The 57,671-nt window shown below is 49.0% G+C and carries 58 protein-coding genes, 1 tRNA gene and 1 other RNA gene (2 of these 60 only partly in view); 51 read left to right on the top strand and 9 right to left on the bottom strand.

Features of this window, described 5'->3' with window-relative positions; translation table 11 throughout:
* From H6760_03725 to H6760_03645, 17 genes are all read left to right on the top strand, one after another.
* Positions 1 to 218: the 3' portion of an NUDIX domain-containing protein gene (locus tag H6760_03725; GenBank protein USN53256.1), read on the top strand. The gene continues 214 nt to the left of window position 1, outside the view; 218 of the gene's 432 nt are visible here — the last part of the coding sequence; the start codon falls outside the window, past its left edge; it ends in the stop codon at positions 216 to 218.
* A gap of 10 nt (positions 219 to 228) precedes the next feature.
* Positions 229 to 789 carry a hypothetical protein gene (locus H6760_03720; GenBank protein USN53255.1) on the top strand — a complete coding sequence of 187 codons (561 nt, stop codon included), beginning with the start codon at positions 229 to 231 and terminating at the stop codon, positions 787 to 789.
* 13 nt (positions 790 to 802) lie between these two features.
* Complete coding sequence (locus H6760_03715; protein USN53254.1) at positions 803 to 1,690, top strand: polysaccharide deacetylase family protein; 888 nt, start codon at positions 803 to 805, stop codon at positions 1,688 to 1,690.
* Positions 1,691 to 1,710: 20 nt separating this feature from the next.
* Positions 1,711 to 1,881 carry a hypothetical protein gene (locus tag H6760_03710; protein ID USN53253.1) on the top strand — a complete coding sequence of 57 codons (171 nt, stop codon included), beginning with the start codon at positions 1,711 to 1,713 and terminating at the stop codon, positions 1,879 to 1,881.
* A gap of 783 nt (positions 1,882 to 2,664) precedes the next feature.
* A complete protein-coding gene (locus H6760_03705; protein USN53252.1) occupies positions 2,665 to 3,933 on the top strand; it encodes a trypsin-like peptidase domain-containing protein in 1,269 nt (422 codons plus the stop codon).
* 257 nt (positions 3,934 to 4,190) lie between these two features.
* Positions 4,191 to 5,267 (top strand): peptide chain release factor 2, encoded by a 1,077-nt coding sequence (gene prfB / locus H6760_03700; GenBank protein USN54063.1) that lies wholly within the window; start codon positions 4,191 to 4,193, stop codon positions 5,265 to 5,267.
* Between the two features lie 473 nt (positions 5,268 to 5,740).
* Positions 5,741 to 6,046 (top strand): hypothetical protein, encoded by a 306-nt coding sequence (locus H6760_03695; GenBank protein ID USN53251.1) that lies wholly within the window; start codon positions 5,741 to 5,743, stop codon positions 6,044 to 6,046.
* Between the two features lie 64 nt (positions 6,047 to 6,110).
* A complete protein-coding gene (locus H6760_03690; GenBank protein ID USN53250.1) occupies positions 6,111 to 7,616 on the top strand; it encodes a ComEC/Rec2 family competence protein in 1,506 nt (501 codons plus the stop codon).
* Positions 7,613 to 8,452, top strand: coding sequence for an MBL fold metallo-hydrolase (locus tag H6760_03685; protein USN53249.1), 840 nt, complete (start codon positions 7,613 to 7,615; stop codon positions 8,450 to 8,452). The genes H6760_03690 and H6760_03685 overlap by 4 nt, the downstream gene beginning before the upstream one ends.
* Positions 8,453 to 9,984: 1,532 nt before the next feature.
* A complete protein-coding gene (locus tag H6760_03680) occupies positions 9,985 to 10,392 on the top strand; it encodes a hypothetical protein (protein ID USN53248.1) in 408 nt (135 codons plus the stop codon).
* A gap of 143 nt (positions 10,393 to 10,535) precedes the next feature.
* Positions 10,536 to 10,955 carry a hypothetical protein gene (locus tag H6760_03675; protein ID USN53247.1) on the top strand — a complete coding sequence of 140 codons (420 nt, stop codon included), beginning with the start codon at positions 10,536 to 10,538 and terminating at the stop codon, positions 10,953 to 10,955.
* A 398-nt stretch (positions 10,956 to 11,353) separates the two neighbouring features.
* Complete coding sequence (locus H6760_03670) at positions 11,354 to 11,968, top strand: hypothetical protein (protein USN53246.1); 615 nt, start codon at positions 11,354 to 11,356, stop codon at positions 11,966 to 11,968.
* Between the two features lie 484 nt (positions 11,969 to 12,452).
* Positions 12,453 to 12,863, top strand: a complete 411-nt coding sequence (locus tag H6760_03665; GenBank protein ID USN54062.1) for a type II secretion system protein — start codon at positions 12,453 to 12,455, stop codon at positions 12,861 to 12,863.
* A gap of 109 nt (positions 12,864 to 12,972) precedes the next feature.
* Positions 12,973 to 13,743 carry a prepilin peptidase gene (locus H6760_03660; GenBank protein USN53245.1) on the top strand — a complete coding sequence of 257 codons (771 nt, stop codon included), beginning with the start codon at positions 12,973 to 12,975 and terminating at the stop codon, positions 13,741 to 13,743.
* Between the two features lie 1,080 nt (positions 13,744 to 14,823).
* Positions 14,824 to 14,901: transfer RNA gene (locus H6760_03655), tRNA-Asp, on the top strand.
* A gap of 78 nt (positions 14,902 to 14,979) precedes the next feature.
* Complete coding sequence (locus H6760_03650; protein ID USN53244.1) at positions 14,980 to 15,720, top strand: sulfite exporter TauE/SafE family protein; 741 nt, start codon at positions 14,980 to 14,982, stop codon at positions 15,718 to 15,720.
* Between the two features lies 1 nt (position 15,721).
* A complete protein-coding gene (locus H6760_03645) occupies positions 15,722 to 16,126 on the top strand; it encodes a VanZ family protein (protein USN53243.1) in 405 nt (134 codons plus the stop codon).
* 33 nt (positions 16,127 to 16,159) lie between these two features.
* On the opposite strand, the gene rplT is transcribed toward H6760_03645, so the two are convergent.
* The 5 genes from rplT to smpB all read right to left on the bottom strand — a co-directional run bounded on the left by rplT (position 16,160) and on the right by smpB (position 18,266).
* Positions 16,160 to 16,498, bottom strand: coding sequence for a 50S ribosomal protein L20 (gene rplT, locus H6760_03640; GenBank protein USN53242.1), 339 nt, complete (start codon positions 16,496 to 16,498; stop codon positions 16,160 to 16,162).
* Between the two features lie 12 nt (positions 16,499 to 16,510).
* On the bottom strand, positions 16,511 to 16,708 hold the full coding sequence (gene rpmI / locus H6760_03635) for a 50S ribosomal protein L35 (protein USN53241.1): 198 nt from the start codon (positions 16,706 to 16,708) through the stop codon (positions 16,511 to 16,513).
* 2 nt (positions 16,709 to 16,710) lie between these two features.
* Positions 16,711 to 17,253: a translation initiation factor IF-3 gene (locus H6760_03630; protein USN54061.1), complete on the bottom strand. Its 543-nt coding sequence runs from the start codon at positions 17,251 to 17,253 to the stop codon at positions 16,711 to 16,713.
* Between the two features lie 116 nt (positions 17,254 to 17,369).
* Positions 17,370 to 17,771: a transfer-messenger RNA gene (gene ssrA / locus H6760_03625) on the bottom strand.
* A 48-nt stretch (positions 17,772 to 17,819) separates the two neighbouring features.
* Positions 17,820 to 18,266, bottom strand: a complete 447-nt coding sequence (smpB, locus tag H6760_03620) for an SsrA-binding protein SmpB (GenBank protein USN53240.1) — start codon at positions 18,264 to 18,266, stop codon at positions 17,820 to 17,822.
* A 121-nt stretch (positions 18,267 to 18,387) separates the two neighbouring features.
* Here smpB and H6760_03615 point away from each other — a divergent pair, with 121 nt between their 5' ends.
* The 5 genes from H6760_03615 (at position 18,388) to H6760_03595 (ending at position 23,789) form a co-directional block, all read left to right on the top strand.
* The gene (locus H6760_03615) at positions 18,388 to 18,831 is read left to right on the top strand and encodes a hypothetical protein (GenBank protein USN53239.1); all 444 of its coding nucleotides are present in this window, start codon (positions 18,388 to 18,390) and stop codon (positions 18,829 to 18,831) included.
* A 202-nt stretch (positions 18,832 to 19,033) separates the two neighbouring features.
* On the top strand, positions 19,034 to 19,468 hold the full coding sequence (locus H6760_03610; protein ID USN53238.1) for an HAD family hydrolase: 435 nt from the start codon (positions 19,034 to 19,036) through the stop codon (positions 19,466 to 19,468).
* A 40-nt stretch (positions 19,469 to 19,508) separates the two neighbouring features.
* Positions 19,509 to 20,789: a hypothetical protein gene (locus H6760_03605; GenBank protein ID USN53237.1), complete on the top strand. Its 1,281-nt coding sequence runs from the start codon at positions 19,509 to 19,511 to the stop codon at positions 20,787 to 20,789.
* 176 nt (positions 20,790 to 20,965) lie between these two features.
* Positions 20,966 to 22,630, top strand: coding sequence for an arginine--tRNA ligase (locus tag H6760_03600; protein USN53236.1), 1,665 nt, complete (start codon positions 20,966 to 20,968; stop codon positions 22,628 to 22,630).
* 19 nt (positions 22,631 to 22,649) lie between these two features.
* Complete coding sequence (locus H6760_03595; GenBank protein USN53235.1) at positions 22,650 to 23,789, top strand: glycosyltransferase family 4 protein; 1,140 nt, start codon at positions 22,650 to 22,652, stop codon at positions 23,787 to 23,789.
* Positions 23,790 to 23,830: 41 nt separating this feature from the next.
* On the opposite strand, the gene H6760_03590 is transcribed toward H6760_03595, so the two are convergent.
* Both H6760_03590 and H6760_03585 read right to left on the bottom strand, forming a co-directional pair.
* Complete coding sequence (locus tag H6760_03590; protein ID USN53234.1) at positions 23,831 to 24,337, bottom strand: hypothetical protein; 507 nt, start codon at positions 24,335 to 24,337, stop codon at positions 23,831 to 23,833.
* Between the two features lie 165 nt (positions 24,338 to 24,502).
* The gene (locus H6760_03585) at positions 24,503 to 24,724 is read right to left on the bottom strand and encodes a hypothetical protein (protein ID USN53233.1); all 222 of its coding nucleotides are present in this window, start codon (positions 24,722 to 24,724) and stop codon (positions 24,503 to 24,505) included.
* A 443-nt stretch (positions 24,725 to 25,167) separates the two neighbouring features.
* Between H6760_03585 and H6760_03580 the strand changes: the two genes are divergently transcribed.
* Positions 25,168 to 28,041 carry an isoleucine--tRNA ligase gene (locus H6760_03580; protein ID USN53232.1) on the top strand — a complete coding sequence of 958 codons (2,874 nt, stop codon included), beginning with the start codon at positions 25,168 to 25,170 and terminating at the stop codon, positions 28,039 to 28,041.
* Positions 28,042 to 28,191: 150 nt separating this feature from the next.
* On the opposite strand, the gene H6760_03575 is transcribed toward H6760_03580, so the two are convergent.
* Positions 28,192 to 28,344 carry a hypothetical protein gene (locus H6760_03575; GenBank protein USN53231.1) on the bottom strand — a complete coding sequence of 51 codons (153 nt, stop codon included), beginning with the start codon at positions 28,342 to 28,344 and terminating at the stop codon, positions 28,192 to 28,194.
* A gap of 149 nt (positions 28,345 to 28,493) precedes the next feature.
* Here H6760_03575 and H6760_03570 point away from each other — a divergent pair, with 149 nt between their 5' ends.
* The 21 genes from H6760_03570 (at position 28,494) to H6760_03470 (ending at position 49,649) form a co-directional block, all read left to right on the top strand.
* Entirely contained in the window at positions 28,494 to 29,054 is a 561-nt protein-coding gene (locus H6760_03570; GenBank protein USN53230.1) for an ATP-binding protein, read from the top strand.
* Positions 29,055 to 29,065: 11 nt separating this feature from the next.
* A complete protein-coding gene (recO, locus tag H6760_03565; protein USN53229.1) occupies positions 29,066 to 29,803 on the top strand; it encodes a DNA repair protein RecO in 738 nt (245 codons plus the stop codon).
* A 370-nt stretch (positions 29,804 to 30,173) separates the two neighbouring features.
* Positions 30,174 to 32,150: a hypothetical protein gene (locus tag H6760_03560; protein ID USN53228.1), complete on the top strand. Its 1,977-nt coding sequence runs from the start codon at positions 30,174 to 30,176 to the stop codon at positions 32,148 to 32,150.
* Entirely contained in the window at positions 32,137 to 33,240 is a 1,104-nt protein-coding gene (gene tgt / locus H6760_03555) for a tRNA guanosine(34) transglycosylase Tgt (GenBank protein ID USN53227.1), read from the top strand. The genes H6760_03560 and tgt overlap by 14 nt, the downstream gene beginning before the upstream one ends.
* A 120-nt stretch (positions 33,241 to 33,360) precedes the next feature.
* Complete coding sequence (locus H6760_03550; protein USN53226.1) at positions 33,361 to 33,768, top strand: hypothetical protein; 408 nt, start codon at positions 33,361 to 33,363, stop codon at positions 33,766 to 33,768.
* Complete coding sequence (locus H6760_03545; protein ID USN53225.1) at positions 33,743 to 36,457, top strand: ATP-dependent Clp protease ATP-binding subunit; 2,715 nt, start codon at positions 33,743 to 33,745, stop codon at positions 36,455 to 36,457. The genes H6760_03550 and H6760_03545 overlap by 26 nt, the downstream gene beginning before the upstream one ends.
* Before the next feature lie 133 nt (positions 36,458 to 36,590).
* Positions 36,591 to 37,142 carry a hypothetical protein gene (locus tag H6760_03540; protein ID USN53224.1) on the top strand — a complete coding sequence of 184 codons (552 nt, stop codon included), beginning with the start codon at positions 36,591 to 36,593 and terminating at the stop codon, positions 37,140 to 37,142.
* Positions 37,143 to 37,274: 132 nt separating this feature from the next.
* The gene (locus H6760_03535) at positions 37,275 to 37,796 is read left to right on the top strand and encodes a hypothetical protein (protein USN53223.1); all 522 of its coding nucleotides are present in this window, start codon (positions 37,275 to 37,277) and stop codon (positions 37,794 to 37,796) included.
* A 3-nt stretch (positions 37,797 to 37,799) separates the two neighbouring features.
* Positions 37,800 to 38,051 (top strand): hypothetical protein, encoded by a 252-nt coding sequence (locus tag H6760_03530; protein USN53222.1) that lies wholly within the window; start codon positions 37,800 to 37,802, stop codon positions 38,049 to 38,051.
* Positions 38,052 to 38,055: 4 nt separating this feature from the next.
* The gene (locus tag H6760_03525; protein ID USN53221.1) at positions 38,056 to 38,610 is read left to right on the top strand and encodes a hypothetical protein; all 555 of its coding nucleotides are present in this window, start codon (positions 38,056 to 38,058) and stop codon (positions 38,608 to 38,610) included.
* 141 nt (positions 38,611 to 38,751) lie between these two features.
* Entirely contained in the window at positions 38,752 to 38,925 is a 174-nt protein-coding gene (locus tag H6760_03520) for a hypothetical protein (GenBank protein ID USN53220.1), read from the top strand.
* Positions 38,926 to 39,063: 138 nt separating this feature from the next.
* Positions 39,064 to 40,374 carry a glycine--tRNA ligase gene (locus tag H6760_03515; GenBank protein ID USN53219.1) on the top strand — a complete coding sequence of 437 codons (1,311 nt, stop codon included), beginning with the start codon at positions 39,064 to 39,066 and terminating at the stop codon, positions 40,372 to 40,374.
* Complete coding sequence (locus H6760_03510; GenBank protein USN53218.1) at positions 40,367 to 41,662, top strand: insulinase family protein; 1,296 nt, start codon at positions 40,367 to 40,369, stop codon at positions 41,660 to 41,662. Before H6760_03515 ends, H6760_03510 begins: the two co-directional genes overlap by 8 nt.
* A gap of 91 nt (positions 41,663 to 41,753) precedes the next feature.
* The gene (locus H6760_03505) at positions 41,754 to 42,812 is read left to right on the top strand and encodes an AI-2E family transporter (GenBank protein ID USN53217.1); all 1,059 of its coding nucleotides are present in this window, start codon (positions 41,754 to 41,756) and stop codon (positions 42,810 to 42,812) included.
* On the top strand, positions 42,809 to 43,483 hold the full coding sequence (gene rsmI, locus H6760_03500) for a 16S rRNA (cytidine(1402)-2'-O)-methyltransferase (protein ID USN53216.1): 675 nt from the start codon (positions 42,809 to 42,811) through the stop codon (positions 43,481 to 43,483). Before H6760_03505 ends, rsmI begins: the two co-directional genes overlap by 4 nt.
* Before the next feature lie 9 nt (positions 43,484 to 43,492).
* Complete coding sequence (locus tag H6760_03495) at positions 43,493 to 44,938, top strand: methionine--tRNA ligase (protein USN53215.1); 1,446 nt, start codon at positions 43,493 to 43,495, stop codon at positions 44,936 to 44,938.
* Positions 44,939 to 44,980: 42 nt separating this feature from the next.
* Positions 44,981 to 45,496 (top strand): CvpA family protein, encoded by a 516-nt coding sequence (locus tag H6760_03490; GenBank protein USN53214.1) that lies wholly within the window; start codon positions 44,981 to 44,983, stop codon positions 45,494 to 45,496.
* A 2-nt stretch (positions 45,497 to 45,498) separates the two neighbouring features.
* Positions 45,499 to 46,293 carry a TatD family hydrolase gene (locus tag H6760_03485; protein USN53213.1) on the top strand — a complete coding sequence of 265 codons (795 nt, stop codon included), beginning with the start codon at positions 45,499 to 45,501 and terminating at the stop codon, positions 46,291 to 46,293.
* Between the two features lie 44 nt (positions 46,294 to 46,337).
* On the top strand, positions 46,338 to 47,036 hold the full coding sequence (locus H6760_03480; GenBank protein USN53212.1) for a hypothetical protein: 699 nt from the start codon (positions 46,338 to 46,340) through the stop codon (positions 47,034 to 47,036).
* A 106-nt stretch (positions 47,037 to 47,142) separates the two neighbouring features.
* On the top strand, positions 47,143 to 47,904 hold the full coding sequence (gene amrB, locus H6760_03475; protein ID USN53211.1) for an AmmeMemoRadiSam system protein B: 762 nt from the start codon (positions 47,143 to 47,145) through the stop codon (positions 47,902 to 47,904).
* A gap of 47 nt (positions 47,905 to 47,951) precedes the next feature.
* Positions 47,952 to 49,649, top strand: coding sequence for a hypothetical protein (locus H6760_03470; GenBank protein USN53210.1), 1,698 nt, complete (start codon positions 47,952 to 47,954; stop codon positions 49,647 to 49,649).
* Between the two features lie 399 nt (positions 49,650 to 50,048).
* On the opposite strand, the gene H6760_03465 is transcribed toward H6760_03470, so the two are convergent.
* On the bottom strand, positions 50,049 to 51,047 hold the full coding sequence (locus H6760_03465) for a DNA recombination protein RmuC (GenBank protein USN53209.1): 999 nt from the start codon (positions 51,045 to 51,047) through the stop codon (positions 50,049 to 50,051).
* A gap of 301 nt (positions 51,048 to 51,348) precedes the next feature.
* Between H6760_03465 and H6760_03460 the strand changes: the two genes are divergently transcribed.
* The 7 genes from H6760_03460 to H6760_03430 form a co-directional block, all read left to right on the top strand.
* Positions 51,349 to 51,678, top strand: coding sequence for a hypothetical protein (locus H6760_03460; protein USN53208.1), 330 nt, complete (start codon positions 51,349 to 51,351; stop codon positions 51,676 to 51,678).
* Complete coding sequence (locus H6760_03455) at positions 51,679 to 53,718, top strand: V-type ATP synthase subunit I (GenBank protein ID USN53207.1); 2,040 nt, start codon at positions 51,679 to 51,681, stop codon at positions 53,716 to 53,718.
* 16 nt (positions 53,719 to 53,734) lie between these two features.
* Positions 53,735 to 54,202: a V-type ATP synthase subunit K gene (locus H6760_03450; protein ID USN53206.1), complete on the top strand. Its 468-nt coding sequence runs from the start codon at positions 53,735 to 53,737 to the stop codon at positions 54,200 to 54,202.
* A 6-nt stretch (positions 54,203 to 54,208) separates the two neighbouring features.
* Complete coding sequence (locus tag H6760_03445) at positions 54,209 to 54,772, top strand: hypothetical protein (protein ID USN53205.1); 564 nt, start codon at positions 54,209 to 54,211, stop codon at positions 54,770 to 54,772.
* A 3-nt stretch (positions 54,773 to 54,775) separates the two neighbouring features.
* Complete coding sequence (locus H6760_03440; GenBank protein ID USN53204.1) at positions 54,776 to 55,771, top strand: V-type ATPase subunit; 996 nt, start codon at positions 54,776 to 54,778, stop codon at positions 55,769 to 55,771.
* A gap of 1 nt (position 55,772) precedes the next feature.
* Complete coding sequence (locus tag H6760_03435; GenBank protein ID USN53203.1) at positions 55,773 to 56,099, top strand: V-type ATP synthase subunit F; 327 nt, start codon at positions 55,773 to 55,775, stop codon at positions 56,097 to 56,099.
* A 65-nt stretch (positions 56,100 to 56,164) separates the two neighbouring features.
* A protein-coding gene (locus tag H6760_03430) for a V-type ATP synthase subunit A (GenBank protein ID USN53202.1) crosses the window boundary here: on the top strand, positions 56,165 to 57,671 show its 5' portion. 239 nt of this gene lie beyond the right edge of the window; the window shows 1,507 of its 1,746 coding nt (coding positions 1–1,507); the start codon lies at positions 56,165 to 56,167; its stop codon lies off the right edge, out of view.

Here is a 57,671-nt window from a genome sequence, read left to right as displayed (position 1 = left end):
CCATTGATGCTTGGGAGCCAACAATCCAGGGCCTCAAACGACATATTGTTGGAATGTATATCTGGTGCACCACTGAAGAGCAGCAAGTCCATTTAAGCGACGAGCATGACGAGTATCGATGGGTGACTATTGCGGAGGCGGGGAATTTACCACTTATGAGTACAGTACAGCGAGCTCTTACCGCATTTGACGCATTGCAGAAGCGCCTGCTAAAGTAAGTCCCTGACTATGCAAATTCTTCCCTACATTCTCCTTTTCGTCGGCGTATTCCTACGCCTCATCCCACACCCATTAAACGTGGCTCCAGTTGCGGCCATTGCTCTATTTGCTGGTGTATATTTACGTAAGTCCTGGGCAGTCATTTTGCCCTTGAGTATTATGATGATGAGCGACATATTGATGTCTGTGCCAGCTTTTCGTGAAGCCTTGCCCTGGGGTCTTCATGGGGCAGGCTGGTATTCCCTCGCACCTATCACGTGGCTGAGCTTTGCCTTTGTTGGACTTATTGGACTCTGGGTGCGACAGAAGAAGAACGTGCTTAGCATTGCAGGTGGCACGCTGCTCGGCTCAATAGTTTTTTATCTCGTGACCAACTGGGCAGTTTGGTTCTTTGGTACCATGTACGCTCACACCTTTAGCGGCTTGATCCAGTCTTACACCATGGCGTTGCCATTTTTCCGCAATACCTTGATAGGTGACCTTTTCTATACCACTGTGCTTTTTGGCGGCTTTGAAAGTGTGCGCTGGTTTGTTAGAATGAAAGCACGGAGGGAAGTTCCTCAATCCTAACTAGGAGCGCTTTATGCCGGCGTATCAACGCTACGCCCGCTATCAAGAACGTAAGCCTGTCACGAATGCGAAGCTTTTTCGCTGGATTTTGTATGTCGTCGCGCTTATTATCGTAGTCGTTCTTATCCAAAGGGTCTTTGGCAAAGGTGATACCAACTCGGCCGACACTGCAGTAGAGAATAGTACTACCCAGCTGGCTGAGGTGACAAACACGAATACTGAGACAAATGAAAATGCTGATGCGAATACAAATACAAGCGTGGCGCCGGCCGTAGCAGAGGATTTTGATGTAGCTACGCAATGCGACGGGGTAATCTCGGTACTGGGCGGCGCGAAAAAAATGACGCTTACCTTCAGCGGACGCGGCAATGGAGCAAATGTTGATGAGATTTTACAAGTCTTGCAGGAGGCAAATGCGCCAGCCTCATTCTTTTTCACCGGCACCTTTGCTCGTAACAATCCCGATGTCGTACAAAAAATCAGCGATGCTGGATATCGCATTTACAATCAGAGCGACACACATCCCGACTTTGAAGATTTAACAGAGGATGAAGCCTTGTTAGAATTGGAAGCAGCGGATGAAGAAATTAGCGGGATTACTAACCTAACAACAAAGCCCTTTTTCCGGCCACCATTTGGATCGGTTGACCAAACTGTGACGGATATAGTAATGTCGGCTGGTTACTGTCCGGTTACTTGGACAGTCGACGGTTTAGATTGGCAGGCCGGCGCCACTGCAGCGGATATTGAAGCGCGGGTGATGAGTCGGGCGGCTAATGGGGGAATTGTCCTTTTACAGGTTGGGGGCATCTCAACTGAGGACGCACTACCAACTATCATCACTGAGCTTCGAGATCAGGGATATGAGTTAGTGAGTCTGGCTGACTTAGTTGCTGCGTAGCAGCGACGGAGGAGGTTAAAGTGCAGGTATTGTGGATTACCTTGGCAATCTTTGTGTTTTCCATTGCTGTGGTGATTGGTCTTGTTGTGTGGAGCCTCAAGTGTTTCGAGCGTATCCACGATATGCCCATAATTCCAGATCCAACCGAGGAAGACTTCGAGGAGCTGCGGGCCGGAGATATCATCCCCTAGGAGGAGGCATGCATCTTCCCTTGATCATTGGCTCGATCTTTGGGCTGGCTGCCATATTGCTCGGGTCATTCTACATAGTCCACTTCCGGGGGCTGTCACGTCGCGATCGGGAAACGCTTGAAGATGAAGATGACTTTCAAAGGACTTGATGCACAGCTCAGGTCCTTTTGTTTTGGATTGACAAAATAGTGTTCATGGTCTATTATGCTTTGTTCGTTCCTTGTCACTACCACCCAAGACCTCGAAAGGAGGATGAGAGATGCAACGCTTTCTGGCTCAATGTCCAGTGTGCGGAATGAGTCAGCCGATCGTGGCTGACGACAGGAAGCAGGCAGAGAGACTCGGACAGCTACATCACGAAAATCGTCGGATTTTGCTGAGACGGAAGTGGTATGTCTGCGAGGAGAGGTTTCGGCAAGAGCTGATTGACCGTCATGGGTACCAAGCCTTGTTCTTCCCAGTGAACTGGCCACCATTTGTTAAGGAATTCCCTTGCCAAGAGGTGGTACTGACTTCACTGGGCTCTCGACGTTCGCGTCGCCGGAGAAATAGAAAAAACCGGCAAGTTCGCTAGAGCGTCGTGTCTCAATGTGCTTGTTATTTTATGAGCACAGTTTGAGAAGAATGAGCCCAATGCTTATATATTTAAAAGTATTGGGTTTTTCATTTATGAAAGAAAAGGGAGAGGCTTGCTGTACTATACGTAGCAGGTATTTTTTCCTGCCATACTGATGCTTTTTGACTTGACACTGCACGGTATGAACAGTACCCTGGGTATACGCTATGGGGGATATCACACCACAAGAAAATCACAATGTAAGACCCTCTCAGCCGACCATGCACGAGAGCGAGAAAAAAGCTTTCCGTTCCATACTTATCATGGCGGTCGTGTTTAGTTTAGTGCTCGGCGCTATTTCCGGAGCAGTATTTGGCGTGTTGGCGGTGAATAATCAACTTGGCAGTGGGATTGAAAAACTTTTTGGCTTAAATGCCTCAGGCTCAGCAATTACTGAAAATCGTACGGTGCAAGTAGCCGAGGATTCAGCTACGGTTGATGTAGTGAATCAGGTGCAAGATAGTGTGGTGAGCGTCATTGGGACGCAGGATTTTAGTCAGATTTCTCAAGATTCAAATTTTTTCTCTCCATTTGGCATTGGGGTGCCGAGTCAGCCCCAACAAGGTAAGCGCGATGTGCGCGGTGGTACAGGTTTTATTGTTTCCAGCGATGGTTTAATTCTTACCAATAAGCATGTAGTAGATTTAGAGACCATTGATTACTCAGTCGTGCTGAATGATGGCACGCGGGTTGATGCACAAGTTTTAGCCCGAGACCCAAGTCTTGATTTGGCGATTTTGAAGATTGATAAAACTGGTTTACCAGCAGTGAAGCTGGGCGATTCAGAAAGCGTGCAAATCGGTGAAACAGTGATTGCAATTGGAAACGCCTTAGGTCGATTCCAAAACACAGTGACGAAAGGTATTGTGTCAGGTCTCTCTCGTACTATTGAAGCAGGTGATGGCAGCGGCCAAACCGAAGTGATTGAAGACACCATTCAGACCGATGCGGCAATTAATTCAGGAAACTCAGGCGGTCCATTACTGAACATTTCCGGTGAAGTAATTGGCGTGAACACCGCAGTTTCTACTGAGGGTCAATCACTTGGCTTTGCTATTCCAATTAATGCAGCTAAACAGGATGTGCAAAGCGTGCAGGAAAAAGGGAAAATTGTTCGTCCTTACCTAGGCATTCGCTACACGGTAGTCACTGCCAATATGCAGGAGCAAAACAATCTCTCAGTTGATTATGGCGCTCTACTCGTTCGAGGAAGTGATGCTTCCGAGTTGGCGGTTATCCCAGGCAGTCCGGCAGATAAGGCTGGCCTAGAGGAAAACGATATTATCCTGGAATTCGATGGCAAGAAAATTACTTCGGATACCACGCTGACAAATATCTTAATTGACTATAAGGTAGGCGATACTGTTAGTCTGAAGGTATTGCATGATGGTGAGGAAAAAACTATTCAACTCACTTTAGGCGAGCGCGAAGTATAGTGCATCGTACTTAGTGAACGGAGAGGTGTCCATACACTTCTTTTCTGCTTTCCCTCAACATCGTCATCACAACAGGCTCGATGACTTCGTTCGGGACAGGGATCAGAAAAGAAGCAAAAGAATCAAGCGCTGCTGAACATCAATGCTGACTACTCGGTTTATTCATGCAGAGACAGCAGCAGCGCGCAACAGGAGTCATATCAGTGTATCGAGAATTGCTTTCAGCAAATTTGTATGTTACTTTTGTTTTATGACTGATCTTCAAGGACGCATCCACGAACTCGCACAAAAGATTGCCTCCTCACGGGGGTTTCTTTGACCTGCCGCAAAAGCAGCAGTTATTGAAGGAATTAGAAGATAAGATGAGTCAGCCAGATTTCTGGTCTGACAATATGGCAGCGGCAAAGACAAGTCGTGAATTTGACGAACTTAAGAAAGAGGTTGAGCTTTGGCAACGAATGCAAGAAGAATCGCAAGCCCTAGATGAGCTAGCTCAAGAGACTGGCGACTCTGAAGAGCTGCAGTCGCAAATCGAAAAGCTGGAGAAAGATTTTACTCAGCTTGAATTTACTATGATGCTTAGTGGCGAGTACGATGCCAATGATGCCGTCTTTGCTATTCATGCCGGAGCGGGTGGTACTGATGCGCAGGATTGGGCTGAGATGTTGAAGCGCATGTACCTGCGTTATTTTGAACGCAAGGGCTGGACAGCGAAAGTGATTGATGAGTCTCGAGGTAGTGAGGCGGGCATAAAGAGTGTTACTATGGAAGTGCTTGGTCGCTATGCTTATGGTTATCTCAAAGCCGAAGCAGGTGTGCATCGCCTCGTGCGCATTTCTCCTTTTGATGCCGAGAAGATGCGTCATACTTCATTTGCGCTTGTTGAGGTGATCCCGGACTTTGGCGACTTGCCTGATATTGTTATTGATGAAAAGGATTTGAAGATTGAGGCATCAACGGCCTCAGGTCATGGTGGACAGAGCGTGAACACTACCTATTCAGCTATACGGATTGTCCATTTACCCACCAAGATTACTGTGCAGTGTCAGAATGAGCGTTCGCAAAAGCAGAACCTAGAGACAGCCATGAAGATTCTCAAGCAGAAATTGCACATGAGGCGGCTGGAAGAACAAGAGGAAAAGCGCAAAGAACTTCGGGGTGAATTTCACTCAGCTGAATGGGGAAATCAAATTCGCTCTTATGTGTTGCATCCCTATAAGATGGTGAAAGATCATCGCACTAAGCACGAGGGAGATAATCCGCAAGCCGTACTCGATGGTGATTTGGATGGCTTTATCGAAGCGTATTTAAAAGGCGAGGGTGCGGTAATATAATTAACACGGCGCTAGGCGTTGACAAAGCCGTATTTTTGGCGTATGGTATTTCTTACTTGCGGTTTTTTGACATCCAATTTTTTTCTGCTGGGAGGAAAAAACCATGCAGATTGTGCGTGTTGATGGAATGAGGACACATCCGGTCCCCCGTGATCCCCAGGTCGGCGATTACGATATTGGGGTGAGTCTCCGCTCCCGTGGGTATGAGCAGGTGGTGTTGCACAACACTAGCGCTGTGGGTGGCGTCCGGGTTGGTCGTGAGACCGTCTGGCCGACGCGCCACGTGGTGGTACCGTACGGTACGGACTTCACTGTCGACGAGACTCTCTTCCGCGTCGTCCGCTAGCCTCGTTCACTCACCGCAAGTACAGCCCCTTTGCAGGATGTAGAGGGGCTTTCTTTATTTGACGGAGTCTTTTGCGCATGGTACATACTGAGTAGCTGCTCTTTTCTATCAACCTGTGGAGGGCTACATGGGCGCTACTGAAATCGAGGGTCTCGAGATCGTTTCCTTCAGGAGTAAGGATGATGAGGAGGGCAAAATCCTCCGAGGGAAGCTTCCGAGGGAGGTGAGCTTCTCGGTAGAGGGTGATCAGATTCGAGTGAGGAATCTGACTCTGGCCGGTCCGATCGTCCTCGTGGCCGATGGGTCACGTATCAATCGAGGAGATTCGATTCTTGTTCCTTCGGGAACTCGGCTGCGCTTTACCTACGGCGCGGTGGTGCGTCACTTGCGCTTGAACGTGCTTGCTTCTCAGGCCGTGGAGACCTCTCATTGAGAGGTCTTTCTTTTTTTCATCACATAGCGTAGAGTCATAGTGGACAAGTTGGTGGCGCAGCGATATGACGCGTTCCCAGCTTTTTCTCTCTACACTTATTTCTTTCCTCATCGGTATAGGTCTCTACCGATGGATTTCTCTGCCTTTGCTTTACCCGCTTCTTTTTTGTTGCGGGGTATTTATTATCTTCGTTATAGGGCGGCGCGCACCACTGTTGCTCCTTTGTCTTTTTGGATTGTCGCTTGGTGTAGTGCGAGCAACCGTAGTGTCAGAGCTCGCTCAATTGCCTGAAGGGAACACTAGTCTGCAAGGTCAGATTGTAGCAGCGCCTGATATTCGCCGCGATCATATTAAGTACACCATAGAAATCCCAAATAGCAAATCCCAAATTCCAAATACCAATAAACAAAAAACAAATTCTAATAATCAAATTACAAGTGCAGAACAGAATAATGATGCAAAGATTTTAGTGCGAGCGCTATTGTATCCGCGTTTTCGATTAAATGATGAGGTGAGCTTCAGCTGCTTTGTGCGTCATCCCGAGCCGATTGAGGATTTTGCCTATGATCGTTATCTAGCCTTATCCGGAATTGCGACAACCTGCAGTGCTCGCCACTTCGATCTTGTACAATCCTCTCATTGGAGTTTTAGTGGTGCGCTCATTGATGGGAGGGAGTGGGTGACTGCGCAGCTCTCCCGTATCCTACCCGAGCCTGAAGCATCATTTGAGGCTGGTCTCTTGGTTGGTGCGCGCCGCGGATTGCCTGAGTGGTTAACAGAGGCCTTTGGTCGGACAGGTACGACACATCTCATTGCGCTGTCAGGATTTAATATCACCATTGTTGTAAACCTCATCATGTCGATGGCGATAAAAACGATTGGTCGCCGGCATGCCTTTTGGTTTGTCCTCTTAGCAATTTCGCTGTTTGTAATTTTTGTGGGCGGCCAAGCGTCGATTGTGCGGGCAGGTATTATGGGGTGCATTGCCGCTTTTGCCGGACATGTAGGTCGACCGAGTCGCGGGATAAATGCCCTCGTGCTGAGTGGGGTAAGTATGGTTTTAGTAAACCCGCGCATCTTATTAGATGATGCGGGCTTTCAGCTCTCTTTTGGGTCTACCCTGGGACTTATGTTGCTTTCTGGTCATGTTGATCGTTGGGTGCATTTCTTGCCAGAGCGCTTTGAAATACGGGGCACCATCTCTGCCACTATTGCCGCTTCCTTATTTACCTTGCCACTTATTCTCTGCGTGTTTGGTCGAGTGTCTCTCGTTAGTTTATTTGTGAACGTGCTCATCCTTCCCTTGATTCCTTTTGCCATGGCAGCCGGGACGGCGGCGCTTTTACTTAGCGTGCTCTCTTTATCACTTGGCATACTATTTGGAGCGGCAACCTGGCTCATACTGCGTGGTGTAATCATGGTAGTGGAATTTTTTGCTTTGCCGGATTGGTCATTGTTGCATTTTGCCACAGGACAATATTGGTGGCTGCTTCTCTATTTCGGACTTTTTGCCTGGGTATGGTATTTGGATAGGAGGCAAAGAGCAGCATTAAAAATTTCTCAGGCATGAAGCGAATACGACTCATTTTATTTGTGCTGTGTATTTTCGTGGCAGGATATGTTGTCTGGTCATATCGTCAGGTGCATTTCGTGCGAGTGACTACTCTAGATATTGGACAGGGAGACGCGATACTTATTCAAGCGCTACAACATTTTGACGTGTTGACTGATGCAGGAGCTGACATGACCGTTGTTGAGCGGCTAGGTGAGCGTTTACCATATTTTGACCGCACTATTGAACTGCTTGTGCTGACACATCCTGACGCTGATCATGTGACAGGCTTTGTTGAGGTGCTACATCGTTATCATGTGCAAAGCGTTTTACTCACCGGAGTGGAACATTACTTGCCCGCCTATCAGGAGTTTCTCCAGCTCTTAGTTGATCAGGGGGTAACGATACTCTATGCGCAGCCTGGTCAACGCTATAGTTTGCCTGGTGCGGAGCTGACCGTCCTCGCACCTAAAGGTGATTGGCGAGGAAAGGAGCCAGACGATCAAAATCGCTATTCAGTAGTTACTCGCTTAGATGTTGGCGCGAAATCATTCATATTGACTGGCGACGCCGACTTTGATGAGGAAAAGGAAATGCTGGAGTCTGGTTTACCACTCCATGCTGATGTATTGAAGTTGGGTCATCATGGCTCAAAAACCTCCTCCAGTGATGCTTGGTTGGATGCGGTAGAGCCCAGCATCGTTATAGTTTCCGCGGGCCTAGATAATCAATTTGGGCATCCTAGCCCTGAAACGCTTGAGCGAGTGGAGCAGCGCGGTGCCCAGATACTCTCAACTATTGAAGAAGGGGATGTGTGCATTGAGGTGCGAGGTGAGGAGCTATGGCGGTGCTGACGCCACCCCCAGCCCTTCCTTCTACCACCTGGGAATAATGTAAGGATGGGCTAATTTTAGCTAAATTGGCTAATATTAGCACCTTTAACTCTTGACAAGAATAGCTAGGTATGGTATTATCCGCTGTTACGCTGATTTAGGGGGTTCATTCCAAATAAATATCCGAGGAGAGAGACACCGGTTTTGCCTACGTAAAAACGGTGAGTAAAAAGGCAGTATACTGCGTGTTTCGTCGTCTCCTCGAAATCCCCAGTCTACTGCCTATTTTTATTAGCAGTACTTTCCCGAAACATCGGAGGGAGCATTTGGCCGGTCACGCAAATTTTGAGCGAAGGGCCGCGACCACCTCGCTCCGATCTTCCGGGAAAGGAAGGAGTTGGACTTGAGGTATCCTACGGTGTTGGGCTTTTGCTCAGCATTGTGGAAAACCGATACCTCAAGTCTGCCTCTTTCATCTCCAGCAGCAATATGGAGGGGGAGTGACATCCAGTGGACATGATCGCGGTTGGTGCAAACTGACTACTTTCATGAGAAACTGTAGGGTGTATCGGGCCTCGGTCCAAAGATACATTTCGTTACTCGCCTCCAGATTGTTGCTGAGGATTCGTGAACGTTGACAATCTATTTCTCCTTAAGTCGTTCTCATGAAGTTAATTTTGTAGCTCGCTTGATTCTTGTCGAATAAGTTTGAGTCGGAGGACGATTTGAGGAGGGTCATCATCAAGCGATGGTGGCGACTCCATAGTGCCTTGCGCGCTGTGCCCCGCTGGAAGGGGATTCTACATACTGCACGTACGCGTGCACGATTCCTTTCACCAAGAAGTTGAAATACGCTTGCTCCGCGGGGCAGGTAAAAGCGCTCTAGGCGCTGGAGGATGAAATGAAGACCATCCATTGTCATACGTGTAACCAGGTCGCGACTCACTACACATCTGGCCTGCTTTATGACGTTGCATATTGTAACGATCATATCCCCACCATAAGGAAAGGGGAAATGGCAGGGATGGATCAACGCGGACTAGCCGAACTGGAAGTTCGGCGTGGGACGGTATATGACAAACAGTGCAAATTCTGTGGTGTGGATCTGACGGGGATATCATTCCAGGTACCCATCCAATCCCCTGAAGATCACAAGGGAATTGTCGAGTGGGTAGCCGCGTGCTACTCATGCGGCAAGGAAAGAGGGGGGTCCTGTGACTGGACACCCCGAGAAAAGGAACCATGTGCTACCCATGGTTGTGTCATGTGTGGAGGGGAGATTTGTGGAGATTACGTCTCTACAATAGGAGTGGAAGGGCGTTATGTCGGTGCACACCCTGAGTGCATCTGACTAGTTCTTTCCCGCAGGCAGTAGAGCGGGTGACAAGTACACTGGAGAAGAAGACTGCCCTTCTCCTCCTCTCTCCAGAGTTCTTAACCCCACCTAGCCTCCCCTTTGAAAGGGGAGGAAGGGAATGAGGACTGCGGAGAGGAAATGGTTTCTCTAGCAAAGGGAGGGCGATATGTTTTCGGCTGATATGATGAGGGGATTTATGGAGCTCTTGAACGATTGGCCCTATGGGTCACTCCTAGCTGCAGTCATACTTCTCATCGTGCTCATCGTGCTCGTTGCGCTGGGTTGGGGCATCTTCACGGCGATTGACTCGTGGTTCCGACCGCTTCAAGAGGGCCGAGGGCGCGTTGTTAACAAGACGTTCACGGCCGCACACGTCACCGTTATGTATGTCTATAATGCGGCAACAAAAACGACTCTGCCTCAAAGCGTACACCACTCCGACAAGTGGGAGCTGACAGTCGATGTTGCTGAAGGACGAGATACTGTTTCTGTAGAACGTCAGCTCTTCGATGCTGTTGCTGAAGGAAGTGAGGTCACCGTATCTTACGTTCGAGGCCGATTGAAGGGTTGGGTGTACGTGAAATCGGTTGAGAGACTAACCTAGTCTCAAGTCCAATCGATTTTCGCCCTGAGCTTCCACAGTTCGGGGCCTCTCCAGAGCCTCGTACCATGTGAGGTACGAGACTGCGGAGAGGAAATGGTTTCTCTAAGCGGCTGCTGACGCCGGAAGTCAGTGAGGAGGCTACGATGTCATTCTCAATCTCGATGATGGTTCTCAGCGAGTCCGGGTCCTACATGGTCCCGAGGTCTTTCACTGAAGCCGAGGTCGAAAAGATCTTGGCGAACCCGGAAGAGGCTAGTCTGGTCTGTCGTCAGTGCGGCCAAGCCTGCAGTCCGAAGCAGGCGTATTGCCCGCATCGAGGTCAGACGCACGGAGTGGTCGAGCCACATTGCGCATCGCATCGTCCGGAGGATGCGTACGACGTCCTCCACACGCTCCGTCACGCGCTGGAAGCGTGGCGGAAGACTGAAGCGGACAAGCGACAGAAGCGCGAGACCGAGAGGTGTCGTGCAGAAGAAGAGAGACGACGCTCTCAGCATCGGAACGATCTTCTCACTGTGCCGCAGCTCGGACGACTTCGATCGAGGCTCGGTCGCGTCATGTGACCTTTCTCTCCGGAGTAAGTACACGTTACTTGCTCCGGATCTCTCCAGAGCCTCGTACCATGTGAGGTACGGGACTGCGGAGAGTGTATACTTTATTGGCAGGTGCTGGTGACCAGGGAGTGGTCCCGTCGGTTAACAACCGATTCACCAGATGACTCTTTCGCGAGTCGTTGGGTTCGAATCCTGCATCTGCCACAGCTTTGTCACAAAGCGTTGCATCACCAAACATACGCAGCGCAGTGATGGCGGCCGCCTTTTTTGAAAGGTTCAAGGCCGTACCGCTCCGTCCATGTCACACCTACATGGACGGAGCCTCCCTTGAGTTACTAAATTGAGTTTAGTTATTCAAGGGAGGAAGAAAACACGTTTAGCTGGAGGTATTCATGGGAGCGGTATGTATGGTTCTTGCTTCCTTGGCTTTGGCTGGAGCATACTTCGCGTATCTCCGAGCCATCTTCAAGGGCGAAGTGCCGCATCCCGTTACCATCGGGATGTGGTTTGTGTGGGTGATGTTGAATTTTCTTACCTATCGGGAATTCACGTCACTTTACGCGCGCATCTTTACCTATGTGCAGGTCGCCTGCATTAGCCTGATCATGCTCTTCACCCTTGCGTACATTGTGAAGCTCGGGTGGAAGCAAGTCAGCCAGATTGCGAGGATCGACGCGTGGGACATGTCTATGGGAATTGGCGTTGTGATAGCTCTGGGTTACGCAACCCTTGCTCATAATCCAAAGGCAGAGAACATCATCGCTCAGGTGGTGGTGATCCCTTCCTTTGTACCTATAGCGAAGATGAGTTTCTCTCGTACTCAGCGCATGAGCCAGTGGCCGTGGAGTTTGGGCGTGCTGGCGTATGCGTTGCAAGGTGTTGTTGCCTGGCCGGATGGTTTCGCGGCTCTGGTATATCCAGGCGTCAGCCTGGTCTGTCACGTTGTAGTCTGGTTCGGTGCATATCGGACCAGAAACCTAGGAGGCAAGGATGCGATATCTTTTTCAGGCAGTGGCTGCTGAACTGCTATCGCTTGGCATGCTCGGAGCGCTGACCACTCCGATCGGGCCACTCACCGCCTTCTTTTGTCTCTTGCTCTTCTTGAGCGGGGTAACATGGATGGCGCGGAGCGCGTATTGCTTCTGTAATCAGGAGTTCAAGTGATGGAGGGTGTCATATCATTTTTCCATCATGTGGAACTCTTTTTGCACGAGTGGCAGCGTCGTCGGGCGCTGCGAGCTCGATGCGGATTGACGCATCACCGCCGTCTGCTCACCCGCCAACTTTGGCGCGAATGCGGGCGTCACTAGCACATGGAGGAGGGTCGATCTTCGCGGTTGTGACCTTGTGTCACTTCTGCCTTGGTTGTCCTCCTCCTCTCTCCAGAGTTCTTAACCCCACCTAGCCTCCCCTTTTGAAAGGGGAGGAAGGGAATAAGGATTGCGGAGAGAAAAATATTCTCTACAACGGCAACTGGCTGCCGGTGAAGCCAGAGAGGAGGAAGTGATGCTTCGGAAGAATCAGGAGGGATTCACCCTCATCGAGCTCATGATCGTGGTGGTCATCATCGGGATCCTGGCGCTCATCGCCGTCCCGAATTACCTGGCGCTGCAGGACAGGGCACGTCTGTCGACGGCCAAGTCCAATGCCTACGAAGTGCAGGACATGGTCGATGACTGGGCTACAGCGAACGGAGGAGTCTATCCGGATTCCATCGCTGGGGTGGCGAACGCCAGGCGTAGTATCCGGAATCCCTTCGGAGGTACGGCGGTCTACGACGTCGGGTCCTACGACAAGGCTGGGAAGGAGTCTGGTGCGGTCTACTACGATCCGGCCGAGTTCTTCTCCTCCTATCGCATCACGGTCAATGGAAAGGATGGCGAGTCCGTCCTTGTCCTGACCCCGCAGCGCGAGTAAGCGCTCAGCGATCACGTCCACCCTTGCATGAAGCTTCGGTGGACGTGATCTTCCCCGGGTACCTCTCAAGAGGGGTGTCCAGGGGAGAATACAAACTCAGGGAGGAGACATGTACGGAAGTGTGTATCTGATTGCGAGCTTCGTGTTCATGGTTGGCACTTTGCTCGGCAGTTTCGCTAATGTGTGCATTCATCGCCTCCCTCCTAGGGAGAGCGTATGCACGCCAAGGTCATACGCGCCATGCTGTGGTCGACGTCTTCGATCCTGGCATCTCGTTCCAGTCTTGAGCTGGATTGCTTTGCGTGGGCGTTGCGCCTACTGTCGGTCAGCAATCTCGCTTCACTACCCTGTGGTTGAACTGCTGGGTGGTGGCTTGGCCCTGCTGGTCTACGTTGCCATTCCTGACATGATACCGAGGTTTTCCGCCTGGCTGTTTTTCTTTGGTCTGCTCGTTGTCTTCTTCACGGATTGGCGCGAGCGGATCATTCCCGACGAAATCAGCTTGGGAGGAGTTGTACTTGGATTGATGCTCTCACCTTGGACTATTGGCCTGGTACCAGCTCTCACTGGCTCTGCGGCTGGAGGAGTAAGTTTCTACCTGATCGGCTGGTTCTATAAGAAGGCAAGTGGGCAGGTAGGAATGGGGCTTGGTGATGTGAAGCTAGCTTTCATGCTTGGAGCCTTTCTTGGTCCAGCTGCTTTCTTGGCTGCCGTACTGCTAGCGTCTACTGCTGGTAGTATCTTGGGCTTGAGCTTGATCCGCTTCGGCAGGGCGAGCAGCTCGGCAGCTCTTCCATTTGGTTCTTTACTGGCACCAGCAGCAGTTCTCGCTCTGTTCAAGGGCGCTGAGCTTTGGTCCTGGTACCACTCACTGTTTTAGCCACGTCCACCGGAGGCTTATGCATCGGTGTACGTGGCCTCCCCCGGGCAATCCTCATTGAGGAGGAGTGTCCAGGGGAGGTGGCTGATTCTTGCGAGAAGCAGGCGCTTCCGCTAAAGTACCCCTATCCCATTTCACAGGAATGTGAGAAGGGGTTGGGAGTAGAGATGGACCTTTACATGCACTGATGGATCAGTGCAAGCAGATGGGGGAAGGCATGTGTAGAATTCACGCGCGTCCAGGGTCAGTTCGGATAGAAGGGAATGGTTCGTGGCTGAAGGTCACGGATCACTTCACTCCGGAATCGAAATCCGATCCTCAAATCGGTCCTGTTGATCTCTCGAGCCTCTCGGTTCGGGAGAAGCTCGACCTCGGCGTCAACTACGCTCCATGGGTAGGTGGCGCACAGAGACAGACGACCTACACTTCTCGCGGATGTACGCCCAAGGACGGGTTGAATCCGCGCAGGACGAGGAGGTCGGACGCTGGTCTGCACCGCGGCCTTTTCGGAGGCCAGAGACCGAAGACCTACCACTGTTGATCTTTCTTTGGAGAGCAAGCAGTTTCGACTGACTTGCTCTCCTCCTCTCACTTCTTCTTTTGAGGAGGCGTGAGAGGAGGAATAGTTTGTACAAACCCTAGAGGCTGAGTACCCGAGGAGGTCTGCATGCCAAAGTCCACTGTCGATGTTTTTGACTTCGATCCTGATCAGGTCGCAGAGGAGCGGGGTTATAAGCTCTGCATCGCGACGACCTACACAGATCGAAGGAGTTTCACACGACGGGTTGTTAAGCCCGTAGGGAAAGGGCCTGACTTCGGCCGACGCCCTCTCTTCGTGCCTCACTACCTCTAGCAACACACAGGGTAACGCCTAGTCGTTACCCTCTCCCCAGGCCGCCAGGAGCCGACTGTATTCCTTGAAGCGCATTGAACTCTCTCCTCATGTGTTTCTGAGACGCAGTCAGTTGTTCCGGCGGTCCGGGGAGGGTGGGGTTTTCAAGGCTAATAAAACCCTAGACAGCTTAATAAGTTACTGATATACTCTCATCCGTATTTCCTAGATTTTGTTGTCTATTTGATGGGCTCGTGGTGTAGCCCGGTTAACACGTCTCCCTGTCACGGAGAAGATCGCCGGTTCGAATCCGGTCGGGCCCGCCAAATGGACAACAAGACAGGCCAGTGTAGACTGGTTGTTTTTAGATTGACCATTTTTCGGTCTACGAGTACGATATTGGGGTGTTTGACGGAACCAATGTCCATATTGTTGCAGCATTTGTCGGAGGCCTAGTAGCCTTTTTTGCGCCCTGTGTTTTTCCCTTAATCCCGGCCTACTTAAGTTATTTCGGCGGAGTGGCAATAAATGCCCCAGCAGAGCAGTTAGCCAGAGTTCGCTGGCAGGTTTTTCGTCATAGCCTCTTTTTTGTAGCTGGGTTTGTGCTTATCTTTGTTTTACTTGGCTTAGGTGCGAGCTCGATCGGTAGCATGTTTTTACGTCATCGGGATCTTATTGCCCAGATTGCCGGTGTGTTCTTCTTCCTCTTTGGACTTTTTCTCCTTGGTGCTTTCCGGGCGCCTTGGCTTTATCGAGAAGCAAAGTTTGATTTGCATAAGTACTTTACCAAGTCGCATGGCGTGAATGCGTTTTTAATCGGCCTAAGTTTTGGCTTTGCTTGGACGCCCTGTATTGGTCCGGTGTTAGCGACGATTCTCTTCTTAGCCAGTCAGTCTGAGAGTATGTGGTCAGGTGGTTTCTTACTTCTCGTGTTTGCGCTAGGTATTGCGACACCTTTCCTCTTACTGAGCCTGGCTATTGATCATCTCGCGAATTGGATACGTCGTTTCCAACGAGCAGCGTATTATGTGCAGCGAGTGGCTGGAGCACTTTTACTCCTCATAGGATTTCTTATGGTCATTGGTCAGTTGGGAGTTTTGTCGGACTGGCTTTTACGCGTGAGCTCTTTCAATCCGCCGCTCTAAGATGAAATCGTCTTCCTCCCTAGCCCATCTCGTTTCATTATGGATACCTGTACTTCTTTGGGCGGGCCTCATTTTCGGACTCTCCTCAATTGCAGGATTGCGAAGTAGTTTCCCTAGTAACATAGATTTTATTTTACGTAAGTTTGCGCATGCCACGGAGTTTGGCATTTTGTCGGCTTTGCTTTATCGAGCGCTTAGCCAGCAGGGAAATCACTTAAGCCCCCGACGTCTATTCTTAGCCTTTTTACTCGCTGCACTCTATGCGGCCAGCGATGAGTGGCATCAGGGTTTTGTGCAAGATCGAGTGCCGGCTTGGCACGACGTTGGTATAGACGCAATTGGTGCATTCATTGGAGCAGATGTGCTTCGACATTGGTATGCGCATAAAGCAAAACAGTCCCGCTAGGGGACTGTTTCTTTTTTTTCGTAAGGTAACGTCTTAGGCCTGTTTCACTACTTCAGCAAAGACTGCTGGTTCATGTTCGGCTAGCTCAGCCAATACTTTTCGATTGAGGTTGATGTTACCCTTCTTCAGCTTATCAATCAGTTCATGGTAGGTAACGCCCTGTTCTCGTGAAGCAGCATTGATCTTGATGTTCCAGAGGCTGCGGAAATCACGCTTTTTCTTGCGTCGATCTCGGTAGGCGTGAGCACCAGCTTTCAGTACTGCAGTTCGGGCTAGCTTAGGATGACTTTTACGTCCCCAGCGAAAGCCCTTGGCTCGACTGAGTAAATTCTTACGTCGTTTGATGTGTGATGTACCGCGCTTAACTCGCATGTGTTTCGTGCATTAGTGATAGGGTAGGACGTTGCGGATTTTCCGTACGTCGGCTTTAGCTGCTGAGCTGTCTCGTCGCTTCCGCATGGTGGTACGACTTGATTCTCGTGCATTGAAATGATCCTGGCCGGTTTTGCGGCGTTGGATTTTACCTTTTTTCGTAAAGGTGAAACGCTTGGCAGTTGCTTTGTGGGTCTTGAGCTTAGGCATACTTATTTTTTACGGACTACGAGGAAAAATTTTCCTCCTTGGCGGGTAATATCTTGATCAATGGTGACGGATTCACCGAGCGTGCTCACAAAATTACGGAGCTTTTCTTCAGCGAGATGCTTCATGGCCTTTTCTCGACCACGCAGTAGCATTTCTAATTTCACTTTGTGACCCTGCTCGAGGAACTTCTGGGCTTGCTTCTGGCGAACATCCAGATCATGTTCACCGATTTTGAAAGAGATGCGAATTCCTTTGACTTCAGACTTCTTTTGTTTGGCTTTGGCTTTTCGTTCTTGGCGTTCCTGTTGATATTGATAGGCGCCGTAGTCGAGTAGGCGACAGACCGGCGGTTGAGCTTGTGGTGCAACCTCAACAAGGTCGAGGCCCCGTTCTTCTGCCATGCGTAAGGCATCTGAAGTTGGAACAACCCCCACCTGTGTATTTTGTTCGTCAATCAAGCGAACTTCAGGAATCCGAATAAAGTGATTGATGCGAAGCCTTTTCTGAATTGCCGGAGTGGTTAATGAATAAATGTTTGAATGCATATCTCGGATGGCCGTGCCAACCGAAGCTGCGTTACCGCATACTTGTTGATGTACATTCATTTGTCCACCTTCGCATAAAGCTTCGGCGGACAACCTTCGCTCAATACAGCGAAGGTTGGTGGAGATGGCGGGTATCACGCCCGCGTCTCATCGTACAATCGTGTACATTCTACAAGCCTAGTTCGCTTTAATGCTTCAGAAACAAATGTATGAAACGAACGAAATCATTTATTTCCTAGTCTCAATAGTTCGGAACAAACCCGAGACAAGGTAGGTTCCTATCCTGATAAGTGTAGCACCCATGCGAACAACTCAGGACATCGTAAGCATAGATGGTTATCGGTTTTTACGCGACAACTGGCGCAAGTTGGAGTGACTGCATTGCGTTAGCAATGGAGTTCTTTACCTTGCTGGCAAATGAATTGACACTTGCTTTTTCCAGGGCCTGTTACGGGAGACCTGGGTGACCGGCTTGCCTGCACAGATTGTGAACGATCGATCGATTATTGGGCATCCCCCCGGTCAGTTGGAAACACGCTCCAGTCGACTGGGTGAAGGCTCAAAGTTTAGTGATGGACTGATTGGCGGATGCGCCGCTCAATATCACGTTTTTTAATGCTTTCCCGCTTGTCTGCCTTTTTTTTGCCTTTAGCAATAGCGACTTCAACCTTTATCAAGCCTCCTTTAGTATAAAAGGAAATAGGCAGTACTGTCAAGCCTTTTGCGCTGGCAGCACCCACTAATCGGCTGAGTTCGCTCTGACGGAGTAAGAGGTGGCGATCTCGGGTCGGGGTATAGCCTTGCTGGGTAGCTTGCGCCGGCTTATAAGGGGAGATATAGCAGCCAATGAGCCAAGCGCCATCAGGCCGGATAGTGATGTAGCTTCCTTTCAAGCTGATGTTGCCTTGCTTGGCCGCCTTTACCTCTGGGCCAGACAATGCAATACCAGCCTCGAATTTCTCTTGAATTTCGAAGCTGAAGCCCACAGATTTGTTGACGGCGAGTGTTGGCATAGCGAGGTCAGTATAGCCATGAGTCGGCAAAAATGAAAAGAGGGATTGACGATAACGACAAGAGAATGAAAAATAGAGTCTAGCTTGTTCTTTCATTTGATGTCGATAGCAAGGAGGGTAGATGTCTGGAAAAGTGGTGAGCATCCGCTCATTGCTCTGGCGACGTCGCATGAGACGATGTCAGCCCTTTGCTTGGGCGTACCTTGGTAGTCTCGCGCTGATGATGTGGTTGGTGATGCTTGGAATGCTACTTGATCTCCTCACCGGGAAGAAGCAAAGCTTCGCTGAAGTTGCTCAGGGCTTGATAGAGTGGAAAACAGTTTGCTGTTTCTATCTCTTTCTTCCTTGCTGGATAGCGCTTTGGATCTTGCTTTGGCTTGATGAGGGGGCCGTGAAGACTCTACGGCGCTATGCAATCTATGCACACCCACTCCATGTGCTCTGCTATTGGGGGCCGTGGTTGGTGACTGAGCGTCTGAGCTACTTTCTCTTTGGTCCTTACTTGCAGTGGACCTGGCGAGTGGATCAGTGGCGTAGTGATTTCAAACGACGGCTTTCTGCCTAAGCAGTGAGCCGTCTTTTCCTTTAGGGCTTGACAGGACCATTTACTCAGTTAGACTAGGCAGCAATGAACAATCTTCAACAGCACAACCATTATTTCTGGTTTAGCAAAGCTGGCCTCGCGGCACAGTTGCTGTTGACGTGTAAGTAGTTTTTTACTCAAGTAACGTTCATCACAGCTGACCCGCGAGGGTCGGTGTTTTTGTATGTCTCAACACGTTATCGTTTTTGATTTCAATCGTACTTTGTACGATCCCGCGCAAGGCGCCTTGGTGCCTGGTGCCCTTGAAGTACTTGCAAGACTACAGCGTCGCTATACTTTAGCGCTTTTCAGTCGAGCTATCCCGACTCGGACTGAGCTTATTCGTTCACTGGGTTTGGCTTCCTTTTTCTCAGAAATAGTTGTTTCGCGGAGGAAGAGTCAACGCGAGCTTCAGCGCATCGTGAAAGGGTGTGCCATAGGAAATAGTTTCGTGATTGGTGATCGGGTGCGCAAAGAAATCGCGCTAGGAAATCGTCTCGGTCTGCAGACAGTGTGGGTGCGACAAGGAAAGTTCGCCTCTGAACTTCCTCGTAGTGCCGAAGAACAACCCACCTTCACTGTCTCTAGGTTGCAGGACATACTCGAAATTCTGCCCTAGGTGTTCATTCACAATTCGCTACGAAGCAAAGGAGGAGAAGATGTCTCCATCGTATCAAGAGGTGCTGGAGGTAGTAGAAGCTTCTGGTATCTGGACGAACGGGTCTCGTCGGCAGCATGGTTTCGTGTTGTCGCCCAGTGTGCTGGAGTTGACTGCTCAACAGGCCGAAGATCTGCGAGCCTTGGCGCCGGCTCTGTATGACTGTATGTCTGGGATCGGGCGCATGGTCGCGACATCGGCACAACCCAAGTTGGTGCATGGTAAAACTTGGGGGATGTTGAAGCGTGTGTCACAGACCGGGGTGCCGCCGGCCTATCACGAGATTCAACTGCGCGAGCCTGGTCGAGTACCAGCAGTGTGCAAGGTGGATTTCATGGAAGATCCGAGTGGGCGACTCTGGATAGCTGAGATCGATGGTCACAACAAACATGGACTCGGCTACTCAACCTTGGCAGCCCGTACACGACGTCTTTCACAGAATGGCCACGCGAGTTTCCCGGGCGCGGCAGTCAAAGTGGCTGAAGCAATCCGGGCGAAGGGCACGAACCAGGCCATCTTACTCTATGCAGACCAAGAGCGTTTCTATCGGCCGGAGTTCCTCATCCTGCAGGATGAATTGAAGGGACTTGGTATCGATCTTCAGCTCATGAGCGAGTTGGATGCTGTCTGTACGGGCGACACATCGCACTTGCTCGATGCTTTGTCGCTGGCACCCTTACTCGATTTTCCCTTCATGTACAAAAACCAAGCGCTCAATCAGGTTTTGTGTGAAGGGTATGAGTGTGGACGCCTCGACTTCCTTTTCCCACCAAAGCCCTTCCTGGGCTCAAAGGCGGTCATGGCCATCTTGCGGAATGATGAAGCTGATCCTCAGCTTGAGGCAATGTTGCATGCTTTCATTTCCTCGGAAGCGCTCCAGTGCATCCGCGCTTTCATCCCGCCGACCTACTTGGTCGACAAAAGCAAGCGACCGGAGTATTGGCAGGCCTTGTGTGCTGATGGGAATTTCGTGCTGAAGGAGTCAATTTCCAGCGGCATGAAAGGAACCATCTTCAGCAGTGATGCGCGTTTCTCGGCAGCTTTGGCAAAGGCGGTCAAGGCGCGGGGTCGGGCGGTGTTGCAGCGAGAAGTGCAGAATCGTGCACGGCGCTTTGAGTACTTCACTGACACGGGTGCTTGCCAGAGTGCTGAGTGGTTCACCCGGGTGACAGTGCATTTTGCTGGTCGTGAAGTTGCCGACATTGTGGTGACGGCTCGGCAGGATCGCAGCGTGCATGGTGCGACCGATTGTCTGCAGCTTGGTGCAGTGATTACTTCGTAGCAAAGAGAAGGAGGAGACCAATGGTTTTGCGGCCCTAGGTCTTCCTGCTTCCCCAAGGCCAGACTAGCATTTGCTCGTCCGGCGTCAACTACAAGCAGCTTTCGTGTATGCGAGAGCTGCTTTTTCTTTTCCCACATCTTCCACCGAGCGACTTTTCTCTATATACTAGAAACACTATGTTATTACTGAGTGATCAGATACGGAAGCGCCTGGTCAAGAATATTTTGACTGTTTGGCCCGAATTAGAAGGCGATTTGCCCGAGGTGCTGATTGAGCCGCCAGCAGATGCACGACACGGCGATTTTTCCAGCAACATTGCAATGCAATTGGCTGCTCGCTTAAAAATGGCACCAGTTGATATTGCACAGAAGATTATTGCTCCGGGTATTCCACTTGCCTCAGTGGGCAAGCTTGATGTGGTGCCGCCGGGCTTCATTAATATCTACCTGAAGACAGACTGGCTCCGGAAGCAAGCGAAGCGCATTCTCCTTAGCGGCAATCACTATGGACACCTCGAAGTGGGACAAGGTGAGCGCGTGCATTTGGAGTTTATTTCAGCTAACCCGACTGGTCCGCTGCATTTAGGAAACGGCCGTGGAGGTTTTACAGGCGACACCTTGGGAAATGTGTTGGAGATGGCCGGCTATCGTGTGTATCGAGAGTACTATGTAAATGACATTGGGAAGCAGGTTGATACTTTAGCTGAATCAATCATTCGCCGTTACTTCCAGGAGCAGGGTATCCCGGTCCCGTATCCTGACACCTGCTACCAGGGTGAGTATGTGAAGGAATTAGCCAAGACGCTGGATTTTTCTGGCGTGCAGATTCAGTACATTGACCGAGCAAAGAAAAAACTACGCGGTCAGGCTTTGCGCGCCATGATGAAGCAGATTAAGCAGACACTGAGTAAAGTGATGCGCATTGATTTTGATAATTTCTTTTTTGAGTCAGAATTGCACACAAAGAAATTAACTGACCGGGTCCTACGCATGCTGGAAGCGCGCGAACTGCTGTATGAAAAAGATGGCGCGCTGTGGATGCGCACCACAGCTTTTGGCGATGATAAAGATAGAGCAATTAAGAAGAGTGATGGCGAAAAAACTTACTTCCTGTCTGACCTGGCCTATCTCTTTGATAAGTTTGCGGTACGACGTTACCCGCGCGCCATACTCCTCCTGGGTGCTGATCATCATGGGTATGTAGGACGCATGCAAGCAGCGATGCGGGCCTTGGGTTGGGAAGGGCGTCTGACTATTCACATTTTCCAGCTCGTTCGCCTAATGGAAGATGGTAAAGAGGTGCGCATGTCCAAGCGCAGTGGCACCTTTGTCACCATTGATGAATTGATTAAGGATGTGGGCATTGATGCGGCGCGCTTCTTCTTCCTCATGTCAGGCATGAATACGCATATGGATTTTGATTTGAATCTGGCCCGCGAGCAGTCCGACAAGAACCCCGTGTACTATGTGCAGTATGCGCATGCTCGCATTGCCAGCATTTTGCGTAAGGCTGATCCGCTGGTCAAAAAAGGGAAGACCACCAAGGCTGCCTTACAAGAGCCAAGCGCCGATGAATTAGTAAAGCAGTTACTCCGTTTCCCCGAGCTGGTGGCGCAGGTAGCACGTCGCTCCAGCGTGCATGAGTTGCCGCAATACGCCATGTCTTTAGCTACGGCTTTTCACAATTTTTATACCAAAGTGCGCGTGATTGATAACGAGCAGGTTTCTTTGCCAGCGTATGAACTTTGCCAGGCGTCCAAGCTTGTGCTACAAAAGACATTAGCACTTATGGGAATTCACGCACCAGAGAAAATGGAACGAACAGAGGAGCAGGCATCATGAGAACGGAGGACCCGCATTTATGCGCATCGGAATTGACTGCCGCACAATCCTTAACCCAAGCGTTGGCGAGGGTGCCGGGGTAGGCCACTACACCTATTTTTTGATTAAGAACTTGCTGCAGCAGGACAAGCGGAACGAGTATGTCCTGTTTTTTGACTCCAGCATGAAGGATTTACGTCCTTTCCGGCGCGACAATGCGACCCCAAAGTATTTTCCATTTTCCGAGCGTCGTCGCTATTTGCCTTTTGCGTATTCACATGTTTTAACTGCTCGGGCAATGCAAACGGAGCGCCTAGATCTTTTTCACGCACCGGCTAATATTATTCCACTCGGGTATACCGGCCCAGCTGTAGTGACTATTCACGACTTAGCGATTTACAAAAACCCCTCGTGGTTTCCGCGGCAAATTTTTTCTACCAAGCTGCTGGTTCCCAAATCACTGACTCGAGCTGAGCGAATTATTGCGGTATCAGAGAGCACGGCTGAGGATCTCCGTGAGCTCTTTAAAGTCCCAAGTGAAAAGATCAGTGTCATTTATGAAGGAGTTGATGTCCGACCTAATCCGGGGGAGCCACAACCTGATCCGCGTGAACGTTTCAATCTGCCTGACGACTACCTCTGCTTTGTCGGTACCCTAGAGCCACGAAAAAATTTGCCGCGTCTCATTCGTGCCTATGCACAAGCCCTTCGCCAAGATGTGCGCTTCCATAACATTCCACTTGTCTTAGCTGGGAAAAAGGGTTGGCAGTCGGCCGAGGTGTTTGCCGCGCTCGAGCAAGAGGGAATTCAGGACAATGTGCATTACCTTGGCTACATTAGTAAGAATGAAAAACTGGAGCTCATTCGTCACGCGCGAGCCTTTGTGTTTCCTTCACTCTATGAAGGTTTTGGTTTGCCAGTCATCGAGGCCATGGCGTTGGGGACTCCAGTTTTGACCAGCGATATTTCCTCGCTTCCAGAAATCACCGGCGGGGCAGCCTATCTGGTTGATCCCGAGGAAGTGAATGCAATCGCCAATGGCTTAGCTCGACTCGCCTTTGACGATAATCTGCGCCAGCGTTTAAGTCAGCAAGGTTTAGAGCAAGCGCGACGTTTCAGTTGGGATAAAGTAGCTCTGCGAACAATTGCAGTGTACGAAAAAATTCGCCGAGCGCAATAAAGAGAAAGACCCCTCAGAGTTGAGGAGTCTTTAGGTGCTTCCTATATCCTTCGCGGGATTGGAAGCTCGTTGATCTCGTAGTACCAGCGGCACTTCGCTTGTGTGGCGATTTGACTTGCTGTCTCCGCATCGATGATCCCCGCGTTCTTCATTCCGGTGAGGAGGACAGTCAGCCCACCCTCGGGATAGAAGTTCTTGCCGATGCAGCCGATGATCATGCTGGTGCCAGCGATGCGCACTGCAGCGGCCACGGTGTAGGCATCGATGCGGTCGTCAACCGCTTCGATTGCGAAACCTTTACTGCGACGCCTTGCCAGGACGGCGCACAGAGTATTGAGGTGCGTAGTCATGTTCGGCGAGATGGGACCACGGGGTGGCCAGGCATGAGCGTACACTACGGTGCCATCTATGGACAGTCCAAGAAGGCATGCTTCAGGCTTAGGTCCGCTGCTATCACGATCCTCAGCATAGATGTGAATACTCGCGATAGCCTTGTGCAGCTCCGGAGTAAGTTGCCGCCAAAGACCAGCGCTTCCTTCAGATTTCATCCGGTACTCCTTGGTTTCTTCAGGCGCGGTTTGTAGGAAGGTGCAAAAAGTGTGGTCGCAGTATAGCGCTTGTAGTGCAGGTGTCAATTTATTACATATACGAAGTCCGTCGAGGATAAAGAAAGACTCCCCAGGGCATGAGGAGTCTTGTTGGGAGGATTTGTGCTAGTCACGAGCGCGCAAGACCATGTAGGTAAGGTTGCCGTCGACTTCGAGCTTGGTCAGTTCGTCAGCGCTGATCAAGCCGCTGCGAGCCAGCGCCAGGTAGAGAATGGCCAGCGCGTGTTCAAGAATCAGATGCTCGCCTACGATACCGAGGATGTGGCCAGCCGGAGTGATGCGGAGAGCTGCGGCACCGATTTTGCCTTCGGGGTCGCCGTCCCACATGTTGGTAGCCCACTTCCTGTCTGGGTCGGACTTCAAAGCGTCCCGACAAGGCGGAAGGGTCATGCCGACCCGAAGATCGATTTGGCGCCGCCCTGGAAACGTGGTGATCTGAGGCTGGTCTTGACCACGGTGTACGAACAGAACGTGGATGATGCCTGGGTGTTGCGGCAGACCGAGTTGGTAGACTCGCTCCAAGACAGACTGGACTGCGCCTGAGAGGTGGGGGTAGAACTTGATCCAGAAGTGAGGATCATCTGGGGATTCTGAATGGGGATGAGGTGCATCTGTCACGAGTTCGCTTCCTTTCTACTCGAGAGCCTTAGGATGGAAGGTGCGAAAATGAACAAGGCAATGTATGTCAATTTGGGCTTTTTGTCAATGCTTAGGCCTTGCGAAGCCGGCCTGAATCTTCTATAGTAGGCGTACTGAATTGAATTCCTGACATGCAATCCTTTCCCGAACGCGAACAAGCAGTCCTCGAACGCTGGGCCAAAGACAAAGTGTTTGAGAAAACCTTAGAGCGGACAAAAGACGGTCCGCGTTTTGTGTTTTACGAAGGCCCGCCCACAGCGAATGGCCGACCTGGCATTCATCACATTCTGGCCCGTGCTTTTAAAGATATTATCCCGCGTTTCAAAACCATGCAGGGTTTTTACGTGGAACGGAAAGCTGGTTGGGATACACACGGTCTGCCAGTGGAGCTGCTGGTAGAAAAAGACTTAGGCCTGAAAAGCAAAAAAGACATTGAGGCCTATGGAATTGCCAAGTTCAATGAAGCCTGCCGTAAAAGCGTATGGAAATACCAAGAGGAGTGGGAGAGACTGACGCAACGAATTGGTTTTTGGTTAGACCTGGAACATCCCTACGTTACCTATGATCCAAAGTATGTCGAGTCACTTTGGTGGATTATTCAGCAGATGTGGGAAAAAGAATTACTCTACACTGGTCATAAAGTTGTGCCGCACTGTCCGCGCTGTGGAACTGCGTTGTCGTCGCATGAAGTTGCGCAAGGCTATGAGACAGTGAAAGACACATCGGTGTATATGAAGCTTGAGTTAGTAGATGAGCCAGGAACTTTTGTGTTGGCTTGGACCACCACACCGTGGACGCTGCCTGGTAACTTAGCGTTGGCAGTTGGTGCAGATATTGACTACGTAAAAGTAAAAGTACAAGACGAGCATTACATCTTAGCCAAAAACCGCGTAGAGATTTTTGATGAGCAACCTGAAGTGGTGGAAACCATGAAAGGGTCTGACTTAGTTGGGAAAGCATATAAGCCCTTATTCTCAATTAAGACCTTTACTGAGAGTGACAAGGCCTATCATATATATGAGGCAAACTTCGTTACCACCGAAGATGGAACTGGCGTGGTCCACACCGCAGTCATGTACGGAGAAGATGACTATAACCTGGGCACAGAAATCGGACTGCCCAAGCATCATACGGTTACCACGGACGGACATTTCACTGACGAGGTGCCGGACTTAGCTGGTCTCTATGTCAAAGCTAAAGAAACCGAGGACAAGATTCTCGAGCATCTCCAATCAAACAATCAGCTGTTGCAGCAAGAGCAATACGAACACGAGTATCCGCACTGCTGGCGTTGTCATAACCCTTTGCTCTATTACGCGAAGTCATCCTGGTTTGTACGGATGTCCAGCTTACGCGAAGAACTGAAAAAGAATAACGAGAGTATTAATTGGGTGCCGGGGCATATTAAGGAAGGCCGAATGGGCGAGTGGCTTAATGAAGTAAAGGACTGGGCTTTTTCTCGCGAACGTTATTGGGGCACACCGTTGCCGATTTGGGAATCGGAAGATGGTGATCGGATCTGCATTGGTTCATTTGCTGAACTGCGCGAGCTCGCTAAAGACCCGAAGCAAGTTGGTGATGATTTTGATCCGCATCGGCCTTTTGTTGACGATGTGGTGCTAGTGAAAGACGGGAAAGAATATCGCCGGGTGCAAGATGTTTGCGATGTATGGTTTGACTCAGGCTCGATGCCTTTTGCCCAATGGTATTATCCGCACACTGATGACGGGAAAAAACGCATTGACGAAGGCGTAAGCTATCCGGCTGATTACATTTCCGAAGCCATAGATCAAACTCGCGGTTGGTTTTATACCCTCTTAGCTGTGGCCACGGTTTTAGGCAAAGAAGCGCCGTATAAGAACGTGATTTGCTTGAGTCATATTCTTGATGCCAAAGGCCGGAAAATGTCCAAGCACATTGGGAACGTGGTTGATCCGTGGGAAGTGATTGATGAGTTTGGCGCGGACGTGCTCCGTTTCCAATTCTTTAGCATGAACCAACCCGGAGACTATAAACTGTATGACAAGAAGGGGACGGATGAAGTGTCGAAAAAAGTCTTTCGTATTTTCGCAAATGTCGTGTCCTTTTATTCGCTGCATACTGACAAGCGGCCTGAACCGTCTGCGTCGCCTCAGCATGTGCTGGACCGTTGGGTGATGGCTAACTTGGAGCAAGTGACTGGGAAAGTGACTGCTTCACTGGAAGCCTATGATATCACTACAGCCAGTCGGGCCATCGCGGATTTTATTACTGAGCTGTCTACGTGGTATGTGCGTCGGAGCCGGGATCGCTTCCGAGAAGATGGTCCGGATAAAGAAGCTGCTCGGGCGATGTTGTACACTGTACTCGAGCGAGTCTGTGTTTTACTGGCGCCCTTCTCGCCTATGTTAGCTGACGCGTTTTATAGTGACATTGATGGGCCGGAGGAAAGCGTGCACTTGGTAAGTTGGCCTGAGACAAAGTCAGACATTGACGAGGCAGTTTTGAAATCCATGCAGCAAGTTCGTGCGATTGTAGAGACGGCTCACGCGCTTCGGGCTGAAGCCGGAGTAAAGGTTCGTCAGCCTTTGGGTCAAGTTGTGGTCAAAGGTGAGCAACTGCAACCCGAGTTTACTGAGCTGATTCAAGATGAGGTGAATGTCCGCGAAGTGCTTTACAAATCCTCTTTACCGAGTGACGACGACTGGAAGCAAAAGGATAATAATGGTTTGCAGGTGGCGCTGGACACCACGATCACAGACGAGCTCCGGGAAGCTGGTTGGGTGCGCGAACTGGCCCGACAAATAAATGACGAGCGGAAGAAGATGGGTCTGGACCGCACTGACAAAATCAGCGTGCAGTATCACACTGAGGATGGGACTGTGCGAGGTTTATTTGATCGTTACGCTGATGAGTTAAAGTCTGCTGTGCTGGCTGAGAAACTGGAGGCAGTTGATCAGCTAGAGAATGGGAAAGAAGTGAAGTTGGATGAGCAAGGAGTAAATGTGCTTGTATTAAAGGTGTAGCCTTTGAATACAATGCAGCAAGGCTCAATGCCTTGGCTGCGAGGCCTAGAAAGACAATACGTAGCCCAAGCCTTGAGCTTGGGCGGTGTTTTGATAAAGAAAGACGGCCACACGTGTAGTGCAGCCGTCGGTTTGAGGAAAGTGCGAGGTCTAGCGGGTGAAGAGGCCCTTGAGTGCCGTGCGCAGATGCGTCGGCGGTCGTTCCCCAGGCTCGCCGTCAACGACGTAGCCACGGGGAAGGCCGAGAATGTCTCGACCGACTTCGAGCAGTTGCTCGCCAACGAAGTGCAGCTTCTTCTGCATGGAGTCCTCCTATGATAGGGGAAGGAACGTTTCAGGTACAATAATAAGTATAGCATATATTATACATTTTGTCAAGTAGTCATTCTTTCTTGTCAGGCATTAATGCTATAGTCAAGTTTCCATACTTCCTATTCAAGACTAGAGATTTTATGTCGCCGCTTCTTATCCTCATTACCGGTTTGCCCGGCTCGGGAAAAACAACTTTAGCTCGAAAGATTGTTGATGAATTTCATTTTCCTCTTATAGCTCGGGATGATATCAAGGAGCAGTTATTTGATACTTTAGGTTGGAGTGATCGTGCCTGGTCACGAAAGTTGGGCATTGCTTCATATTCAATTCTGTACTTTACGCTTGAGAAGATGCTTCAGGCAGGTATCTCATGTATTGTTGAAAGTAATTTTCGTTCTGAAAATGATAACCTTAAAATGCAAGAATTACAGAAACGTTATGGCGCCCGAATTATCCAGATTATTTGTACAGCAGATGGTAAGGTTTTGCTCCAGCGCTTTAAAGATCGGGCTGAGTCAGGACAGCGACACCCGGGACATGTTGATCAGACCAATTACGACGAATTTTCCGTCGAACTCTTAAATGCTCAAGTTGATCAGCTTCAAGTTGAGGGAAGTGTGATTGAGATAGACACCACTAAACCCGAAGAAATTGACTATAGTTCCTTATTTGCAAGTGTTCGTAGTGCGCTTTCTACCTAGCGAATAAGCTTATGTCCCTCACCACCGAAACCCATGCCATTGTTCTGGAGCGGCGACCATTGCGCGAGCATGATCGGCGCATTGTGGTGTTTACCAAAGAGTTGGGTAAGCTGGAGTTGATCGCCAAGGGCACGCAGAAGATCAGCAGCAAGTTGGCTGGTTCGCTCGAGCCCTTATCAGAAATACGCCTGCACATTGCTCGCGGAAGATTTGATCGGGTGATTGGGAGTGTCATGCTGCATAGTCTCGCTGGATTACGAAACAACCTTGATGCCTTTGCTGCAGCCAACTTTTTGGCCCAGGTGGTAACCCGTCTCACGCAGCCAAATCATCCTGACCTGGAACTTTTCACATCTCTGCGACAGAGCCTCCTGGATATGGATGCGCAGCCTGAGCAAGCGAGCCCGATTGTCCGACGTTTTTTGTGGAAGCTGTTCACGCTACTAGGCTTACAACCTCGTCTCGACATTTGTGCACGTTGTGGCAAAGACCTAGGTCAAGAATCCTATTACAGCGCAGATGCGGGCGGAGCTCTTTGCGCAAAGTGTGCCAAAGAGCAGGTAGGCGCTTTTGCTTTGCCGGATGATGTGCGTCAGCAGCTCCTCGCTTTACATACTTTGGATACCGAGGTGATTCCGCGTGAGGCAAATGACCTGGTGGCGAAAGTGATTGAACAGACATTACGGGTGCAGCTGGGTGCAAAGCTACCCACGGAATATTTTTGGGTGCAGATGCGGAAAGTGAAATAGGAGCCCTCCTTTTCTTTGGAAAAGAAAAGGAGGACAAAAGAAACATTCGCCGCGCTCAAAAACTCGGGCATATCTTTGCTCGTCTGCTCCTCAGCTTTGCAACTCCTCACTCGAAGCCTCGTATCGTCAGACAAAGCAAAGCTGTCCCGCCCAAGACGGGAGCGTCACAACTCGCGGCAGAATGCCACGGGTTTTTTCTAGCGGCGACAAAGAGACAGAGACTTCTCACTTAATGAATGATCCCCAAACCCCTAAGCTCAGATAGACATGGAGTTGATATCTAAAGGAGCTGCCATGGGTTTTTTTCTAGGGGCAAAGGGGAGCATGAGGTCTGACGTAAGTACAATTTTCCTGCTATACTGTACAGGCTATGGCAAAATCTTCACGAAAAACCGAGAAAAAGTCTGCACCGAAAGCACCGGAAACTCCTGAGAAGCCGGCAGAAGCAAAGAAGGAAAACGAGCCAAAAAAAATCGACATCAAACAGGATGACGAAATGACCGACGAACGCTTGCAAGCCTTTGCTGAAGTTTTGCAGGCCGAGGAAAAGGCGGAGAAGACGGACATGACCACCATAACGCGGAAGAAGTCGACGCGAAAGCCTTGGGGTAAGATCGCCTTCTTTAGCATCCTGAGCTTGATTGTCGTGGCAGCAGTGGCCGGCTTTTTCTATTTCACTTCCGGGCAGCGTTTCACGGGCAATAAAGTACAAGTGAAGATGGAAGTGCCGACCGATGTAGCTTCGGGTGGCGAACTAAGTTTTGAATTACTTATACAGAATGGTGAAGCAGTGAAGCTGCGATCAGCTGAGCTCAATATTAACTATCCTGACGGCTTCAAGGTAACCAATACGAGCATTGCGCCGGCTAATGATGCAAAAAATTCCTTCCTGCTCGGTGATATGGATTCAGGTTATGGACGACGCATAACCATCACCGGTACCGTGGTCGGTGATGTGGGCAGCGAACATAGCATCACGGCTATTCTCAGCTATGTGCCAGCGACCTTTAACTCAGAATTCGTGACTCAGTCTAGTGAGAGTTTCACCATTTCCCAGTCTAATCTCGGACTGCAGTTTGACGGCCCCTCTCGCGTGATTCCAGATAGCGAAGTGCAGTATGAGCTCCTGGTGAAAAATAATTCAGAGGAAGATATCAGCCAGGCGCGACTAACTTTAGATACTCCAGACGGGTTTAGCATGAAGTCGAGTGACCCAGCAGCCGAGGTGGGGAAGACGTGGACCTTTGCGGATTTAGCGCCCGGTGATGAAGAGCGGGTGCAGGTGACTGCTCAATTGAGCGGTGATGTTGATTCTTTGCAGGAGCTTGTCGCGCGGGTGGGCATCTTATCCAACACAGGCAGCTTTCAATTACAAACCGAGCAGCGCATTATTGTGCAGTTGGTACGACCGGAACTCAATGTAGACCTCAGTCTAAACAGCGGACATGAAGATCGCGCGTTAACTTTTGGTAGCACTCTGCAATATACCTTGAGCTATGCGAATCAAACTGATGAAGTGATTCGAGATGTAACGCTACGGGTTCAGCTCGATGGAGATTTGGTTGATTGGGACAGCTTGGTTGAGCCGCATTCAGCTCAGCGCGAGGGAAATACCTTGATATGGACCAAGGAGCAAATTGAGGACTTAGGCGAGTTGCGTTCTGGCAGCAAGGATGAATTTACCATTAGCGTGCAATTACTTGATAGCTTAGCCAGCGACAGTTCAGTGACTAACCCAGAGCTTATTGGGCAGGCGAGTATAGAGGGTGAGGCAGAGGAGCTCGGTGCAAGTCAGGTGCAGGCGAGTAGTCAGCCGATTACTGTGAAGCTCATCACTCAGGCATCTTTGGCGGCCGAGGCGCGCTACTATTCCGAAGACTTTACTAAAATTGGCGATGGGCCCTTGCCTCCGCAAGTTGGAGAAACTACAACCTATCGTTTGTTTTGGAAGGTGAGCAATACAGTAAATGAATTGGGAAACGTGAAGATTTCCGCCACCTTACCGAGCAATGTATTTTGGGCTGGGAAAAATATTTCCACTAGCTTGGGATCAATTACCTTTACCCCCAGCGATCGGACTATCACTTGGCAATTTAGCCGCGTACCAGCCGGGGTTGGTTATAGCAGTGACGCATTAAGCGCCAGCTTTGAAGTTGCGGTGACGCCAAATGCTAGTGACCTGGGTAAGGTTATGGTTTTACTTGATGCATCCAAGTTAGAGGGCACTGACAGTTTTACCAACGAGGCCTTAAGCGTCTCTGACGATTCACTCACCACTAACCTTGATGCGGATCAATATGCCACCGGTCAGGGTGTAGTGACAGACGGCAACAATGGCACGGAATAAAGCGTTTCGGCTGCTCAAAACATCGCGAAAAAGTCAGGCGCGCCTCGGCCGCCTCACGACTGCGCATGGGAATATTCCCACGCCTTTTTTTATGCCGATCGCGACACGTGGTTCAGTTCGGGCTTTAGAAATTTCCTCTATGCGCGGACTGGGTGCACACATTATTTTATCAAACACCTATCATCTGTGGCTGCGGCCGGGTCTCTCGGTCATTCAAAAAGCTGGCGACCTGCATGACTTCATGGGATGGCAAGGTCCCATCTTAACTGACTCGGGCGGCTATCAGGTGTTTAGTTTGGCCAAGCACCGCGTGCTCAGCCGGCGCGGCGTTCGTTTCCGAGATACGGTTGATGGCAGTAAACATTTCCTGACTCCAGAGCGGGCACTGGATATTCAATCACGTTTAGGTACTGACATTGCAATGCTGCTTGATGTGTGTCCGCCTTTTCATAGTTCGCGTGCGGAGATAGAGCGATCAATTGCTTTAACCACGCACTGGGCTGAGCGCAGTACCAAGGTGAAGCGCACCCAGGGGCAATTACGTTTTGCTATTGTGCAGGGAGCGGGGGAGAAAGATCTCCGTATCGCGCATGCGCAGACCTTGCGCGAGATGCCCTTTGATGGATTTGCGATTGGTGGATTAGCGGTGGGTGAGACGGCCAAGGAAATGTATCGCGTTTTAGAGTGGACCGTACCCGAGTTGCCGCAGGACTCAGCACATTACCTCATGGGCGTTGGTCCGCCCGAGCAAATTGTGGAAGCGGTGCAGCAAGGTGTTGATATGTTTGACTGCGTAGTGCCAACCCGAAACGCACGCCATGGTTCTTTATTTGTCTGGAAGCGTGATGAGCTGCGTGGGAAATTTTACGAGGTGCTAAAAATTGCCAATGCAAAATATAAGTCTGATTTGCGTCCGATTGATACCAGCTGTGATTGTGCAACTTGCCAGACAACAACACGCGCCTACATCCGGCATTTGTTTGCCACAGAGGATCCTTTGGCGCAGCGCTTGTGCACCATCCATAATGTGCGATTCTATCTCCGCTTGATGGAGAAGATTCGAGCACAGATTCGCCTAGGGCAGTTATAGTTTCTTGTAGACAGGGCGTCCCCGCCTTGTCGCGGTTTTTGTTATTCCTCCTTTTCCTTCAAAAGAAAGGAAGCTAAAAGAATAGAGTCTTGCCAAACGCGAAAAAAAATGCTATAATGCATGCGTAAAGTAAAAGTGAAAAGAAAAACACAAGCCATGTATCGATCGCGAAGCCAGACGCAATATTCCTTCAGCTTCTTATTCCAGGAGCTGCTTTTTGACGTTGTTCGCTTTCCATTTTGGTGGTATAGCGGTGGCCTCATGCAATTAGGTCGTTTCTGGTTGTCGCAGATGCGCGGCCGGGCTGAACAGTTATCGTTACGCATTTGGCTGCGTAACATGTTCACGCCAATGTACGGCGACTACACCAAGAGCGGTCGTATTATTAGTTTCTTCTTGCGTATTGTGGTCCTAGTCGGACGCCTCTTTGTCTTTGTGCTTTGGTTCCTCATCATGAGCGTTTTCGTCATAGTGTGGTTAGCCACACCACCAATTATTACCTATGCCATCATCCGACAGCTTTTCTAATCCAGCACCGGCCAGTCCAAAGGGCCAGCGACCAGCGCCTTACTCTGAGATGTTTGGCAGTCGGATTTTGTACTGGGATAAAACATTTGGTCGCAGCGAAGTAAGTGGCGAAAAGTTTGCTCGAGGATTACGTGCCTTTATAAACGGTTTCCTAGTCTTCTTTGGTCTGGCGGGTTTCCTCATTGGTTTTTGGGAGTTGTATCAACTGCTTCAGGGCGGCGCTTCACTGCTCGACCTTTGGGATTTGCGCAGCCCAGCTATGTTGATCTTTTGGATTTCATTAGCAACTGACTGTTACGCCTACTTTCGCATTGAGCGAGAGTTAAAACCGCGAAAGAAAATTACGCGACAGACTCCAGCTGAGATGGAGACGGTATTGTCCTTGGAGCAAATCTCCGAGGCAGATTTTGCCGACAAAGTAGAGGACCTACCAGCTTTGCTCGACAACGAGTTAGAGCACATGCTGCAGCAGGCTTGGGATATTGCGAATCATTTAAATCATCGTGAAATTTGGCCCTCGCATATTTTAGCGGCAATGTTAACTACGCGGACAGCGGCTGTACTTTTTGCCCGTTTAAATATTCAGTACGAGCAATTGAAGCAACGCATTGGGAAACTTTTCACTGGCATGCCACAGGATTGGCCAGGGGAGCCGCATCTTTCCACTTCAACAAAAAAGCTACTCTGCGCTGCCTATCGAGAAGCCTATGCAACGAAGCGTCAACAAGTTGGCGTGCTGGAAGTCTTGGTCGCCTTAGCTACTTCAGAAACGCACACCCAGGATATTCTTTATGACCTAGAAGTAGATGAGAACAAGCTGCGACACGTTGTGGCTTGGGCGCATATTGAGGAAGATTTGTGCGAGCAGTATAAGCGTTTCCGTAAGCGGGCAGCTTGGCGACCGAAGCGTGGTATGAACCGGGCCATGACGGCACAAGAAACTCGAATGCTGAATCAGTACAGCCATGACTTAACTGATTTAGCGCAACGGGGCGCTGTCCCGATGACTGTCGGACGTGAGGAAGTGCTGGATGAAATGTTTCGCGTTTTGGAGCGAGGCGGCAGTCCCATGTTGGTTGGTAATCCTGGCGTAGGGAAGACTGCGATTGTCGATGGCATTGCTCGCCGCATGGTGACCGAGGAAGTGCCGGATGTTTTGAAAGATAAGCGCCTGGTTTCATTATCTGTGGCAGCTCTGGTTGGTAATGCCGGGTCAACTGGAGAATTAGAAGGACGCTTGAATCAGATTTTGTCTGAAGTGGTGAAGTCAGGAAATATCATTTTACTCATTGATAATATTCAAAACATTGTTGGTATTTCTTCAGCCGGTGGAGAGAGTTTTGATCTCTCTGATGTGTTGAGTCAGGCACTGGAGACCGGACGAGTGCAGGTGATCGGCACCACTAATCCAATTGACTACACGCGCTATATTGAAAACCAATCTTCACTCACCAGCACCTTTACCAAAGTTGATTGCCAGGAAGTAGATACTGATGGAGCGGTGCGCATACTTATGGTGAAGGCCGGTCCGCTTGAATATAAGCATCACATTTTCTTTACCTACGATGCATTAGAAAAAACCGTAGTCCTTTCACAGCGCTACATGCACGATCGCTACTTGCCGGAAAAAGCGATTAGCTTGCTGGAAGAAGTTGCAGTTGATGCTCATAAGCACAAAGGTAAGAATAGTTTTGTAGACGGTGAAGATGTGGCAAAGATTGTTTCTAGTAAAACGCATGTGGCAGTAACTAAAGTGAATGAGTCCGAGTCTGAGAAGTTACTCAACTTGGAATCAACCATGCATCAGCGCATCATTGGTCAGGATGAGGCAGTCAAAGCAGTTGCCGCAGCGCTCCGTCGTGCTCGAGCAGAATTGCGTGATCAAAAGCGACCGATTGCCACCTTCCTTTTCCTTGGTCCGACTGGTGTAGGTAAAACCGAGCTGGCAAAAACTTTAGCCGAAGCGTATTTTGGATCCGAGGATGCGATGATCCGTCTCGACATGTCGGAGTATCAGGAGCCGAGCAGTATTTCTCGCCTGATCGGTAGTAATCAAGGCACGCAGGGTCCAGTAGGCGGTTACTTAACTGAAGCGGTGCGCAAGAGTCCCTTCTCTCTCGTCTTGCTTGATGAATTGGAAAAGGCGCATCCTGATGTGTTGAATATTTTCCTGCAGGTGTTTGATGATGGCCGATTAACTGATGGCATTGGTCGTACGATCGACTTCACCAATACGATTATCATTTCAACCTCCAACGCAGGTTCAGACCTGATTCAAAAACGCATTCAAGAAAAGGCCACGATTGAAGGTATTACGCAGGAGCTCATCAACTCCGTGCTGAATCAATATTATCGCCCAGAATTTCTCAACCGTTTTGATAAGATTACCGTATTCCGCCCATTGCAAAAGGATGAGATTGTGCAGATCGTGCGCCTACTTCTTGCAAAGGTGCAACGACAATTAGAGGGTCGCGGTATTACTTTTGAAGCAACTGAAGCTGCGGTGCAGGAATTAGCTGAGATTGGATTTGATCCGGTCTTTGGTGCTCGACCTTTGCGCCGTGTTATTCAAGAGCGAGTTGATAACGCATTAGCTGACTATCTCTTAAAGGGTCAGTTAGGTCGTCGTGATAAAGCGATTTTAGAGGTTGGTGGGGTTATCCGAGTCGAGCAGGCGCCTGAGTTATAGGCAGTATTCACTGTGTATCTTCTTCTATTGACTACTCGAGAAGCTTTTAGTTACCATGTGAATGCTCACCACAAAAGTATTGTGGGAGTAGCAACGTTGCTTACGAGATGGAACTTCGCCTTAGGAGGTCCACATGCTCAGGAAGTTGTCGCTCTGGGCGATCGCGTTGATCGTTCTGTGCGGCTACGCTCTTTCACACGCTCCGCCGATCTACGCGGCCGGAGGGGACGATCCGGGTGTGTCTCAAATGGCGGCGACGTACGCTATGGACGACAACACCATCGCTCCCGACGGTCTCTACGCTTCCGCAGGTGGTGAGGTTGTTCTGTTGCCGGCTTCGGATCAGAGCAGCTTCAATCAGGTCCAGATCGACTTCGCCCTGACTCCGTGGGTACAGGTCGAGTCTGTTCTGACGTCTCGGCCGGAACAACCGGGGACTCAGAGCATCATCGTCAGCCACTATGGGACCACGGTGCCGGAGGTCACTGCGCGATCCGGTCCGGATGCTACGGCGCAGTACATCATCTGGGATCGCCTGCCGGACGCGGGTGATGAAACCCAGATGGACTGCTCCTACCAGATCGACGTTCAAGAAGAAGTGTCACTTCGTCTCGGTGACTTTCGAGGCCCGGCGGCACTGCAGATCGACGTGAAGACGCTTCACGGAAGCTCCACGCTCGGCTGATCATCTTCGACCAGGCGAGCTCTGCCTCCTTGCCCCGTCTCGTATCTTCTTTCACCCTCGGGTGAGCGAAGTGCGAGGCGGGGCTCTTTTTCTTATCCATTGACTTCCTAAGATATTAGAGTTATACAAAAAGTGAAGAACGGAAAGGACCTTGAAAATACGCAAGGGGCGCATGCCCTTTCTTCTTTTGGTTATTACACCGTGACACAGGGAGTGTGCCTTATGGCAGTCATAGGAATCATCGTGTTTCTGTTGTTTGCGTTTCTGGTAGCAAAGTTCTGGCCAATCATTCTCGTCCTTCTTTTTGTTGGAGCCGTAAGCCGGATACAGAAGAGGGAAGAAGAAGAGCGCGTGTGGTTTCAGAATGCAGTTGAGAAGCGCCGTGCTGACTCTTTGCGAACTTCTGCAAAGTTGCAAGCTATGATAGATAGCATGGATCAAAGGACGGCAGCCACACGCTCTACTGAGGAAAGTAGAATTCGAGTCCTAGGAGCAATGAACAATACTGCTCGAGAAGTGGAGCTGAGTGAGGCTGAGGCAAAGCGGCGAGGCTGGCGGAATCTCGCCAGCTTGGAAGGCTCTTTGTCTGAGGAAGAGCGGCGGCGCCATCGAGATGCATTTGGTACGGCACGTGATGACATTAATCGAGCATGAGGTGTGCCCGTGGAAGAGAGTGAGGTCTTAGCGTCCATTCGGACAATCGTACAACATACCCGAGACGAAGTTGAGGGAATACAGAAGGAAGCGCGGCAGCGAATTGCCGAAGTCCTGATTGAGGAGCGAAGAAAGCTCGATGCTGAGCTGACGAAATTGGGTCTAGCATCTGGTGAGCGTGAACGACAGCTTCAATCCTATGATCAGCAGATACGGAGACTTGGTGCAGGCCAGCTCCTTCTGCCAGGAGGTTAGACCTATGGGTAGAGAAGAGGATAACTGGGAGTTTATCTCAACTGACTCATCTGCTTTGGTACGTGCCTCGCCGCAGGCCTTGGAGAGTGGGCTGAACGATCTGGATGTTGACGCGGTAGTAGCTGAAGCCAGGGAGCGTTGTCGAGGTCTCGGACACTTTGGTTTTGACTGGAGGCTTCGCCGGCAAATCCATTCCAGAGCACTGGAGCTGATCAAGCTTCACTACGCCACTCGTTTGAGTGTTGCTGAAGCAGTGTCCAGGGCGATCATCGAGTACTATGAGCAGCAGGCTGCGGCCTACATAGGCCAATTGAGAAGGGAGTTTGTGCACGAGCAGAATGGTCGGATTGCTGCAGCGCTTCGTCAGGCGGCGATAAGCTACCGGGACGATATCATTGCCCTGAAGTCAGACCCGAATCTTCAGGGTGAGGATTGCCAGGAAATCGTTCGGGCGACGCTGGAGCAGTACAGGGAAAACTTCCGTCAAACATTAGAGCGGCTGAGTCGACTTTGGGTTTTTGGTCCTGATGGTCGACTGATCAGCTTCGATGCGCTGTGAGGATTGCACATTGCTAGCGCCTCGTCTCGTATCTTCTTTCACCCTTGGGTGAGCGAAGTGCGAGGCGAGGCTTTTTCTTATTGACTTCTTTTTCAACTTGGTGAAAGATGCTGATGCCATGGAGGCGAAAAGGAGCGCGTGATGAAAATTCCAGAACAGCCGCCGCCGGAAGAGCCTGAACCTGAAGCTCCAGTGCTCATTGAGCCAGTTCGTTTTGCAACGGATTGGCGACCGAGCGGGGGGAGTGGTGATCCTCCAAAAGATGAGGAGGAGAAGCCCGACCCAGAGAAGAAGGATGACGATGCGTCGTCCTAAACCCATGCCCCGTCCATCACAACACTTTGTATTGAGATGAGGCGGGGCTTTCTATTTATAGCCTTGCGAAGGCAGGGACGCCTGGTAGAATATTTGAACCTTGCCGAAGCAGGGAGGCATCGGCTATACTCCTTATGTATGAACGCGCAAACTGATTTGATGGAACGGTTGGTATCTTTGGCAAAGCGCCGTGGTTTTATTTTTCCTACTGCGGAAAAATACGGTGGCCTGGGCGGCTTTTGGGATTGGGGTCCGCTGGGGGTTGAGCTAAAGAATAATATCAAGCGCGCCTGGTGGAAACACTTTGTTCAAGAGCGACGCGATGTGGTTGGTTTGGACAGCGCCATTGTGACCAACCCGACTGTTTGGCAAAAAAGCGGACACATGGGCGGATTTAGCGACAAGCTAGTAGAGTGCAAATCTTGCCATCAGCGTTTCAAAGAAGAAGACATGAGTGAGACTTGCCCAAATTGTGGCAAGAAAGAATTTGAAGAAGCAAGAGCCTTTAATCTTATGTTTCGCACCTTTGTTGGTCCGGTGCAGGACGATGCTTCTACAGCGTATCTACGTCCAGAAACAGCTCAAAACATTTTTGTAAACTTCGAAACCGTACAGCAGAGCATGCGCATGAAATTACCATTTGGTATTGCGCAGATTGGTAAAGCGTTTCGTAACGAAATCACCCCAGGTAATTTTATTTTCCGTTCACGGGAATTTGAGCAAATGGAGCTAGAGTTTTTTGTCCGACCCGGTGAAGACGGGGAGTGGTTTGACTACTGGGTGAAGGAATCCATTGCCTGGTTTAAGTCGCTGGGCATTAAGGAAAACAGCGTCCGTGAGTACAAACAGAAAAAAGAAGAGCTGGCCCACTATGCCAAGGCAACGGTTGATCTGGAATATAACTGGCCCTTCAAAGGTTGGGGAGAGTTAATTGGTATTTCCAACCGGACTGATTACGATTTGAAAGCACATGGGATGGAATACCCTGATGAGAAGGGTAAGATTACTCCATACGTTATTGAACCTTCTTTCGGCGTAGAGCGCTCTGCCTTAGCCTTTCTCCTCGATGCTTACGAAGTTGTAGAGGGCGGACGGACAACCACTACAGAGAGTAATAAAGAGGAGGAAGTCATGCTGCGTCTGCATAAAGACTTAGCTCCTATTAAAATCGCCATATTGCCATTGTCAAAAAAAGAGCCACTTACCAAAGTAGCTGCTGAAGTATTTGACTCGTTGAAATCGAACTTTGTGTGCGCGTACGATGAAGTCGCCTCAATTGGTCGTCGCTATCGACGCCAGGATGAGATTGGCACGCCATATTGCGTCACAGTTGATTTCGATACACCTGAAGATAAAAAAGTAACAGTGCGTGATCGCGATACTATGGGACAGGAACGCGTGGCACTGGCAGACCTACCATCATTTTTCCAGGAGAAATTTCATGCCTAAACAATCTGCGACAGGGAAGCCATACCAGACCTCGGTCCTTAAAAACGGTATGCGGGTACTTAAGGTGCCTTTGCACGAGACAAAAGCGGTGACTGTGCTTGTCTTAACCAAAGTTGGTTCACGACATGAGAGCAAGCCTGTAAATGGTATTTCCCACTTTGTTGAGCACTTGATGTTTAAGGGCACGAAGCGACGACCCAGCACTTTATCAATTTCACGCCTACTGGATGGTGTGGGAGCGGAGTACAATGCTTTCACCGGCAAGGATCACACGGGCTACTACATTAAAATTAATTCGGAACACCTTCACCTTGCCCTGGATGTTATTGCAGACATGTTGGCGAACTCTAAATTTGACGCCAAGGAAATCGATCGAGAGCGCACTGTGATTATCGAAGAGATAAGCATGTACGAGGATAACCCGCTCATGTACCTCGAGGATATTTTTGAGGAAACCATGTACGCTGGCTCGACGCTTGGTCAATTAATCGCCGGGCCTCGTTCGGTGATTCGTAATGTGACTCGCGACACTATTTTGAAGTTCTACAAGACGCACTACTTCCCCAGCAATATGATGGTGGTCGTATCGGGTCGCTATAATGAAGAGACTATTGATGAGCAATTGGCAAAACTTTTCACGGTGCCAGCTACCAAGCAGAAGGAGCTTACCTTCAAGCCTTTTCGTTACACGGGCACCAAGCCGCGAGTGCGGGTTATGTACAAAGAGACTGAGCAGGCTCAGATTGGCATTGGTTATCCGGCAGCCTCTTACTTTGATAAGAGTTTACCCGCCCTGTCTTTACTGACTTCCATCCTTGGTGGCAACATGAGCTCACGTCTTTTCATCCAAATCCGAGAGCGCCGCGGTCTGGCCTATGCTATTCGCTGTACGCCAACCGTGTATGAGGATACTGGCAATCTCTATATTCAAGCCGGTGTGGCAAAAGAGCGAACCGAGGAAGCGATCAAGGCAATCTTGGTGGAGCTGGAGAAGATTCGGAAACAGGGGATCACGGAAGCGGAATTGAAACGAGCGAAGGAATTTATTAAAGGTAAGCTGGTTCTGGAATTAGAAGATTCTGATCATATTGGCGCCTGGTTTGGGAAGCAGTGGCTACTCACCAAGAAGATTGAAACTCCGGCTGAAAAGATGGCAAAGATTCAACGGGTGACGAGGGAAGAGGTAAATGCTCTGGCTCGCAAAATTATCAATCCGCAGAAGATGAATCTCGCAATTATTGGGCCCTATAAGGACGCAAAGCGCTTCGAGAACCTGGTGAAGAAGTAATAAAAAGTCTTTTCGCTACTCGTTGATTTGTTATTGACACTTGCCGGGAAGATTTGGCTATTTTTAGAAACAAAGCTATACTTTGTGTCGTATGGCCACGCAAAACAATAACAACGAAGTCTTTTTACGAGTTACCACGAGCGGCATTGTAAAAGTGCTGGTGATTTTATTGTTCGTAGCGGCGCTTTTCCTCATTCGCGATGTGATTGCGATTGTCTTTATTTCTTTGGTTTTTGCCTCGGCGCTTGATCCTTGGGTGGACTGGCTACAGCGTAAGGGCATTCCTCGCGTATTGGGTATTATCATCCTTTACACGATTTTACTCGGCGTGATTAGTTTAACGGTAGTACTCTTTGTGCCGCTGGTGGCTGATCAAGTGAAGTCCTTTTCTGATAAATTCCCGACAATTTATAATAATGTGATTAATGGCTTGAATATTCAGAACGATGCAGGTGATCAAACCCTGCTGCAGAATATTCAAGAAACGCTAAACGCATTAAACCAATCTCTGGTGAAAATTACCGGAAGTATTTTTGCCGGCGTGGTAAATCTTTTCGGTGGCATCTTCACGCTCTTCGGCGTCTTGGTGCTTACCTTCTATATGACGCTGGAGGAGCAGGGTATTAAGAAGTTTGTGCAGTCGGTTGCCCCGGCTCATTGGCAGCCCTACATCATCCAAGTGATTAATCGTATTCAGCATCGCCTCGGGCTATGGTTGCGCGGACAGTTAATTCTCAGCTTGATCATTGGAGTGATGACCTTCATTGGTTTGAGTATCCTTGGTGTGAATTTTGCAATTGTGCTTTCTCTGATCGCTGGCATCACCGAGTTTATTCCAATTGCTGGTCCTTTCATCGGAGCTATTCCGGCCGTCTTGGTTGCCTTTACCCAATCGCCGATTAAAGCGCTCTTGGTTATTATTCTCTATATTATTATCCAGCAGTTGGAGAATAATTTGATCGTGCCAAAGGTGATGCAAAAGGTAACTGGCTTAAATCCTGTCGTGGTGATTGTGGTGATGTTAATTGGCGCGAAGTTGGCTGGTATCGTTGGTGTGATCTTAGCGATCCCGGTAACTATTATTGCCAATGCCTTTTTAGAGGATTTCCTCAAAGAGAAAAAAGCTGAGCAAAATCGTTTAGAGTCGTGAGCACCGGAACACTCTTTATTGCAGCAACCCCGATTGGGAATCTGGAGGATCTCAGTCAGCGAGCACTTCGTGTCCTCAATGAAGTGGATTTTGTTATTTGCGAAGATACCCGGGTAACGCAGAAGTTATTGCAGCGTTATGATGTGAAGAAGAGGCTTGTTTCTTTTCATCAGCACAGCCGTCTAGCTCGTTTGGATAAGATGATTGAGGAGTTGCAGTCAGGCACCTCAGCTGCCTTGGTTACTGACGCTGGTACGCCGGGCGTGTCTGACCCGGGCAATCAAGTGGTTGCTGCTGCAGTGGCGGCTGGTATTCCGATTGTGCCGATTCCTGGACCAAGTGCAGTGACTGCTTTACTTTCTGTTGCCGGATTCTCCGTAGATCGCTACACCTTCCTTGGTTTCTTACCTCACAAGAAGGGGAGAGAGACCTTATTGAATGAAATCGCCTCGAGTGTCTACCCAGTCCTCCTTTTTGAGTCACCTCATCGTATTGTAAAAACGCTTGAAGCCTTGGCCGAACGTTTGCCTGAAGCGAAGTGCGTCGTAGGTCGCGAGCTTACCAAGCAGTTTGAGGAGATTATTCGTGGAAGCCTAGCAGAGGTCTCCACAGTCATTGCCAAGCGCCCCTCGCAAAAGGGTGAATTTGTGCTTTTAGTCGCGCCGAGCTAAAGTGCTGCTATGGAGAAATTCTACGTCACTACACCAATTTATTACGTAAATGCGCGTCCGCATATTGGCAGCGCGTATACGACAATTGCCGCCGATGTCTTAGCTCGCTATTGGCGCGGTAAGTTAGGTGATGATCAGGTATTCTTTCTCACCGGTACGGATGAACACGGCGCTAAGGTAGCCGAGAGCGCAGTAAAGGAGGGTAAGACGCCGGAGCAGTTTACTGACGAGGTGAGTGCGCAGTTTCGAGCAGCTTGGCAAAAGCTGAATATTTCTCATAATGACTTTCTCCGCACCACCGAGGAGCGGCATAAAATTGGTGCACAAAAATTCCTTAGCCTACTCCACGAGAAAGGTGCTTTGTATGAAGATCAATACGAAGGTTTGTACTGCATCGGTTGCGAACGCTTCTTAACCGAAAAAGAGTTAGTGGATGGTAAGTGTCCACTGCACAATACGGTGCCGGAAAAGATTCAAGAAAAAAATTATTTCTTCAAGCTAAAAGAATGGTTGCCAAAGGTAAAAGAGGCGATCGAACAAGATAAGATCAAGATTCAACCAGAATGGGCCAAGAAAGAAGTGCTTGGTTTATTTAAACAGGACCTAGCTGATTTTTCTGTCAGTCGTGAAAAGGTGCAGTGGGGGATTCCTTTGCCTTGGGACGAGTCGCAGCGCATTTACGTCTGGGTAGAAGCGCTGACCAATTATCTCACGGCAATTGGCTACGGCAGCGATGAGGAAAAAGTAAAGCAGTGGTGGCCGGCGCAGTATCATCTGATGGCCAAGGATATTTTGAAATTCCATGCAGTGTATTGGCCAGCTATGTTATTGGCGGCTGATCTACCTTTACCTGAAGCGGAATTCATCCATGGCTTCTTCACCGTGAACGGACAGAAGATGTCAAAATCGCTTGGCAATGCCATTGACCCAAATGCGCTGGTTGATCAATATGGCGCTGATGCGACTCGTTATCTCCTCCTGGCGCAATTTCCCTTTGGTCAGGATGGCGATATCAAAGAAGAAGCTTTTGCCGAGCAGTATCAGGCCGCTCTAGCTAATGGCTTAGGTAATGTAGTTGCGCGGGTAACAAAGATGGTAGAGCAATATTTAGACGGAGAGATTGACGCGAGTGTTGCCATCGATGACTTTACGCATTTCCCGACAGAGATAGGACAGGCTATTGAGCAGCTTGATTTCTTTACCGCCCTCCAGAAGTTGCAGCAAGCCATCAGTCTTATTGACGAGGAAATCGAAAAAGTAAAACCGTGGCAGCTGGCGAAAGAGGAAAAGAGTGAGGAACTTCGTTCAGCTTTGTCACGTTACATCCTTTGTCTGCGCACCCTACATCCTTTGGTGAGCCCTTTTATGCCAGAAGCAGGGGAGAAGATGCGTCAGCAGCTAGAGGCGGAAAAAATTGTAAAGGGTGAGGGTTTGTTTCCACGCATTGTCGCGTAGATTGAGCTGACGAGTCGAGCTTTCTATGCTAGGCTAGAGTATATGACACTACTCGATATTATTCTCATTTTGCTCGTATTCGGTTTTGTTTGGGCTGGTTTTTGGTCTGGGCTCATACGGACCATTGGCTCACTCGTCGGTGTATTTGTTGGTATCTTCTTCGCCGGTATTTGGTATGACTCAGTGTCTAATTGGGTGCAGCCGATCGTGGGCGGGAATGCGCTTGTTGCAGATATTGTTGGATTTATCTTAGTGTACTTTGTAGTCACTCAGGCAGTGGGTTTACTTTTTTGGTTTGCGAATAAGATATTTCATATCTTCGCCATCCTACCTGGCATGAAATTACTCAATCGAGTCGGCGGTGCGATTCTAGGTTTCATTGAAGGAAGTTTGATCGTTGGAGTGACCCTGCAGTTTATCGGCCGATTACCTTTATCGGAGGATTGGGCAAACCGTTTGGCAGAATCAGATGTGGTTGGATATTTTACTGCAGTGAGCGCCTGGCTAGTACCGCTTTTCCCAAAGGCGATTGAGAGTGTAACCTCCATTTTCACATAGACATGCCGCGACTCTTTGACACGCACTGTCACCTGCAGTTTGAGAAGTTTGATGAGGATCACGATGCAGTGATCGCTCGTTGTTTCGAGGCAGGTATGAAAATGGTTATGCCGAGCTCACAGCTGGACACCAGTCAGAAGGCTGTTGCTTTTGCTACCAAATATCCTGACATCTACGCAGGTGTTGGTCTGCATCCTATTCACGTGGTAGATGAAGAATTAGATGAGGCTGAATATTTGCGACTGGCCCAGGACGAGCATACTGTGGGGGTGGGTGAAATCGGTTTAGATAAGTATCGCATTTGGGCAGAAACACCGGAGGAGGAAGAGCAAATTTTTATCAAGCAGAAGAAAGTCTTTTTGCAACAGCTGGCAATTGCTGAGCAGGCGAAGAAAACTGTTATCATGCATTGTCGTGATGCGTATGATCAGTTGCTTGATGTGATAGAAGAGCGAGGCATTCAAGGGCGCCATCTTATTCATTGCTTCATGGGGAATCGAGCGCAGGCAAAGCGCTTCATGGCTTTTGGTTCCTACATGGGCTTTACCGGTGTCATCACATTCAAAAATGCCACACCAGAATTATTGGAAGTGGTGAAAGAAGTGCCGCTTGATCGTATATTGCTTGAGACTGATGCGCCGTATCTCACCCCGGTCCCACATCGCGGGAAGCGTAATGAACCCCTGTACGTTGAGTTTGTTGCCCGTAAAATTGCGGAGCTCAAAGGTTTACGTTATGAGGAAGTAGTGGAAGCAACCTGGGAAAACGCGCACACAGTTTTTGGAATAAAAGAATAACACACTTCACCGAGGCAAAGATGCATCGGCAATAAGGTTTCACTATGCCACTACACATTCAGCCAAGCATTTTTCATACCTATCCGGATTTTCGTTGCGGCGTTATTGTGGCAAAGGGTATTGAGAACACAAAAGAAAAAATTGATCTACCTTGGGATGCGATGCAGCAGGAATTAGTAAAACACTTCGATAGCTATGAAGCGCCGTCACGACATCCGCATATTTTGGCCTGGCGGCAGGCGTACAAAACTTTTGGCACTGATCCGCAAAAATATCGTTGCTCAGTAGAAGCGCTGGTTCGCCGCACCTTAAAAGGCGAGCCGCCCATGCATATTAATGCGCTAGTAGATATTTATAATTACATTTCGCTAAAGTATGTCGTGCCAATCGGTGGCGAGGATTTAGATGCGGTGCAAGGTGCTATTGTATTAGATCAGGCAAAAGGTGATGAGCCTTTCATTCGTTTAGGTGGTGAAGAAAACGAGCCGCCTGATCCTGGTGAGGTGGTATATAAAGACGAGCTGGGTGTGCTGTGTCGACGATGGAATTGGCGGGAAGCTGATCGTACAAAGCTGACTGAATCGACTCGTAACGCGATTTTGGAAATCGAAACCTTAGGCGGTTATGATGCAACACGTTTACAAGCAGCGCTAGATGAATGCACGAAACTTATCCAGGAGCACTGCGGGGGAGAGGTGCACGTGCAGGTATTAGACAAAGAACAAGCGACAGCAGTATGCTAAACGTATGAAGCGTCTTCTTGTTTTAACCGTCGTATGTATCTGCGTCGGTTTTTTTGGAACAATAATTGTCCACGACCTTCAAGGAGAGAGGAAAAATCATAAAAGTTTGTCGGCCTTTCCTTTTACGCGCTTGCATGAAGAGGGTGTGTTGGACAAGGCAAAAAAGCAGCCTGTCGTGAACGAAGATGTGCAAGCTATCCTAGTTAATCACCACCTTTTAGCTGACGATCTTATTGCCCGAACTTTCCAAACAGCATCAAGTCAAATGCCTGATGCAATTATTCTCGTTAGCCCTAATCATTTTCAAAATGGTAGCAAACCCTTCCTAACTACATCAAAAAATTGGCAAACAAGCTTCGGCCCCGTCCGAAGCGATAGCGTGCATGTCCAAGCCCTCGCTACCCTTCAGTATTTTGCAGATGATGAGGGACCGTTTTATACCGAACACGGGGTGTACAACATCATGCCCTTCATTGCCGCTACTTACCCGGGGGTTCCAGTGATCCCTATTATTGTGAAAGATAATGTGCCAATTGAGGTAGCACGGGAGATGGCAAAAATGATAGACCGTCGTACCCTGCCCAACACCTTGGTAATTGGTTCCTTTGATTTCTCCCACTACATTTCAGAGTCAGAAGCGCAGGAAAAGGATGCAAGAAGCTTGAAAGTACTTCAGGCATTGGATAGCACAAAGGCGAGCGAGGTGACTGTTGATTCACAAGCGGGGATTGCATTATTTCTAGAATTAAGTCGACTTAGGGGCGCTGGCAGATTCCATTTGATAGATCGTGATAGCTCTGCACAACGTTTCCCAAGCGCTGCAGCAGAGGAAAATACCAGCTATATTGTTGGCTTCTTTTCCCGTTAAGAGAATGATATACTTTATTTAGATAGTTAATTTCTTATTATACGAATATGCAAAATACTCGTTTGTGGCTCACTCTACTCATTGGTTGTGCCGCCTTATGCGTTGGGGTTGCCTTAGGCTTTTGGCTTTTCCAGTCGCAAGAAGAAGCTCCAGAATCCAATCTCAATACAAATAACGTTGTAGCAAATACGAACTTTACTACTTTAGAGAATGCGAATCTCGCAGTAAATGAGAGTGTGAGTAATACAAATGAAACGGTTGTTGATGAATTGCCTGTAAATACTCCAACCGTTGTGCCAACTACTGTGCAAGAGATAGACACGCCGCTTGTTTTTGTTTCAGGTCTCGTGAATAACTACGTAGAGTCCTATGACACCGGCACAGCAGCGTTGCAGGGTACAAAATATGCCGGAAGTCATATGCTTCTCCTTTCTGTTCGACCCGAGGGTCCATATCGTTATCCTCTTTATTTTCGCTTTGTGCAGCAAAGTGATGACTCGCTGGTATTTTTGTCGCTTTATTCTGATGATGGTACTTGGCAACTTGATGATACAAAGTTCAGCACAGATTCCGAGACGATTGTTCCGACACTTGATTATCCAAGCATTTTCACTAGCAGTGCGAATGCGCGATATCTATTTGAGCGTGATACGTATGTGAATGCTTTTTTCTCTGAAGATGGTTTAGTAACAGCTTATCAAGACCCAAAGTATGGCACGGTGTATACAAGTGCTGAGTCGAATGACTTGAAATTTTACGGACGAAATGGGTTTTATATGAAAGCAGCTGACGGGACAGTGCGTGCCTATCGACTCTTAGTAGATTTTGCTGGTAGTGAAAATACGCCGAGCATAACTTGGACGGATGGCAAAAAAAACTATCAACAATATACCTTCGTTGGATACGGAGGCTGCGGTGCGACAAACTATGCCGAAGTGGTAAGTAGTGATGATGTCAGTATGAGTGAGTTGGAACAAATTGGTACTAGTAGCAAGGGTGATATCATTTACGGTTTTAAGGACTCTGAGAGTAAGATGCTGAAAGACCTGTATGAAACGTATGCAGGGTATCATTCCGATGGATCATATGTTACCTCATATGCGGAGTTTATTACCCAGCGCCCGATCATTTTCTATAAGGATCCCTTTGACCGTCTCTTAAAAGGACAAAATGATTTGTATAAACCCTTGGCAGAGTGTGGCAAGCCAGTTATTTATCTTTACCCTGAGCAGAGTACTGAGGTAGAGGTTAAGGTTGCACCAAGCGGAGGTTTCAGTAAGACAGTACCTGAGTACGGCAATGGTTGGAAGGTATTTGCTCAGCCCAATGGAGACTTGACCGAGCTGGCATCAGGTAAGCAATATCCATATTTGTTCTGGGAAGGTCGTAGCACAAGTATATATGAGACACCAAAGCAAGGCTGGGTAATTAAGAAGGATCGTGTGCACGATTTTCTCAATACCACACTAGCGAAGCTGGGGCTCAATTCGCAGGAGACCGCAGATTTTCAAGAATTCTGGGAACCAAAAATGCAATCTGCACCGTATTATTTTATAACCTTTATGGGTAATCCGGTTATGAATCAACTTGCTCCACTTGATATTACCCCGAAGCCCGACACGGTAATTCGTGTTCTCATGGATTACCAAGAGTTAGACGAGCCTATCAATGTTTCGTCATATCATATTCGCACACCAGAGAGGAAAGGATTTACTGTTGTTGAATGGGGCGGCGTGCTTCATTAGTAGCGTTTAAGCATAATTTAAGTTAGACAAAATGTATGACAAGTTCATACATTTTGTCTTTACGAGAAGGTCAAAATACGCTATACTAGTGATGGTTCCGATACATGTGTCGGAACATTTCGTTCTTTAAAGGCAAGGAAAGGAGGAAAGTCGACCGATTTCTCTCTCGACTGATTCCACTACATTGCACGAGGCAGAAGGTTCTCATCCAGGAAAACGGCGCCAGTCAAAATCGGCGCACCAAAGTCATGATCCTGGTGGCGTACTCTCGAGTCTCCGCGATATGCTGCATGAGTTAGACTCCGCACTCCGGAGTGATCGTTAACAAGTCAGCGCGCGCAAAAAACAACACAAACACAAAGGTCCCCCAAGGTGCACTATGGGGGTTTTGTGTATATTTTACTCTTCTGTCTGTTCCAACTTCTCCGCCTCTACTTCCGGCGCAATCTTCATGACATCCTTATCTACCTTTTGGAATTCGCTATACGCAGATTTATACGCATTCACTGTGGTGTTGAGATGTCCGCCTAGTTTTCGTAAGTATTCCTCGTAGTTCATGAGATGACGACCGAGCTTTTCAACATTTTTGCGAATCTCTTTTGCTGATTCCTCAATCTGCAACGCGCGCAAACCCTGCAGCACTGTTTGTAGGTAGGCAAAGAAGGAGGTGGGGGAGACGATGATAACGTGCTTTTCTTTAAAAGCGTATTCAATGAGATCGCGGGCCGATACTTTTACTGTTCCAACTGAATTGACCAACAAGTCATAGTAAATGCCCTCAGACGGAATAAACATGAAAGCAAAGTCCATTGTATTCTCGCTTGGTCGAATATACTTAGAGGTTTCATCGATTCGTAGCTTCAAATCCTGCTTAAATTGCTTTTCTAAGTCAGCTTTTCGATTCGGGTCAGACTCTTGCGCGATGCGATTGTAATTTTCTAGCGAGAATTTCGCATCAATCGGAATGATTTTGTCCTGCACAAACACGGCAGCATCAACAATTTCACCATTTTTAAATCCATACTGCAGTTTAAAAGCCGAAGGTGGCAGCACATTCTTCAATACCGTTTCGAGGTAATACTCACCCAGGACGCCGCGTTGCTTCGGATTTTTTAGGATATCCTGCAGTTGCTGGAGCTGGTCCGCAAAGCCCATAACCTGCTTATTTGTTTCATCCAAACGTGTCAGGCGCTCAGTTACATTTTGGATAATCCGAGTACTTTCACCGATTTGTGCATCTAAACGATTCTGCATGCCCTGGATAGACTGATGCAGCATGGCCATGGATTGCTCATCTTTTGGTTGGGCAAATTGCCGCATTCTCTGGGTAAAAAGGGCAATTCCAGCAATAACGGTAATAACGAGGAGGCCAAGGATAACGAGGATAAGGATTTCCATAGTGAAGTAAGTTCTAAATTTGAATAGCTAAATACTAAATAATGACATATATAAATATACAGGATATTTAGGATTTAGCGTTTAGTGTTTGGTATTTCTTCTTACATTGGGCCACAGATTTTTTATTTCGGCAAGAGCAAAGCATGGGTAAAATTTCCAATTTACAGGGCATGGGGAAATTGGTTGAAAAGTCAAGAGGGGTATTTTTTTGGCACCGTTGACGGTTTTTCAGGAAATCTGTATCCTATACGCGTTTCAAATAGAGATTTTTTCATTTTTTGGCGAAATTTAGGAAAAAACCATGTCGCAGGATCCACTTCAACAGATCAAAGCCCTGGAAGAAGAGCTAGATAGCAAGATTGCCCAGGCAAAATCGAAAGCTCAGCAGGAATTAAGCCAGATTCAACAACAGCAAGAAGAGCGTTTGAGTAAGATTCAGGCCGAAATAGCCCCAGAAGTAGAGGAAACAAAGGCCAAAATCCAAGCTGAGACTAAGAAAGTCATTGCTGATTTAGAAAAAACCTATGCTGATCGGATTGCCGCCTTGCAGTCTATTGATGGTGCGCGCATGGAAAGTGCTGCCGATACAGTGATCAAAGAGCTATTACAAGAGGGGACGGAGAACGCATAAATGGCAGTAGCTCCGGTAAAGAAAATCCTTGTCCTCGGTCTCCAGGCAGATCGGCAGAAAATGCTCGAACTGCTCTATGATTTTGGCCAAATGCAGCTTATCCATATGGATGGAGCTGAGGAACAAAATGAAGCATTATCCCAGATTGAGTATCGCTTGGCTGGTGTAAAGTTTGCTTTGGATTTCCTTGCTCGCTATACCCCGAAGCAAAAACAGAGCTTTCGAGAGCGTTTGGCTGCGATGGGTAGCCAGGGAATTACGGTTTCACATGAAGAAGTGGCCAAGTTATTGCAGGAATTTGATTTGGCGCCTTTCATCCAGCAGGTAGAAAAACTGGAAGCTGATATGAATAGCTACCAGTCTGATATCAATCGGATGCGCGCAGAACAGCTATTACTCGCTCATTGGTCAGATTTATCGCTGCGCTTAGATCAAAAACTAGAGAGCGCACAGGTACGCATCGGCACTTTCACTGAAGAGCAGCTCATGCTTCTTGAAGCAGCTATTACCAAAGAGCATCAAGCAATTGAGCTACAACGCTTACCTGGTACAGATAAGCAGGTAAAGGTATATATTGTCAGTCATCGTTCAGCTGAGGCTTGGTTGCAGAATGCGCTGACGGAATATCATTTCCAAGAAGTAAACTTGCCTGAGCATCAGGGCACTGTCCAAGAGGCGATTACTGAGCGAGAAAAGGAAATGTTGCGCTTAGCTGCTTTATTGGAAACTGCCCAAGCAGAAGCGACAAAGCTTTCTCAGCACGTACACGACCTACAGATTATTTTTGACGGCCTGACTTGGCAACGTGATAAAGTTGCCGCCTCTTTAAACGCAGCTTCGCAAGAGCGTACCTTTGCGTTGAGCGGATACATTCCAGCTTCTCGTTTTGTTGAGCTAGAAGAAGCTCTACATAAGGTGAGCACGAGCGCTACCCTCCTTGAGCTGGCTTTAGCAGAGGATGAAGAGCCTCCAGTACTGCTTACAAATACTAATTTAGTGCAGCCTTTTGAATCAGTTACTAGTATTTATGGTGCACCTAAGCCAAATGAACTAGACCCGACACCTTATCTGGCACCGTTTTTCATTTTCTATTTTGCCATGTGTTTGTCAGACGCCGGCTATGGCATTATTTTGGCTGGTTTTTCTTTCCTCGCTATTAAACTTTTTAAGTTGCCACGAGCTAAGCAAGGCTTTTATCGACTCCTTATCTACGCTGGTATTGCCACCTTTGTAGTAGGTGCAGCTTTTGGTGGTTGGTTTGGACTAGTTTTGGAAGATCTACCAAAGAATGCCATCACATCCTTTTTACTCAGCCTGAAGATTATCGATCCGGTCAGCAATCCACTCACTCTACTCGTTTTCTCCCTCGCTATTGGCGTGGTGCAGGTAATTGTTGGTGTGAGTATTAATTTGTATTACCAAATTCGCCAGAAGTCCTGGGACGCAGCTTTTGATGCTGGCGCTTGGCTCTTCCTCTTAATCGGTGTAGTTTTCTGGCTGGTTGCCGGGCAGGCGATACAGAGCGATATCTTAGGGCAAATTGGTGTGTATTGGGTGTACGCTGGTCTTGCTACTTTGGTTTTGACGCAGGGCCGTCGCCAAAAAAATATTTTCCTGAAGATTCCAATGGGCATCCTCAGTCTGTACAACATTGTCGGTTATTTTTCTGATGTCATGTCATATTCTCGCTTGCTCGCACTTGGACTCTCCACTGGCATCATTGCCGTAGTGGTGAATATGGTTGCCTTACTTTTCAAAGACATGATCCCGATTTTCGGATGGGTGGTAGCTATCGGAATTTTGGTTGGGGGACACCTTTTCAATCTTGCTATAAACGCACTCGGCTCTTTTATCCACTCAGGCCGTTTGCAATACGTGGAATTTTTCCCGAAGTTTATGGAAGGCGGCGGTAGTCGCTTTAAGTCCTTTGCTCGTCAGGCAAAGTACGTTGATGTGGACACCTTAACTCAGTCAGATCTTATTCATAACAAGATGGATGCCGATCAGGACGCCTCTGGTCCAAAGTCGACATCTGCATAATTAACAGGAGAACCATATGGGACTCGCATTCGCAATTGCTGGAGCCATCACTGCGGTCAGCCTCGCCGGAATCGGTTCGATTCTCGGTACTGCCACAGTGGGTCGAGCTGCCTCTGGCCTCGTATCAGTTGACCCGGAAAAGTTTGGACGCGTACTTTTGCTCCAAGCGCTTCCTGGTACGCAGGGTATTTACGGATTCCTCGGTGCTATCATGGCGCTGCAGAAAATCGGTTTACTCGGCGGAGAAGTAGCAACGATTTCCGTCAACACCGGTTGGGAAATCTTCTTTGCTTGTTTACCAATTGCCTTCACCGGCTTACTCTCTGGTTTGTACCAGGGTCGAGTAGCTGCGGCTGGCGTCGGTATCGTGGCAAAGAAACCGTCAGAATCCGGTAAGGGTATTATCTTCGCTGCGGTAGTAGAAACCTACGCCGTACTTGGATTGCTCGCTACCATTTTGCTCTTAAACGGCATCACCGTCTAAGCATCCATGGCACTCAATCAACTTCTCCAGAGTGTGCAGGCTGAAGCCGACAAAGAGCTCGCGCAAATTCAGGCTGCTCATGCCAAAGAGCGCGATGCTCTGCTCAGCGAGTGGGAAGGGCGTATGAGTAAAGCCCGTGACCAAGCGTTGACTCAGGCCGATCGGGCTGTGCGTCAGGAAAGTGATATGGAGCGATTCGCCGCTGAATCGCGTTTGCGTCAATCAGTGTTAACTGAGAAGCGTCGCGTTTTAGCTTCGGTGTACGAAAAGGCTTTGCAAAAGCTTAGCCAATTAAGTGACGCCGACTACGAAGCATTCTTGCAGCAACTCTTTACCCAGCTACCTAATGAAAAAGGGGAGATAATCCCAGCCAAGGGTAAAGAAGCGCAGACCAAGAAGGCGCTCCATGGCCTCAAGCGCGACTGGACCATAGCCAAAGAGTCAGTTGACGCCGAAGGTGGATTTATCTGGCGCTCAGAAGCGATTGAAGTCGATTGTCGCTTTGCCACACTCTTAGCTAACATCCGCACGCAAACTGAAGCGGCGGTAGCTGCCCAACTTTTTGTCTAAACTATGAGCCGAGACGATTATCTCTACGCAGCCGGAGTTGTACGACACCTTGAGTCGAATCTTTTGAATCCGACCGATGTGGAACGCATGGTTGATGCTCCAGATATGGAGTCAGCTTTTCGCGTGTTTCATGACACCGATTACTTCGACAACGTAGGCGATATCGCACCGGCTGAGTTTAATCAGTCACTCGAAGCAGATTTATTGCAAGCAAAAGAGCGCATTATTGAAATGTGTCCTGATGAGAAGCTCGTGGCGCTTGTCTTTATGCGCCATGACTATCACAACTTGAAGTTGTTGATGAAGCAGAAGTACTTTCATCAGGACGCGACTGCCTGGGCCTCACCGCTCAGTACCGTCCCATTTGCTACTTTGCAAGAAAACCTGATGCAGGAAGCTCAGCATGAATTGCCTGACTATATCCAGCGGGGGATTGATCTGGTTGAGGAAAAAGCCGCTACAGTGGAAGTGCAGTCAGCCTATATTGATCGCTGGCTAGATCGACAATACTTTGCTGAACGCGTTCAGATCGCCCAGGAAATCGATAGTCAGTGGATTATGGATTTAGTGGTGCTACAGATTGACATGGCTAATCTGAAAACCTGGATTCGAGGACGTCGCTTCCAGCTCGATGATCGTTACCTCCTCGCGGAAGTGTTAATGAATGGAAACGTCACCTTGGATGACTACGAGTCACTCTTGGGCTTAAGTAATGAAGAAGCCTTGCAGCGCTTAACCACGCTGGTGCCCTCATCTCTGCAGCCGGCTCTGGAACGATTCCGCGAAACTGATTCACTGGAAACATTAGAGCGTGATCTGGAGAATGCTGAGCTGGCACATGTGCGGGAAGCTCAATTCATTGATTACGGTCCTGAATTACCTTTGGCATATTATTACGCAAAGAAGAATGCTATTCGTAACGTGCGTTTAATCATGTCAGGCAAGTTAAATGGTTTGCCAGGCGACGCTATTAAACCTTACATCCGGGAGCTCTACTAACATGGATCATCCAATCGCTATTCTTGGTTCACCAAATGCCATCGGCGGCTTCAAAGCGCTAGGCGTGCGGGCTTGGCCAGTAGCCACAGCTGAGCAAGGTCGTGAGGTGCTGCAGCAAATCGCTGCTTCAGAATGCGCCATCCTCCTCATCACCGAGGATTGGGCTGATCAATTGCGTCCAGAGTTAGATGAATTACGTACTCGAGCTTTGCCAGCAGTCACCGTGGTCCCTGGGCCAACTGGTTCGACTGGAGCGGGGGATCGAGAGCTGCGTCGTATTGTCGAGCGCGCAGTAGGTAGCGATATACTTTTTAAAAACGACAAGTAGCAAGTATCAAATGACAAGTAGTAATTTGTAGCTTGATATTTGCAACTTGAATACTTGAGAATTATATGAAAGAACACACAGGAATTATCACCAAAGTCTCCGGCCCTCTCGTGGTTGCGAAAGGCATGCAAGGAGCGAAAATGTATGAAGTGGTGAAAGTATCCGAACAGAAATTGGTCGGAGAAATCATCCGTCTGGACGGCGATCAAGCCTATATCCAGGTGTATGAAGACACCGGAGGTTTAGGACCAGGCGAGCCAGTGTACCGCACTGAGCTCCCTCTGGCCGTGACTCTGGGTCCGGGTTTGCTGACCTCGTTCTATGATGGTATTCAGCGACCGCTCGTGAAGCTGGAAGAGCGCTCAGGCGCTTTCATCGGTCGCGGTTTGGATGTAGCTCCACTTGATGAAGAAAAGAAGTGGGATTTTCAGCCAAAGGTAAAAGAGGGTGATGTCGTGCACGCTGGTGATGTCCTGGGTGAGGTGCAAGAAACCAGCCTGATCACCCACAAAATTCTCGTACCTCCACATATTCAAGAAGGTACTGTGAAAAAAATTGCGACAGGTGAACACAACATTACCGAAGTTGTAGCAGTGGTTGATAAAGAAGAAATCACCATGTTGCAGCGCTGGCCAATTCGCGATCCACGACCGGTCAAGCAAAAATTACCTCCAATGCGTCCTCTGATTACCGGACAGCGCATTATTGATACCTTCTTCCCAGTTGCGAAGGGCGGTGCCGCGTGTATCCCTGGTCCTTTCGGCGCTGGTAAGACCGTGATTCAGCACCAGCTGGCGAAGTGGGCTGATGCGGACATTGTTATCTTCATCGGCTGCGGTGAGCGCGGCAATGAAATGACTGACGTGTTGCTGGAATTCCCTGAGTTAAAAGATCCTAAGACTGGTAAGCCTTTGATGGAACGCACAGTGTTGATTGCCAACACCTCCAATATGCCGGTGGCAGCTCGTGAAGCATCGGTGTATACCGGTATCACTATTGCGGAATATTTCCGTGACATGGGTTACAGCGTTGCCTTGATGGCTGACTCAACTTCCCGCTGGGCCGAGGCTATGCGTGAAATTTCTGGTCGTCTGGAAGAAATGCCAGGTGAAGAAGGTTACCCAGCCTATCTTGGTTCCCGTACCGCCGCCTTTTATGAGCGAGCTGGAATCGTGGAAACACTCGGTAGCGAAGGTCGCCAAGGTTCACTCACTGTGGTAGGAGCTGTTTCTCCTCCTGGCGGTGACTTGTCTGAGCCAGTAACGCAAAACACCTTACGTGTGACAAAAGTGTTCTGGTCACTCGAAGCGAAGCTGGCCTATCGCCGTCACTTCCCATCAATTAACTGGTTAACCAGCTACTCACTCTACTCAGATGATTTACAAAGCTTCTTCAGCAAAGAAACCGGCAGTGATTTCGGCGAATTGCGCGGTGAAGCTATGCGCTTACTGCAGCAAGAGTCTGAGCTAGAAGAAATCGTTCGCTTGGTCGGACAGGACGCTTTGTCGGCTAAGGAGCAATTAGTATTAGAAACCGCTCGAGCATTACGCGAAGACTTCCTGATGCAAAACG

The organism is Candidatus Nomurabacteria bacterium, assembly GCA_023898465.1.
Classification (GTDB): Bacteria; Patescibacteriota; Patescibacteriia; order HK-STAS-PATE-3; family HK-STAS-PATE-3; genus HK-STAS-PATE-3.
Note: the sequence above shows the minus strand (reverse complement) of the source record. Positions and strands in the feature narration are given on the sequence as shown.

Excerpts from the sequence above, each read along its gene's own strand:
- H6760_03685 (USN53249.1), top strand. The coding sequence starts at position 7,613 with ATGAAGCGAATACGACTCATTTTATTTGTGCTGTGTATTTTCGTGGCA.
- recO (USN53229.1), top strand. The coding sequence starts at position 29,066 with ATGTCCCTCACCACCGAAACCCATGCCATTGTTCTGGAGCGGCGACCA.
- H6760_03440 (USN53204.1), top strand. The coding sequence starts at position 54,776 with ATGAGCCGAGACGATTATCTCTACGCAGCCGGAGTTGTACGACACCTT.
- H6760_03595 (USN53235.1), top strand. The coding sequence starts at position 22,650 with ATGCGCATCGGAATTGACTGCCGCACAATCCTTAACCCAAGCGTTGGC.
- H6760_03505 (USN53217.1), top strand. The coding sequence starts at position 41,754 with ATGGCCACGCAAAACAATAACAACGAAGTCTTTTTACGAGTTACCACG.
- H6760_03465 (USN53209.1), bottom strand. The coding sequence starts at position 51,047 with ATGGAAATCCTTATCCTCGTTATCCTTGGCCTCCTCGTTATTACCGTT.
- smpB (USN53240.1), bottom strand. The coding sequence starts at position 18,266 with ATGCCAACACTCGCCGTCAACAAATCTGTGGGCTTCAGCTTCGAAATT.
- H6760_03680 (USN53248.1), top strand. The coding sequence starts at position 9,985 with ATGGAGCTCTTGAACGATTGGCCCTATGGGTCACTCCTAGCTGCAGTC.
- H6760_03585 (USN53233.1), bottom strand. The coding sequence starts at position 24,724 with ATGTGGGACGGCGACCCCGAAGGCAAAATCGGTGCCGCAGCTCTCCGC.
- H6760_03690 (USN53250.1), top strand. The coding sequence starts at position 6,111 with ATGACGCGTTCCCAGCTTTTTCTCTCTACACTTATTTCTTTCCTCATC.
- H6760_03485 (USN53213.1), top strand. The coding sequence starts at position 45,499 with ATGCCGCGACTCTTTGACACGCACTGTCACCTGCAGTTTGAGAAGTTT.
- H6760_03470 (USN53210.1), top strand. The coding sequence starts at position 47,952 with ATGCAAAATACTCGTTTGTGGCTCACTCTACTCATTGGTTGTGCCGCC.
- H6760_03605 (USN53237.1), top strand. The coding sequence starts at position 19,509 with ATGTCTCCATCGTATCAAGAGGTGCTGGAGGTAGTAGAAGCTTCTGGT.
- H6760_03575 (USN53231.1), bottom strand. The coding sequence starts at position 28,344 with ATGCAGAAGAAGCTGCACTTCGTTGGCGAGCAACTGCTCGAAGTCGGT.
- H6760_03670 (USN53246.1), top strand. The coding sequence starts at position 11,354 with ATGGTTCTTGCTTCCTTGGCTTTGGCTGGAGCATACTTCGCGTATCTC.
- tgt (USN53227.1), top strand. The coding sequence starts at position 32,137 with ATGGCACGGAATAAAGCGTTTCGGCTGCTCAAAACATCGCGAAAAAGT.
- rplT (USN53242.1), bottom strand. The coding sequence starts at position 16,498 with ATGCGAGTTAAGCGCGGTACATCACACATCAAACGACGTAAGAATTTA.
- H6760_03590 (USN53234.1), bottom strand. The coding sequence starts at position 24,337 with ATGAAATCTGAAGGAAGCGCTGGTCTTTGGCGGCAACTTACTCCGGAG.
- H6760_03460 (USN53208.1), top strand. The coding sequence starts at position 51,349 with ATGTCGCAGGATCCACTTCAACAGATCAAAGCCCTGGAAGAAGAGCTA.
- H6760_03490 (USN53214.1), top strand. The coding sequence starts at position 44,981 with ATGACACTACTCGATATTATTCTCATTTTGCTCGTATTCGGTTTTGTT.
- H6760_03480 (USN53212.1), top strand. The coding sequence starts at position 46,338 with ATGCCACTACACATTCAGCCAAGCATTTTTCATACCTATCCGGATTTT.
- H6760_03630 (USN54061.1), bottom strand. The coding sequence starts at position 17,253 with ATGCATTCAAACATTTATTCATTAACCACTCCGGCAATTCAGAAAAGG.
- H6760_03435 (USN53203.1), top strand. The coding sequence starts at position 55,773 with ATGGATCATCCAATCGCTATTCTTGGTTCACCAAATGCCATCGGCGGC.
- H6760_03705 (USN53252.1), top strand. The coding sequence starts at position 2,665 with ATGGGGGATATCACACCACAAGAAAATCACAATGTAAGACCCTCTCAG.
- H6760_03675 (USN53247.1), top strand. The coding sequence starts at position 10,536 with ATGTCATTCTCAATCTCGATGATGGTTCTCAGCGAGTCCGGGTCCTAC.
- H6760_03570 (USN53230.1), top strand. The coding sequence starts at position 28,494 with ATGTCGCCGCTTCTTATCCTCATTACCGGTTTGCCCGGCTCGGGAAAA.
- H6760_03445 (USN53205.1), top strand. The coding sequence starts at position 54,209 with ATGGCACTCAATCAACTTCTCCAGAGTGTGCAGGCTGAAGCCGACAAA.
- H6760_03580 (USN53232.1), top strand. The coding sequence starts at position 25,168 with ATGCAATCCTTTCCCGAACGCGAACAAGCAGTCCTCGAACGCTGGGCC.
- H6760_03450 (USN53206.1), top strand. The coding sequence starts at position 53,735 with ATGGGACTCGCATTCGCAATTGCTGGAGCCATCACTGCGGTCAGCCTC.
- H6760_03550 (USN53226.1), top strand. The coding sequence starts at position 33,361 with ATGCGTAAAGTAAAAGTGAAAAGAAAAACACAAGCCATGTATCGATCG.
- H6760_03560 (USN53228.1), top strand. The coding sequence starts at position 30,174 with ATGGCAAAATCTTCACGAAAAACCGAGAAAAAGTCTGCACCGAAAGCA.
- H6760_03665 (USN54062.1), top strand. The coding sequence starts at position 12,453 with ATGCTTCGGAAGAATCAGGAGGGATTCACCCTCATCGAGCTCATGATC.
- H6760_03715 (USN53254.1), top strand. The coding sequence starts at position 803 with ATGCCGGCGTATCAACGCTACGCCCGCTATCAAGAACGTAAGCCTGTC.
- H6760_03600 (USN53236.1), top strand. The coding sequence starts at position 20,966 with ATGTTATTACTGAGTGATCAGATACGGAAGCGCCTGGTCAAGAATATT.
- H6760_03525 (USN53221.1), top strand. The coding sequence starts at position 38,056 with ATGGGTAGAGAAGAGGATAACTGGGAGTTTATCTCAACTGACTCATCT.
- H6760_03545 (USN53225.1), top strand. The coding sequence starts at position 33,743 with ATGCCATCATCCGACAGCTTTTCTAATCCAGCACCGGCCAGTCCAAAG.
- H6760_03515 (USN53219.1), top strand. The coding sequence starts at position 39,064 with ATGAACGCGCAAACTGATTTGATGGAACGGTTGGTATCTTTGGCAAAG.
- H6760_03695 (USN53251.1), top strand. The coding sequence starts at position 5,741 with ATGGGCGCTACTGAAATCGAGGGTCTCGAGATCGTTTCCTTCAGGAGT.
- H6760_03720 (USN53255.1), top strand. The coding sequence starts at position 229 with ATGCAAATTCTTCCCTACATTCTCCTTTTCGTCGGCGTATTCCTACGC.
- H6760_03660 (USN53245.1), top strand. The coding sequence starts at position 12,973 with ATGTACGGAAGTGTGTATCTGATTGCGAGCTTCGTGTTCATGGTTGGC.
- rpmI (USN53241.1), bottom strand. The coding sequence starts at position 16,708 with ATGCCTAAGCTCAAGACCCACAAAGCAACTGCCAAGCGTTTCACCTTT.
- H6760_03540 (USN53224.1), top strand. The coding sequence starts at position 36,591 with ATGCTCAGGAAGTTGTCGCTCTGGGCGATCGCGTTGATCGTTCTGTGC.
- H6760_03510 (USN53218.1), top strand. The coding sequence starts at position 40,367 with ATGCCTAAACAATCTGCGACAGGGAAGCCATACCAGACCTCGGTCCTT.
- H6760_03455 (USN53207.1), top strand. The coding sequence starts at position 51,679 with ATGGCAGTAGCTCCGGTAAAGAAAATCCTTGTCCTCGGTCTCCAGGCA.
- H6760_03645 (USN53243.1), top strand. The coding sequence starts at position 15,722 with ATGAAATCGTCTTCCTCCCTAGCCCATCTCGTTTCATTATGGATACCT.
- H6760_03495 (USN53215.1), top strand. The coding sequence starts at position 43,493 with ATGGAGAAATTCTACGTCACTACACCAATTTATTACGTAAATGCGCGT.
- H6760_03615 (USN53239.1), top strand. The coding sequence starts at position 18,388 with ATGTCTGGAAAAGTGGTGAGCATCCGCTCATTGCTCTGGCGACGTCGC.
- H6760_03610 (USN53238.1), top strand. The coding sequence starts at position 19,034 with ATGTCTCAACACGTTATCGTTTTTGATTTCAATCGTACTTTGTACGAT.
- H6760_03520 (USN53220.1), top strand. The coding sequence starts at position 38,752 with ATGAAAATTCCAGAACAGCCGCCGCCGGAAGAGCCTGAACCTGAAGCT.